This is a genomic window from Staphylococcus sp. HMSC34G04 (assembly GCF_001838765.1).
Lineage (GTDB): Bacteria > Bacillota > Bacilli > Staphylococcales > Staphylococcaceae > Staphylococcus > Staphylococcus epidermidis.
Genome location: NZ_KV838739.1, coordinates 57,672 through 115,342, shown reverse-complemented (window position 1 = coordinate 115,342; position 57,671 = coordinate 57,672). Strand labels below are relative to the sequence as shown.

The 57,671-nt window shown below is 31.3% G+C and carries 64 protein-coding genes and 2 pseudogenes (2 of these 66 cut by a window edge); 5 read left to right on the top strand and 61 right to left on the bottom strand.

The window, feature by feature from the left end; genetic code table 11:
* From HMPREF3241_RS07340 to HMPREF3241_RS07190, 31 genes and pseudogenes are all read right to left on the bottom strand, one after another.
* Positions 1-2,457, bottom strand: partial view of a phage tail protein gene (locus tag HMPREF3241_RS07340; protein WP_070853570.1) — the 5' portion only. It extends 963 nt beyond the left edge of the window; only the first 2,457 of its 3,420 coding nucleotides appear in the window; the start codon lies at positions 2,455-2,457; its stop codon lies beyond the left edge, outside the window.
* A 12-nt stretch (positions 2,458-2,469) separates the two neighbouring features.
* Positions 2,470-2,823 (bottom strand): hypothetical protein, encoded by a 354-nt coding sequence (locus HMPREF3241_RS07335; RefSeq protein ID WP_032606852.1) that lies wholly within the window; start codon positions 2,821-2,823, stop codon positions 2,470-2,472.
* Positions 2,824-2,873: 50 nt separating this feature from the next.
* Positions 2,874-3,218 carry a tail assembly chaperone gene (locus HMPREF3241_RS07330; RefSeq protein WP_002499656.1) on the bottom strand — a complete coding sequence of 115 codons (345 nt, stop codon included), beginning with the start codon at positions 3,216-3,218 and terminating at the stop codon, positions 2,874-2,876.
* 64 nt (positions 3,219-3,282) lie between these two features.
* On the bottom strand, positions 3,283-3,897 hold the full coding sequence (locus HMPREF3241_RS07325) for a phage major tail protein, TP901-1 family (protein ID WP_002499657.1): 615 nt from the start codon (positions 3,895-3,897) through the stop codon (positions 3,283-3,285).
* An 11-nt stretch (positions 3,898-3,908) separates the two neighbouring features.
* Positions 3,909-4,304, bottom strand: coding sequence for a hypothetical protein (locus HMPREF3241_RS07320; RefSeq protein ID WP_002499658.1), 396 nt, complete (start codon positions 4,302-4,304; stop codon positions 3,909-3,911).
* 9 nt (positions 4,305-4,313) lie between these two features.
* Positions 4,314-4,664: an HK97-gp10 family putative phage morphogenesis protein gene (locus HMPREF3241_RS07315; protein ID WP_002499659.1), complete on the bottom strand. Its 351-nt coding sequence runs from the start codon at positions 4,662-4,664 to the stop codon at positions 4,314-4,316.
* 2 nt (positions 4,665-4,666) lie between these two features.
* Positions 4,667-4,969 carry a hypothetical protein gene (locus tag HMPREF3241_RS07310; protein ID WP_002499660.1) on the bottom strand — a complete coding sequence of 101 codons (303 nt, stop codon included), beginning with the start codon at positions 4,967-4,969 and terminating at the stop codon, positions 4,667-4,669.
* Positions 4,969-5,295 carry a phage head-tail connector protein gene (locus HMPREF3241_RS07305; RefSeq protein ID WP_002499661.1) on the bottom strand — a complete coding sequence of 109 codons (327 nt, stop codon included), beginning with the start codon at positions 5,293-5,295 and terminating at the stop codon, positions 4,969-4,971. The genes HMPREF3241_RS07310 and HMPREF3241_RS07305 overlap by 1 nt, the downstream gene beginning before the upstream one ends.
* Positions 5,292-5,795: an Ig-like domain-containing protein gene (locus tag HMPREF3241_RS07300; protein ID WP_002499662.1), complete on the bottom strand. Its 504-nt coding sequence runs from the start codon at positions 5,793-5,795 to the stop codon at positions 5,292-5,294. The genes HMPREF3241_RS07305 and HMPREF3241_RS07300 overlap by 4 nt, the downstream gene beginning before the upstream one ends.
* A gap of 77 nt (positions 5,796-5,872) precedes the next feature.
* Positions 5,873-6,769 (bottom strand): hypothetical protein, encoded by an 897-nt coding sequence (locus HMPREF3241_RS07295; RefSeq protein WP_002499663.1) that lies wholly within the window; start codon positions 6,767-6,769, stop codon positions 5,873-5,875.
* A gap of 11 nt (positions 6,770-6,780) precedes the next feature.
* On the bottom strand, positions 6,781-7,362 hold the full coding sequence (locus HMPREF3241_RS07290) for a DUF4355 domain-containing protein (RefSeq protein ID WP_070593231.1): 582 nt from the start codon (positions 7,360-7,362) through the stop codon (positions 6,781-6,783).
* Positions 7,353-7,446: pseudogene (locus HMPREF3241_RS13180) on the bottom strand (hypothetical protein); the annotation flags it as partial. The pseudogene HMPREF3241_RS13180 and the gene HMPREF3241_RS07290, both read right to left, overlap by 10 nt.
* A 76-nt stretch (positions 7,447-7,522) precedes the next feature.
* Positions 7,523-7,717 (bottom strand): hypothetical protein, encoded by a 195-nt coding sequence (locus HMPREF3241_RS07285; protein WP_002499666.1) that lies wholly within the window; start codon positions 7,715-7,717, stop codon positions 7,523-7,525.
* Positions 7,718-7,726: 9 nt separating this feature from the next.
* The gene (locus HMPREF3241_RS07280; protein WP_002499667.1) at positions 7,727-9,079 is read right to left on the bottom strand and encodes a minor capsid protein; all 1,353 of its coding nucleotides are present in this window, start codon (positions 9,077-9,079) and stop codon (positions 7,727-7,729) included.
* Positions 9,069-10,517 carry a phage portal protein gene (locus HMPREF3241_RS07275; protein WP_002499668.1) on the bottom strand — a complete coding sequence of 483 codons (1,449 nt, stop codon included), beginning with the start codon at positions 10,515-10,517 and terminating at the stop codon, positions 9,069-9,071. Before HMPREF3241_RS07275 ends, HMPREF3241_RS07280 begins: the two co-directional genes overlap by 11 nt.
* Positions 10,518-10,531: 14 nt before the next feature.
* Positions 10,532-11,806: a PBSX family phage terminase large subunit gene (locus HMPREF3241_RS07270; RefSeq protein ID WP_002499669.1), complete on the bottom strand. Its 1,275-nt coding sequence runs from the start codon at positions 11,804-11,806 to the stop codon at positions 10,532-10,534.
* A complete protein-coding gene (locus tag HMPREF3241_RS07265; protein WP_002499670.1) occupies positions 11,793-12,221 on the bottom strand; it encodes a helix-turn-helix domain-containing protein in 429 nt (142 codons plus the stop codon). Before HMPREF3241_RS07265 ends, HMPREF3241_RS07270 begins: the two co-directional genes overlap by 14 nt.
* A 79-nt stretch (positions 12,222-12,300) precedes the next feature.
* The gene (locus tag HMPREF3241_RS07260; RefSeq protein WP_002499671.1) at positions 12,301-12,552 is read right to left on the bottom strand and encodes a hypothetical protein; all 252 of its coding nucleotides are present in this window, start codon (positions 12,550-12,552) and stop codon (positions 12,301-12,303) included.
* A 188-nt stretch (positions 12,553-12,740) separates the two neighbouring features.
* Positions 12,741-13,235, bottom strand: coding sequence for a sigma factor-like helix-turn-helix DNA-binding protein (locus tag HMPREF3241_RS07255; protein WP_002499672.1), 495 nt, complete (start codon positions 13,233-13,235; stop codon positions 12,741-12,743).
* Positions 13,236-13,565: 330 nt separating this feature from the next.
* Positions 13,566-14,102: a dUTPase gene (locus HMPREF3241_RS07245; protein ID WP_070853569.1), complete on the bottom strand. Its 537-nt coding sequence runs from the start codon at positions 14,100-14,102 to the stop codon at positions 13,566-13,568.
* Positions 14,095-14,640 carry a YopX family protein gene (locus tag HMPREF3241_RS07240; RefSeq protein ID WP_002499675.1) on the bottom strand — a complete coding sequence of 182 codons (546 nt, stop codon included), beginning with the start codon at positions 14,638-14,640 and terminating at the stop codon, positions 14,095-14,097. The genes HMPREF3241_RS07245 and HMPREF3241_RS07240 overlap by 8 nt, the downstream gene beginning before the upstream one ends.
* Positions 14,637-14,816: a hypothetical protein gene (locus HMPREF3241_RS07235; RefSeq protein ID WP_002499676.1), complete on the bottom strand. Its 180-nt coding sequence runs from the start codon at positions 14,814-14,816 to the stop codon at positions 14,637-14,639. Before HMPREF3241_RS07235 ends, HMPREF3241_RS07240 begins: the two co-directional genes overlap by 4 nt.
* Before the next feature lie 274 nt (positions 14,817-15,090).
* On the bottom strand, positions 15,091-15,375 hold the full coding sequence (locus HMPREF3241_RS07230) for an SA1788 family PVL leukocidin-associated protein (protein ID WP_002499677.1): 285 nt from the start codon (positions 15,373-15,375) through the stop codon (positions 15,091-15,093).
* Positions 15,376-15,378: 3 nt separating this feature from the next.
* Positions 15,379-16,335, bottom strand: coding sequence for a DnaD domain protein (locus HMPREF3241_RS07225; protein WP_070853568.1), 957 nt, complete (start codon positions 16,333-16,335; stop codon positions 15,379-15,381).
* Positions 16,336-16,362: 27 nt separating this feature from the next.
* Positions 16,363-16,878, bottom strand: a complete 516-nt coding sequence (locus HMPREF3241_RS07220) for a hypothetical protein (RefSeq protein WP_002499679.1) — start codon at positions 16,876-16,878, stop codon at positions 16,363-16,365.
* A 26-nt stretch (positions 16,879-16,904) separates the two neighbouring features.
* Complete coding sequence (locus HMPREF3241_RS07215) at positions 16,905-17,672, bottom strand: ATP-binding protein (RefSeq protein ID WP_002499680.1); 768 nt, start codon at positions 17,670-17,672, stop codon at positions 16,905-16,907.
* Positions 17,673-18,212, bottom strand: coding sequence for a host-nuclease inhibitor Gam family protein (locus HMPREF3241_RS07210; RefSeq protein ID WP_002499681.1), 540 nt, complete (start codon positions 18,210-18,212; stop codon positions 17,673-17,675).
* A 4-nt stretch (positions 18,213-18,216) separates the two neighbouring features.
* Positions 18,217-18,483 carry a hypothetical protein gene (locus HMPREF3241_RS07205; RefSeq protein WP_002494406.1) on the bottom strand — a complete coding sequence of 89 codons (267 nt, stop codon included), beginning with the start codon at positions 18,481-18,483 and terminating at the stop codon, positions 18,217-18,219.
* Between the two features lie 55 nt (positions 18,484-18,538).
* Positions 18,539-18,733, bottom strand: a complete 195-nt coding sequence (locus HMPREF3241_RS07200) for a DUF1270 family protein (RefSeq protein WP_002493719.1) — start codon at positions 18,731-18,733, stop codon at positions 18,539-18,541.
* Positions 18,734-18,749: 16 nt separating this feature from the next.
* On the bottom strand, positions 18,750-19,028 hold the full coding sequence (locus tag HMPREF3241_RS07195) for a hypothetical protein (protein WP_002493721.1): 279 nt from the start codon (positions 19,026-19,028) through the stop codon (positions 18,750-18,752).
* A gap of 27 nt (positions 19,029-19,055) precedes the next feature.
* Positions 19,056-19,292 (bottom strand): helix-turn-helix domain-containing protein, encoded by a 237-nt coding sequence (locus HMPREF3241_RS07190; RefSeq protein WP_070853567.1) that lies wholly within the window; start codon positions 19,290-19,292, stop codon positions 19,056-19,058.
* A 164-nt stretch (positions 19,293-19,456) separates the two neighbouring features.
* Between HMPREF3241_RS07190 and HMPREF3241_RS07185 the strand changes: the two genes are divergently transcribed.
* The 3 genes and pseudogenes from HMPREF3241_RS07185 to HMPREF3241_RS07170 all read left to right on the top strand — a co-directional run bounded on the left by HMPREF3241_RS07185 (position 19,457) and on the right by HMPREF3241_RS07170 (position 21,515).
* Positions 19,457-19,807, top strand: a complete 351-nt coding sequence (locus HMPREF3241_RS07185; RefSeq protein ID WP_002493723.1) for a helix-turn-helix domain-containing protein — start codon at positions 19,457-19,459, stop codon at positions 19,805-19,807.
* Between the two features lie 170 nt (positions 19,808-19,977).
* Positions 19,978-20,349, top strand: coding sequence for a hypothetical protein (locus tag HMPREF3241_RS07180; RefSeq protein WP_070853566.1), 372 nt, complete (start codon positions 19,978-19,980; stop codon positions 20,347-20,349).
* A gap of 42 nt (positions 20,350-20,391) precedes the next feature.
* A pseudogene (locus HMPREF3241_RS07170) lies at positions 20,392-21,515 on the top strand (tyrosine-type recombinase/integrase).
* A gap of 144 nt (positions 21,516-21,659) precedes the next feature.
* Here HMPREF3241_RS07170 and glnA read toward each other — a convergent pair.
* From glnA to hflX, 4 genes are all read right to left on the bottom strand, one after another.
* Positions 21,660-23,000, bottom strand: a complete 1,341-nt coding sequence (gene glnA, locus HMPREF3241_RS07165; RefSeq protein ID WP_002446332.1) for a type I glutamate--ammonia ligase — start codon at positions 22,998-23,000, stop codon at positions 21,660-21,662.
* A gap of 18 nt (positions 23,001-23,018) precedes the next feature.
* Positions 23,019-23,384 carry a MerR family transcriptional regulator gene (locus HMPREF3241_RS07160; RefSeq protein ID WP_001829488.1) on the bottom strand — a complete coding sequence of 122 codons (366 nt, stop codon included), beginning with the start codon at positions 23,382-23,384 and terminating at the stop codon, positions 23,019-23,021.
* A 479-nt stretch (positions 23,385-23,863) separates the two neighbouring features.
* Positions 23,864-25,102, bottom strand: a complete 1,239-nt coding sequence (locus HMPREF3241_RS07155; protein WP_002491370.1) for a methionine gamma-lyase family protein — start codon at positions 25,100-25,102, stop codon at positions 23,864-23,866.
* 15 nt (positions 25,103-25,117) lie between these two features.
* On the bottom strand, positions 25,118-26,368 hold the full coding sequence (hflX, locus tag HMPREF3241_RS07150; protein WP_080280674.1) for a GTPase HflX: 1,251 nt from the start codon (positions 26,366-26,368) through the stop codon (positions 25,118-25,120).
* Between the two features lie 100 nt (positions 26,369-26,468).
* On the opposite strand from hflX, the gene HMPREF3241_RS07145 reads away from it, so the two are divergent.
* A complete protein-coding gene (locus HMPREF3241_RS07145) occupies positions 26,469-26,948 on the top strand; it encodes a glutathione peroxidase (protein ID WP_070853564.1) in 480 nt (159 codons plus the stop codon).
* A 218-nt stretch (positions 26,949-27,166) separates the two neighbouring features.
* Here HMPREF3241_RS07145 and hfq read toward each other — a convergent pair whose 3' ends face one another.
* From hfq to HMPREF3241_RS07060, 17 genes are all read right to left on the bottom strand, one after another.
* On the bottom strand, positions 27,167-27,406 hold the full coding sequence (hfq, locus tag HMPREF3241_RS07140) for an RNA chaperone Hfq (protein ID WP_001829517.1): 240 nt from the start codon (positions 27,404-27,406) through the stop codon (positions 27,167-27,169).
* On the bottom strand, positions 27,360-28,358 hold the full coding sequence (miaA, locus tag HMPREF3241_RS07135; RefSeq protein ID WP_002491369.1) for a tRNA (adenosine(37)-N6)-dimethylallyltransferase MiaA: 999 nt from the start codon (positions 28,356-28,358) through the stop codon (positions 27,360-27,362). The genes hfq and miaA overlap by 47 nt, the downstream gene beginning before the upstream one ends.
* Before the next feature lie 11 nt (positions 28,359-28,369).
* On the bottom strand, positions 28,370-29,296 hold the full coding sequence (locus HMPREF3241_RS07130) for an alpha/beta hydrolase (protein WP_032605407.1): 927 nt from the start codon (positions 29,294-29,296) through the stop codon (positions 28,370-28,372).
* 221 nt (positions 29,297-29,517) lie between these two features.
* Positions 29,518-31,191, bottom strand: a complete 1,674-nt coding sequence (locus HMPREF3241_RS07125; RefSeq protein WP_002446326.1) for a glycerol-3-phosphate dehydrogenase/oxidase — start codon at positions 31,189-31,191, stop codon at positions 29,518-29,520.
* A gap of 176 nt (positions 31,192-31,367) precedes the next feature.
* The gene (glpK, locus tag HMPREF3241_RS07120) at positions 31,368-32,867 is read right to left on the bottom strand and encodes a glycerol kinase GlpK (protein ID WP_002446325.1); all 1,500 of its coding nucleotides are present in this window, start codon (positions 32,865-32,867) and stop codon (positions 31,368-31,370) included.
* 153 nt (positions 32,868-33,020) lie between these two features.
* The gene (locus HMPREF3241_RS07115) at positions 33,021-33,845 is read right to left on the bottom strand and encodes an MIP/aquaporin family protein (RefSeq protein ID WP_002446324.1); all 825 of its coding nucleotides are present in this window, start codon (positions 33,843-33,845) and stop codon (positions 33,021-33,023) included.
* 370 nt (positions 33,846-34,215) lie between these two features.
* A complete protein-coding gene (locus HMPREF3241_RS07110) occupies positions 34,216-34,749 on the bottom strand; it encodes a glycerol-3-phosphate responsive antiterminator (RefSeq protein WP_002446323.1) in 534 nt (177 codons plus the stop codon).
* A gap of 13 nt (positions 34,750-34,762) precedes the next feature.
* A complete protein-coding gene (gene mutL / locus HMPREF3241_RS07105) occupies positions 34,763-36,700 on the bottom strand; it encodes a DNA mismatch repair endonuclease MutL (RefSeq protein ID WP_002446322.1) in 1,938 nt (645 codons plus the stop codon).
* Positions 36,701-36,714: 14 nt separating this feature from the next.
* On the bottom strand, positions 36,715-39,336 hold the full coding sequence (gene mutS / locus HMPREF3241_RS07100; protein WP_002489935.1) for a DNA mismatch repair protein MutS: 2,622 nt from the start codon (positions 39,334-39,336) through the stop codon (positions 36,715-36,717).
* A 197-nt stretch (positions 39,337-39,533) separates the two neighbouring features.
* Entirely contained in the window at positions 39,534-40,028 is a 495-nt protein-coding gene (gene thiW / locus HMPREF3241_RS07095) for an energy coupling factor transporter S component ThiW (protein WP_001829480.1), read from the bottom strand.
* A 23-nt stretch (positions 40,029-40,051) separates the two neighbouring features.
* A complete protein-coding gene (locus HMPREF3241_RS07090; RefSeq protein ID WP_002439569.1) occupies positions 40,052-40,417 on the bottom strand; it encodes a YlbF/YmcA family competence regulator in 366 nt (121 codons plus the stop codon).
* Position 40,418: 1 nt separating this feature from the next.
* Positions 40,419-41,963 carry a tRNA (N6-isopentenyl adenosine(37)-C2)-methylthiotransferase MiaB gene (miaB, locus tag HMPREF3241_RS07085; protein ID WP_002446320.1) on the bottom strand — a complete coding sequence of 515 codons (1,545 nt, stop codon included), beginning with the start codon at positions 41,961-41,963 and terminating at the stop codon, positions 40,419-40,421.
* Positions 41,964-42,305: 342 nt separating this feature from the next.
* Positions 42,306-42,596 (bottom strand): thiamine-binding protein, encoded by a 291-nt coding sequence (locus HMPREF3241_RS07080; protein WP_001829496.1) that lies wholly within the window; start codon positions 42,594-42,596, stop codon positions 42,306-42,308.
* Between the two features lie 56 nt (positions 42,597-42,652).
* Entirely contained in the window at positions 42,653-43,270 is a 618-nt protein-coding gene (locus tag HMPREF3241_RS07075; protein ID WP_002446319.1) for a poly-gamma-glutamate hydrolase family protein, read from the bottom strand.
* Between the two features lie 593 nt (positions 43,271-43,863).
* Positions 43,864-44,730, bottom strand: a complete 867-nt coding sequence (locus HMPREF3241_RS07070) for a 2-oxoacid:ferredoxin oxidoreductase subunit beta (RefSeq protein WP_002446318.1) — start codon at positions 44,728-44,730, stop codon at positions 43,864-43,866.
* Complete coding sequence (locus HMPREF3241_RS07065; protein ID WP_002495756.1) at positions 44,731-46,491, bottom strand: 2-oxoacid:acceptor oxidoreductase subunit alpha; 1,761 nt, start codon at positions 46,489-46,491, stop codon at positions 44,731-44,733.
* A gap of 112 nt (positions 46,492-46,603) precedes the next feature.
* A complete protein-coding gene (locus tag HMPREF3241_RS07060) occupies positions 46,604-47,398 on the bottom strand; it encodes a TIGR00282 family metallophosphoesterase (RefSeq protein ID WP_002446316.1) in 795 nt (264 codons plus the stop codon).
* 162 nt (positions 47,399-47,560) lie between these two features.
* Between HMPREF3241_RS07060 and HMPREF3241_RS07055 the strand changes: the two genes are divergently transcribed.
* Complete coding sequence (locus HMPREF3241_RS07055; RefSeq protein WP_002446315.1) at positions 47,561-47,776, top strand: hypothetical protein; 216 nt, start codon at positions 47,561-47,563, stop codon at positions 47,774-47,776.
* 88 nt (positions 47,777-47,864) lie between these two features.
* Here the strand turns inward: HMPREF3241_RS07055 and rny are convergent, their stop codons facing one another.
* The 9 genes from rny to yfmF all read right to left on the bottom strand — a co-directional run.
* Positions 47,865-49,424: a ribonuclease Y gene (gene rny, locus HMPREF3241_RS07050; protein WP_001829512.1), complete on the bottom strand. Its 1,560-nt coding sequence runs from the start codon at positions 49,422-49,424 to the stop codon at positions 47,865-47,867.
* A 225-nt stretch (positions 49,425-49,649) separates the two neighbouring features.
* Complete coding sequence (recA, locus tag HMPREF3241_RS07045; protein WP_002439552.1) at positions 49,650-50,699, bottom strand: recombinase RecA; 1,050 nt, start codon at positions 50,697-50,699, stop codon at positions 49,650-49,652.
* 170 nt (positions 50,700-50,869) lie between these two features.
* A complete protein-coding gene (locus tag HMPREF3241_RS07040; RefSeq protein WP_002496223.1) occupies positions 50,870-52,015 on the bottom strand; it encodes a CinA family nicotinamide mononucleotide deamidase-related protein in 1,146 nt (381 codons plus the stop codon).
* 449 nt (positions 52,016-52,464) lie between these two features.
* Entirely contained in the window at positions 52,465-53,046 is a 582-nt protein-coding gene (gene pgsA, locus HMPREF3241_RS07035; RefSeq protein WP_002446313.1) for a CDP-diacylglycerol--glycerol-3-phosphate 3-phosphatidyltransferase, read from the bottom strand.
* A gap of 28 nt (positions 53,047-53,074) precedes the next feature.
* On the bottom strand, positions 53,075-53,467 hold the full coding sequence (locus HMPREF3241_RS07030; RefSeq protein ID WP_002446312.1) for a helix-turn-helix domain-containing protein: 393 nt from the start codon (positions 53,465-53,467) through the stop codon (positions 53,075-53,077).
* Positions 53,468-53,485: 18 nt separating this feature from the next.
* The gene (locus HMPREF3241_RS07025) at positions 53,486-54,313 is read right to left on the bottom strand and encodes a YmfK family protein (RefSeq protein WP_002457352.1); all 828 of its coding nucleotides are present in this window, start codon (positions 54,311-54,313) and stop codon (positions 53,486-53,488) included.
* A gap of 153 nt (positions 54,314-54,466) precedes the next feature.
* A complete protein-coding gene (gene ymfI / locus HMPREF3241_RS07020) occupies positions 54,467-55,171 on the bottom strand; it encodes an elongation factor P 5-aminopentanone reductase (RefSeq protein ID WP_002446310.1) in 705 nt (234 codons plus the stop codon).
* A complete protein-coding gene (yfmH, locus tag HMPREF3241_RS07015) occupies positions 55,168-56,457 on the bottom strand; it encodes an EF-P 5-aminopentanol modification-associated protein YfmH (RefSeq protein WP_002446309.1) in 1,290 nt (429 codons plus the stop codon). The genes ymfI and yfmH overlap by 4 nt, the downstream gene beginning before the upstream one ends.
* Positions 56,457-57,671: the 3' portion of an EF-P 5-aminopentanol modification-associated protein YfmF gene (gene yfmF / locus HMPREF3241_RS07010; protein ID WP_002446308.1), read on the bottom strand. The gene runs 57 nt beyond the window's last position; 1,215 of the gene's 1,272 nt are visible here — the last part of the coding sequence; its start codon lies beyond the right edge, outside the window; its stop codon occupies positions 56,457-56,459. The genes yfmH and yfmF overlap by 1 nt, the downstream gene beginning before the upstream one ends.

The window sequence follows — 57,671 nt, the reverse complement described above, 5'->3', positions numbered from 1 at the left end:
AGTAACGATAATATTAATGATTGTCATTATGTAAGTCGAAATACCGTTCCATATTGTCATAATTGTATCCATAATAAGTTGGTTATTTTGTTGCCACCACGTCACCATACTTCCCCATATTCCTTTTACAAAAGAAACTACCGCATCTATGGCTGATAATATTGCATTATAAATTATATTCCAAACCTCAATAACTTTATTTCTAAAAGTTTCATTAGTTTTCCATAAATAAATTATAATTCCTACAAAAGCTACCACTGCTGCAATAATTAGTCCAATTGGAGAAACTAAAAATGTAAGTGCTGAACCTAAAATAGGTAATAATCTTGATATCATTCCTATAGGCCCCATTAATAAACTAAATGCTGCCTTTAAAATATTTATTGGACCCTGTAAAAGGGTAAAACCTCTACTTAATAAGAGTAATGCTGTTTTCAAAAAACCAAATCTTGATATTAGAGGAGCTATAAAAGTTATAAAACTAACTAATGCAGGAACAATAGACATTAAACTGCCACCAAACATAACTAAAACACCTATTATTTGGGCTACTACTGGATGCGCCTCAAATAATTTAGCTACAAAACTAGCAACTGAACTTAATACACTTAAAACTACAGAGCCTATTGGAGCCATTGCAGTAATAAAGTTAATAAATGCTAATGCTACATTTCCTACTAAAGAAGCTAACTTAGGACCATTTTCGTTTATATAATCCATAAATTTTTTAAAGCCTTCAGATTGCGCTAAATTATTAGACCAAGTATTAAATTGACTAGCTAAGGTTGAAATTGTATCTAAAAGTGAAGTTGAATTAGATCCAAAAGCTTTAAATATATTTATTATCCCTGTAAAAACATCTAAAAAGATTTGCCCGATAATCGGTAAATTTGTTTTAACAAAGTTAATAAAGTTTTTAATACCCTCAGAAGTAGATACCTGAGTTGACCATATTTGAAATTTTTCGGCCAATGTGTCCAAACTTTTTGCAACATATGTAAACAGTGGACTAAATTGAGTAAGAATATTAACTAACCCATCTCCAAACTTACCAGCCGCACTCAGAATGCTATCAAAAACTGCAACTCCATCAGTATTCAAAGCTTTAAATGCATTTTTGGCAGTATACGAAACACTAATCCATGATTGAAATTTTTGCATGGCACTTTCTACTGACTGACTTACTCCACTAATAAATGGTTTAAGTTGACTTATCGCACTTGTAGCTCCTTTTATTCCGTTCGACATAGCATTAAATATTGCATTGGCATTTATCTTTATGATACCTTCCCATGTATTCTTTAATTCGTCTAAACTATTCATATAGGAATTAGTTGAAGCAGATGTCTCAATCAATCCTTTATCAAGCATATTCAAAGCAGTTTTCGCCATTAATCCAAAAGCTATAGCTCCTGTACCAGCTACTCCAAATGCTCCAACTAAACCTAGAGCGCCGCCTCCAATAATAGCTATAGAATTACCAACTAATGCAATTAAAGGTATTATACTTGCTACAATAGGAATTAAAGCTGAAAACGAAGTGATTAATATACCCTTAACTACACTCCCGCCTATAGTCCCAAAAGTCCTAATAGAACTAGCAATTCTATCCATACGTTTATTAAATAATTCTACTCTTGAATTTACTATATCTAAAGATTTACTGAAAATGTTGGTGTCACTTTTTGTCTCAGTCTTAATTTTGATTTTATTAGGAATACTTTTAAGCACTTTTTTAAATATTGAAACTTTGGCAATACTTGCAGCAGTTTCAACTTCGACTCTAGTTTTAGCCTCTCTCCCATTTAAATTTTTAAGTGCTTGATTAGCATTTAAAACTTTTGTTAAAAAGAGTTTATCAGATAAGTCAATAATTGTATTAATTCGTTCATTACCCAATGCATTTGTTAAAGTTTTATACTGCTCTAGTTTATTAATTGCCTCTTTAGTTTTAGCTATAACTTCTGTATCAACTTTACGATCATCAATTTGATTTAAATTAAAGTTAAATTTATTAATTTTTGAATTCGCTTCAATATTTTCAAGAGCTATTGTAGGTTTTACTATTTTATTCTCAAGATTATTAAAAGACTGTGTAAAATTCGTTAATTTGGACTTTGCTAAATTATCTTTTAAATCTAGAATCGAAACAATTTTTTTACTATCTATCACATTATAAATATTTTCTAATTGACTTACTTTAGTTAGTGCATTTTGTATATTACTATCAATTCTTACAACATGTTTACCTTTTTCAAATCTTTTTACAGCTTGCTCTGCTTTACTTAATTTAAACTTTAAAAGCTTATCATTTACTTTTAAGTGAATATCATCTATTTTTGACACTATTTTATCGAATTTTTCTATTTTTTTAATCGCTGCTTCTATCTCAGACTTAAATTTCAAGGTGTTAGCTTTAAGTGTAGTACTTACAGTGTAGCCTGTGCTTTCACTCATATTCCCCACCTCCTAACTATTAGCATTTTTGTTAATCTCAGCTATAACTTCAAATAGAGCAGTTTGCTCTGGTGTGACTTCTTCTTTCTCGTTATTAAATATAATACGTTTACCTTCTAATAATCTTTTATAATTATATTCATAATCCAATATGTCATTCACTGTTTTAAATACATAAGCTTCTTTAGGTTTCTTTTCTGTTCCTACATTTTTAGTTGCTGATGCATCTCTAATTGCAAACGCCAGTTTATATAGATCATGTTCTTTTCTTAAAATATCGAAACTTAACGCATACATACGATAATTAAATTCTGTTAATGTCATAGCATTTATTTCACTTAAAGTCATAATTCCTAAATCACTCATACAAGTTATAACTATACGATCATACGTCATCTTTTCATTAGATTTACTAACTATTTCGCTTTGACTAGGTCTTGGGTTAATGGTTTGTTTCCCAATTCTTCAATTAGCACTTTACCAAATGTTTTGAATGATCCATATTCTTCAATAATTTCATTCAATACTGACTCAAGCTCATCTTCATTTTTCGGTCTTCCTTTTTGTCCTTTAGTACAAGCTTTAATAATCTTAGCAATCGCTAAAACATTACCAGTTTGTAGTTTAGGTAATAAAGTTTCAAGTCCTTCACCTAGGTTAATGTCTCGAACTTCATATCCTAATTCTTTATCAATTGCATTTAATTCGCCTAATCCAAATTTCAATTCTAATTCATTTTTGCCACTTTTAATTTTTACCATAATAAAACACCTTCCTATATTAAAAAGAGCAGGCACATTGCCTGCTCAATATTTTATATTAGTATTAAAGAGAATCTGATGTTCTAGATACTTGGGAACCCGTTGAGACTGCGCCAGTAGTTGTTTCAGAACTTGAAACAGGTTGCGGAATGGCTTTAGTTGCTAAGCCATCATCTGCAAAGTCATCTTTAGTTGTATTATGGAATCTATAACCAACTTTAGCTAATTTCTCTTTGACTTCAGTAGGAATAGTAGCATATCCACGTTGATATTTATCGTGTACTGCAAATTCGACTTCGTATTCTTCCACAGATCCTGTCTCACCTTTGCGTTTGAATTTTTTGAAGCGTCCTTGATGATACTTAGCTTTAAATTTGCCTTTATCAGCTTTTTCTCCCTCAATTTGACTTTCAACTTCCCATACTTCATATGCAATCTTGTCTCTAACTGCATCTTCAAACTCATCACATAATGGATCATCATAATTAGCTTTAGCTGTAGCAGATAATGTGTTCTCTAATGAACCATCGCTTGTATAACTTCCGTCCATTGTTTCTTCAATGTCAAAGTCATTTTCTAATTCATTCTCAAATTCAGTCATAAACATCATTTTAGTAGCGTCTGTTTTTTCGCCACATTTTCTGAATAAATAAAGTCTATCTTGACTCTGTTTATACATAACATAACCTCCTATAATATTTCATATTCAACATTAATTATTGAATGTAACAAAGCTTTATCAGTTGAATAATCATCTATTGTATTAATCGTCATTTCATTATATCTAACTTGATAATCTTCTATTTCAATTGATTTTGATAATGTATTCTCTACATACTTAATGCATTGATCGTGTCTACCTAAATTATTGCCTTCACTCCATATATCAATTGTTCCTCTTACAACACCATGAAAACTATTAAATGTATAAGCAGATTTAGTAATTTTAAATTTTTTTATAACAAAAAAAGGATAAGGTATATCATTAGCTATATCTTTAACATCTATAACTTCAATACCTAATCCTTGTAATAAAGAGAAAATCTTATCAAAAAGTAATTGTGTTGGTGTATATTCAGCTGTCATAATTTACTCCTATCCATTTATTAATCTTTCTAAATCTTCGTTTACTTGTTTTTTTAATGATAAATAAGTCGGAAAGATAAAAGGCTCTTTATTCATATATCGTGTGCCATATTCCAAATATCCACTATAGTGTGCATTCGAAATTACTTCATAGTGCATAGGCGCAATTTTTTTTGCTTTAATCATTCTAGCTAAATTACCAGTCCAATAACCTTTAATAAATGCTTGTTGAGCATTTTTAATAGCTAATTCTACACCTTCATTAGTATTATTCTTTAATATAAAGTCAACGTCTTCATCGATATCATCATGCATCACTTTTAACTTAGTCAATAAATTATTAACGCCTTCTACTTTCATTGTTATACTACCTCTTTTACATATAACGAAGTAGAGTGTTGATAAGTTTTAGTTTTAATAACTTTATATTCTTTGCCGTACATTGATGCATGGGTTGGCTCATAGTCTAAAACTTTAGGTAATCTAATCACATTGATATCTTTAGTAACTTCACCGAATTCAATTCTTACTTTTTCTGCTGTTAAAGTATTACGGTTGCATGGTAAAGTTTCTAACTCATTTTTTTCTGTTTCCTTACGTTTAGTAATTGGATTATAACGGGACTCAAAATAATAGTATAAAGTAACTCTTTCTTTGTAACTCATTAGTAAAAGTTCACGTAACCTTTCTTTTCATCCTTATAATATAAATTATCTAGTATTTTATTATATTCTTCAAAATCCCCTTTTTCATAACTACTTGAACGCCCATCTTGAGTTTCTGAGGTCATACCTTCTGCACCTATACGGTTGTAACGTTTAGTAGCAACCTCAACAATAATAAATTCTATTTCTTCAGGAACATTATCCTCAATAGTCGGAAGCATAGCTAATAGTTCTTTTTTTACATTATCAATAATGACTTTTAATTGATCATCTTGTTTATCATCAGTTATAAGGATACGTTTTTTAACATTCTCTAAAAAGTTCAATTTCTATAACCCCAATCTTTAGGAACAACTTCTACAGTTCGTTTATGTACCTCTTCAGGTTTCTCATTAGCAAAAATGGTAATTTCTGCAGTTCCTTCTTTCAAAGCGTGAATTGTACCATTTTCATCTATAGATGCTATTTCAGGGTTTGAAGAAATATAAGTGACTTTTTGATTTGTAGCAAAAGAAGGGGCTACTTTTGCTCTAATTTTACCCTCCTCATCTATACGTACATATATTATACTTTTACTATTATGAACACTTAAATATTTAACAGGTACATATTGAGTCATAATTTCAGGTATATTAATCCTTTCAGACTCAACACCATCTATTTCCCATACAATCTGAAATGTTCCTTCTGGATAATTAGTATCTGGTTCTAGGTTTTCAAGTAGAATAAGAGTATCGTCATAGGTATTATCAGAATATTTAATATTTCCTTCCTTTTTAGCTACAACTTTATCCCCTTTATAAATTTTAATAAATCTTGGTTCCAACAAAAACACCCCTTTATAGTTACTTATATACTAAAAATGCTCCATCGTAATATGGGAACATTCTAACTAATTGGGGTTTATCTGGGTAATTGATCGTCAGCTTTAATTTTCACCTTAACTACTGCATCAATATTCTCTGGGAATATTTTCAATCCAGTCATTAGCACTGTCTCAGAAGTTAATCGATTAGATCGAATGTCATGTAATACACCTACAAAACCAGTTTCGTCTGTAGCAAAGTTAAATGCACGTCCTAGTTCTCCATTAGGATTTGCAAAAGCAACATTTAAGTTTTCAGAGGCTGTCATCCAAACATCACCTTGTGGTACTTCAGCTAGTTCGATAACTTTCACACCTACATAGTTAGTTAATAATCCCATTCCAAATAGTGATCCATTTGAAACAATTAATCCATTGGCAATATGTTCAGCTGTATCATCAGGGTTAACGAAAGCAATAGGTGTAATATCGCTTTCAATAACCGTTGATAGTTTTGCACGACCTTTAGCTAAAGCACCTTGTAAATTTTTAGATTTTAAAGCTCGTTTTCCACTATCTAATTCTGTACCTGCTGAAGCTTTTAATACTTCTGAAAAATCAGTTCTAATTTTCTTTTGTGCGTGTCTTAATAATTCATAATCTGTTTTATTAACTGCTAAATCAAAGCCATGAGCTTGAATAGATTCAGCAGGAGTAGCTTTACGATATTTATCAAATACCAATTCAATAGTTTGCACTAATTCTCTTTTAACTTTAGTTAAAGGAATTTCATCGCCTTCAGCTACATGATAATCAGATTCTTCAACACTATATTTATAGATTTTAATATTAGATCCTACATTCATAGGTAGTTTATTAGTTACTCCTAATATTTCTAATAATTTATTGATATTATTGCCAAACTTACTTGCAAAATCGATAGACTTTGCTTGGCTCAAGCTTTCAGTATTTGTTAAATTATACTCCACTGTCATAATGTAACCTCCTATTTGTTAAATAAATTAAGATTTTGCGCAATTGCATTTTGTCTTTGTGTATCATCTTTAATTGCTAAAATGTCATCTTTTGTCATCCTATTTGATTGAGTGCTTACTGGTGAGTCTTGTCTTAATGCTTTTTCAACATTTGATTTAACCATTTGATTTACAAGACTAGTAAATGATTCAACATTTTTTTTAGTTTTTTCAGCATCAGAATTGACTAATATATTAACAATTTGATCATCAAAATTTTGCACACCAAATTCATTAAGCATTGTACGCGTTTCATTCTTCATTTGAGATAAAGCTTTTTCTGCTTTTAGTTCTTCATTTTCTTTTAACAGCTTTTCCAACTCATATTGATTCTTTTGGTCTTTATTCATCTTGGCTAGTTTTTCAGCTTCCTGAATTGCATCTTTCATACGTTCATCAGATTTCCTTTTTTCTCTAGCTAAACGATCCTTAATCATTTGAGATACTTCTTCTTGGGAGAATGTTTTCTCCTTTTGTTGGGCTTGTTCATTAGGTGTTTCTAAATTCTCATTGCTTTTTGTTTCTTCAGTAATATTACTTTGGTTGTTTTCCATGAGATATACCTCCGTTTATAGTCTGTCGACTGCGTATTCCATACTTGCTTTTATAACGTCATCAGCACGTTTTGGACATAAAAAATAACCTTCCGTAGAAGGTTAAAAAAGTGTATAAAAATAGCACCACTTTCTCTTTATCTATGCAGAAAGGATGCTACTAAGATATTAATTTTATACTTTTTATTTCCGATTCATCAATTGAATATATTCCTAAATCTGTCTCTAAATCCATATTATAATTTCCCGTATCAGTTTCTAACGGATTTTCATAGTCGGTAACTTTACCTATTAAAACTTTTTGATTTGTTAAAACAACCATTATCTTATGCCCATAAACATCTCTTATATGCAATATTATCACCTACTTTTTAATATAAGGTATAACATGTGTACCAGTTTTTGAATAATGTACTTTTCCTTTACTTGTCTCAATATATTTGTTATTGATAAAAGATTTTCCAATTGGTAACTTAAAATCAATAATTTCCTTACGATTAAACTTCCCATTCAGTAATAGTAATTCCCCAGTAGTGGCTTTGACTTTAACTAATTTATTTAGTTCCTCATTAGAAATAATTGTAAAACTTGGTAATTTATCTCCATTTATTTTAGCCATTTCAACACTTTGCTTAAATAACTCATGTTCTTTATTATGTCTATTTTGTTTTTCAGGATTTATATCTAATTTTATTTTACCACTACGTATCATATCAAGCATTTCTTTTTTTGCTTTTTCTTGTATTTTTTCTTTTTCTGATTCTTTATTCTCTGTTTGATACTTTCCTTTACGCTCATTAAAGAATTTATCTCGCCAGTTGCCCACATGTGGCACTGTAGTACTTCTGCACCAAGGGTGCATAGGGGGCGCATTTATGCCAGGTATCATGTCTTTAACTTTAAATATTTTACCGTTTAAAGAGTGACATATTTTAGATGTTTTTTTATCAATTTTAGCCACGTATTTATATTCGCCATCTTCACCTAATTCTTTAAGATAAGTTAACTTCTGTGATTCAGCCTGCACACGTGCTGATTCAGTAACTAACAATCTACTTGCATTATAAGTAGTAGTGTTAATTTGTTTCTTAAAATCCTTTATATACTCATTAGGATGTCTCCCTCTAAGTAATACATTACTCGTTGTTTTTTCTACTTCCTTTTGAACTACAGCCATATCTTGCCATAATCTTGTAGACCAGTTCACACCTTTGAAGTTACTGTTAACAACCGCTTTTACTTTAGTTTCATCAATTTTCACATGTTCACCAAGTATATGTGCTTGTCTTTTAACTTCTCTATCAACTGCATCAACTAACTTTTTTTCTATTTCATCTTGAATATCTAAAGTGGAGTCTTTGACTATCAAATCTAATTGCTGCTTTAATAGCTTTTCTCTAGATACCTTCATAGACAAGTTATAAAGCTTAAGTGCGTTGTTTGCCTCATCGCTAAAATCTTTACGTTTCACATATTTCTTAGCTTTATTTCGAAACGCATATACATCGAAGTCATCAGCTTTTTTCATGACCTCTTGAATTGTTAAACCAGTATCTGTTGCATATTTCGCATAAAAAGCTAGTAATTCTTTAGCTATTTCAGCATACATTTGTAAAATAATTCGTTCTACTTCTATTACTGCTTGTGCATCCGCTAATGATTCAGCGTTTATGACATTCTGGGCGCGTTCTAGCCAATAATCATAACTATTGGGCATAATTATCAATCATTTCTTTATCGTCGCTAAAATGGCCGTTAAAATGCGAATTATCAGCTTGTTCTCTAGTTTTTCTCTGCTCATCTTCCATTTTTTTAATTTCTTCATTAGGATTATCAATAATAGGCAGTATTTTTAATCTAGTTTGTTCAGAAACGCCACCATTTAACGCATTAAAGGCTTCAATAGATTCTAATAATGACTTAGGTAAGTTGGGAGTAAATGTGATATCAATCTTTGAATAATCATGTGAATAAACACCTGTTAAATTAATATTTTTCAGAAGTAACTTGTACCGCTTCATTAATCCTTTTTTAAATAAGCGTTCTTTAATTGCTCTAACTTGTTCTAAACCAAAAAGTTTATACTTCATTGATTCTCCAGATTGAACGCCACTAAAGTTATCATCATTCAAATCAGGCGTATTAGTAAATTTATGAATATCTTTTTGAAGTCTAGTTTTATATGCTTCTGCACCATTAACATCATATTGCTTATAAATATATTTAACTTCAGCACTTCCATCATTACCATTAGCATTAATACCTGGCTTCACATGAACCATATTTGCTTGTCTGAATTTCTTAGCTTCCTCACCATCAATTTCTATATTTCCGACAATTGCTAACATAGCATCATTTAAATCAGTCATGTAATTAGCAGTATCTGATTGAGCGCTATCATATAAATCTATAAGTGATAATACATTTTCAAAGTCTCCTTGTTTAAATTGATCATTAGTATATTCAATTATTGGAACATCTTTAAAATAGTGAGGCAGTTCATCTATTGAACTAATTGTTCCACCTTTAATAGTTACATAATATATTTTTTCGTTCGTATAAATCTCAATATTTTGAAGTGTTTCACCGTCAACAGCCTTAGTATCATAGTATCTAATACCAGCTATAATATTTTTATCAATGCTCTTATCATAAATAATAAAAGTACTCTTAGGGTCTAAAACCTTGAATGTATCTTTACCTTCTTGATTACGGTACACAATCTCATATGCTCGGCCATAAATAGAAAGATTAAGTGCTAAATCACTATTAATAGCATCAGCATCGTTATTATTATTTAGCTGTATAATAATTTCATTTGTCTTTTTATCTTTATGTGTAATAGTTATAGGATTACCAGTTAAATAACCCACTATAAACCTTGTTACATATTTCGCATAATTATGGACTGCCCTATGATCGGCTTTATCTGTTAAATCTTCAATTCTTCTGTTACTCGATAATATATCTGTATTTCTATTTAGATAATAAGCTTCTAACATATTTAAACGTGGCACTTGTTCTTGCTTATGTTTATTAATAAGGCTCAGTAAAACTTCATCTTTTAATAGGTTTGAAACATCATTAATTATAAAATCATCATTAGCCACTGAAGAAAACTTAGTAATGTTATTCTCTTGGGTGTATATTGTCATTGTTGTTCACTTCCTTAGAACATTAATCTCGTTCTCTTTAACTTATATACATTGGTATTATCTTCATTATTTTTAAATATTAATTTACTAACTGCATATCTAATTGCATCTATACAATGATTATAGGTATCTACAGGTTTATTCATATACTCACCTGTTTTCTTATCTTTTGTCCAAGTATAGTTATCAAACTCTTCAATTGTTTTAAAACATCTCTCATCAATTATAATTTCAAACTGACTCATAAATTGAATTCCAATTAAAATACTGTCTTTGCCTTTAGAAGTTGGTATGATTCGTTCAACTCCTTTAACTCTTATTTCTGCTATACTTTTTCGTTCAGCACAGTCAGCGACTATAACTTCTTTTGAAAAACCCAGATTGATAATTACTTCTGCTATCTCATTGTTAAGCATTTCTTTTTTAACAAATTCAGAAATAATATAAAGCTTCTTATTTTCTAAATCTACTTTTACATGTACAAATGCACTTGGGTCATTTATGTATCCAAAGTCTAAGCCGAAATAAGAAGGCAAATGACTAATTTCGTTTATGTTAATCACTCTTTTTTCGTATTTAGGAAAAATTAATTTATCTAGTGTAGCAAACTCACCGAGAGCATAAATCTTATAATAGGCGGGGTTTCTATTGGCCAACTGTTCTAAGTTGCTTTTTGTCATTTCATCTAAAAACTTATTATCTTTATAACTAGACTGTCTTATTAGTACATCTTGAAGCGGTTGACTGGATTCGAAAAATGCTTTATAAACCCAATTTAATTTTGAAACTGGGTTAAACATTAGAAATATTTGTCTTTGTACATGTTTCTTTTCTCTTAGTCGTAATGTAAGTTGTGTATAATCATCCAGGGTAAATTCTGACGCTTCTTCCATAACCACATCAGATATTGCTTTAATTGATTTTATTTTTTCAGGATTATCTAACCCTTTAAATAAAAAAATAGCGCCATTAGGTAGCACTACTTTATTATCAGTCTTATTCCATTTACACAAATCCCAAATCTTAAAATCAATCAAGCAACTTCTTACATCTTCAAACAGGCTATCTGTAATAGTTGCTTGAACTTTACGTAACCATAATACCTTTCTAGGATGTTTCCATTTTTTCAAAGATTTTATAATAACCTTTTGTACGACACCATGTGATTTACCACTTGAACCACCACCATAATGTACCTCAGTAAAATTAGAATAATCTTCTAAAATTTCAAAGATATTCTTATTAAATACTTTATTGGGATATTTAAAATTAAGTCTAATCGTCGTCATTATATTCACCGATATTGATTTCAATATTTTTCTGGGTGATTTCTTGTTCCACTTTATCTCTGTATTTATGAGGTAATCTATTTTTCAGTGCAAATATGAGTGATGTAGGATTAGGATGTTCATATTTTTTAATTTTTACTATATTACCTTTATTTGTCACAGTTTCTTCTTCGTAATAATAGCCAACTGCTCTTTTATGTAAGGCATTCTCTAACTCATAGTCAGAAACTTCTTTGCCCTTTTTTATGGCGTCTAAAAAGTCTGGTATATTCTTTTTCCATTTAATTAATGTGTGTTTTGATACACCTAAATTCTTAGCAATTTGTTCATCAGTTAGTCCATCACGTTTCCATCCTTCAACTAATCCTAACTTACTTTCGATATCTAATTTTTCATACAAACCTTTTCTAGCCATTCCATTTACCACCAACTCTCACGCTAATAGCTTTTTAATTTTTTCGCATTAAAAAAACGCCAATTAAGGCGCATATAAATTAATTTATTTTTAATTCTACTACTTTATCTAATGTAAAATTTTTTAATTCTACTTTACTAATCTGTTCAGCATTAAGTTTATCACCATCAGTTAATAGTAATACCTTTTTTTCTCTCTTATAATTCTCTAATTTTCGTTGTATTTCATCTTTGATTTCTTCGTCAAAAAATTTTTTTATATTTAAGTAATCTTTGATTCCATTTATTTTACCTAAATAATTTCCGTATGCATCGTAAAACTTAGCTACCAAAATAATCCCTCCTTTTTTAAAATTATTTTTATTATACAATATTTACATACATTAACAACTATAATTTAAAACCTACCTGAGTTTTCTCTCAGATAGGTTTTGGGAGGAGAACATATAATGTCAAAAATCTTAGGACACCTGGGAGAATTTTACTTCTCCTATATATGTATCAAGATTAAGACAAAAATTCATAATAAAAATAAATTCTCTTTCAATTCATTATCAATTTTCTTTTGCGCTCTTTTTAAAAAGTTCTGAACTGTACCAATCTTTATATTTAATAAATCAGCACATTCTCTATAAGATAAATGTTCACACCTAATCATGATAAAACATTCCAACTCTTTAGTCGTAAGTTTCATTAGAGCATAACTTATTTGATTATCCATATCATCAATAACATCATGATATTCCATATTAGATATTTTTTTATACATAGATTCATCACAAGCTTTTTCTAAAACTTGTTGATCTACTAAATAACATTGAGATTTATCAATAGCATTGTAGTTTCCAGGTTCATGTCCAGTATTCAACCATTCAATAGTGTAATCAATATCTTTTAACATATCTTTATAAACAGATAAATCATCTATTTCATCTGTATTAATTTGTTCAAGTTCTTCGATTTTGTTAAGTACGTTTAACCTGGTCTTTCTATACTCTATTAATAAATCTCTCATGTTGTAGTTCTCTCCTGAAGTTTTATTTCTTAAATTGATTTATTGTCTTCAAACTGTTTCCTAACTTTAATTTTCAAATCAATAATTTCAATTAGTATAACGAATATTAAAATTGGTAATACTAGATTCAATTGCTCAAAGAAAATTGAAAATGTAAATATAAAAGTTATTCCGAAACTTAAAATAATACCTAATATTAGTCTTAAATAATAAATAGTAACTATAGACATTAAGTAAAATATATTAATACATATAGCTAAACTAATTAATGTGATTATTGTTGTCATTTATAAGCACCTTCTTCACTTGTTTATAAATACCCTTGATACCTTAAACGTAACCTTTGTTTATATCTGCAATTCCATCTTGCCTAGCATGGTTAAGTTTCATTTTCTTTTTGTATGCATCGATGAGTTGGTCAATAGAGTAAATGTTGTATGCTATATCGAACGCCACAACAATAGTGAAATAGTCAGGATAAAATTCGTTATATACCAAATCAGGTAAACCTAAAATTGCATCTTTAGCAAATTCTTTATTATTAAAATCAAACATTTCTTTAAAAAGTTCATCTTTAAAGCTTTCTTTTATTAATTCAACTATTTCTTTAGCATTTGAACTTGTTTGATTGGCAATACTTAATCCAAATGCCAACATATCCGCTAATTCGTCTAGTTGAATATCTATCGGTTTGCCTGGTTTCTTCTTCCAGTTTTTGAACGTCTCCAACGTGTTAAACCATTCGAAAAATTCAACCACATATGCAATCTTGCTATCCTGTAAATTTAGTGTCGGTATTCTACTGTCAAAGTTCTTTTGTATTTGTAATAATTCTTGTAATTGATTTTCTGTCACTTGATTAGTCATTTTTAACCTCCTGCAAGATACTTTTTAATATCTGACAATCTTTATAATCCAATGTCTCATACTTTCCTAAATCTAATACGTGGCTGAGATTGCTTTGTATTTCATCAAATGCTTTTGCTTTTCTTTCAACATTTACTAAATCCTCGTCCAATAACTCAATATCTTCATAAATATTACCGATGACATCTAAATTCAAATCAAATTCACATAATTTATAACGAATAGTAGAATAATTATCTTTAGTTCCATCTATTGCACAAAAGCCACCATCTTTAAAAATGATTTGAGCGTTATAATCAATACCATCGTTAGAAAAAATACGTACAATATCTCCTTCGTATATCTCAATATCATTCACATCTTTAAGTCCCGTAGACATCATCACAACTCTATTTATAGAACCATCATCATTAATAATGTCTAAATCTTCCATGTGGCTGAATGTAATTTTGAATGAATCATCAAAATCTTCTCTCACACCATAACTCATAAAGATTTCTTCTCTTACTGCTTCCCATTCTCTAAATTTCAGTATCATTCCACCATCGCCCCATTTTTATATACACAAACAAACTCTTTCTTCACTTTGTCGTAATAATGAATTGTAGTATTTTGAATTAGTTCATCAGTAGTCACACTCAATATTTCTTTAATTGAATTTTCTTCAAAGACTCCTTCAGTAGAATGCCATTTTCCGTAAATGTCTTTTCCCATAGCCACAACTCCAAAAAGTTGAGTTTCTAGTGTGATAGGTTCTTCAATTTCTACTTCAAAGAATGAATCTTTTACTATAAAATCTCCACGTGTATCAAAATCTCCAAATTCATCGAAATAAACTAATTCATCTCTACTTTACGTTTGATTTTTGCCATTTTATTCCTCCAATTTTTGCTTTGATTTTTTATGTTTTAGTTTCTAAATGCTTTAGTCGCATAATTAAGTAATTCGTAATAATATTTACTAGGTTTTACTTTTTGTGGATATTTCTTTAAGTGCAATTTCTCCTGTTGTCTTTTTCTCTAAGCTCTTTTTTATAACTTGGGCGACGTTGATTTGACAATTGATTTTGTTTTCTAATTGCTAGCATTTTGTCAAAATCTTTTCTAGACATACGTTTCGGCTGATTCATTATATAAAATCTTGGCCATCCATTTTTAAATCTATTAACGATTAATGATCTTGTAATACCAAGCTGCTTCATCTTTTTCACTTCGTCGTTATTAAATTTAAGTTCATGGTCTCCGATTTTCAATTTGTATGGTTCTTTGCCCAAATACTAATCACCCCACTGTTCGTTTAATTCTTTTAAAAATTTCGCCCTATCTTCTTCAAAGTTTTCGTCTATTTCGTCTTGATATTTATCTCGATTTTTAATCCAGTCTGGCGTTTTCTCTCTACATTGTTGGAATTGTTTAGGTTTGTTGTATTGATCTCTTAATGCTTTTTGTTGAATCTCATAGGCTCTAATTTGGTCAATTGAATTTAGGTTTGACTGTAACCATGAATTTAAAATACTTTTAGCATAACCCCAATTAACTTTGTTTCTATCCTTTGCAATTTTTAGTGCTGCTATAACAATTTCGTCTGAATCGTGAGAAAAGTTATCAAGATAATAACTTATTTCCTCAACAAGATATTGAGTGATGAAACCAAATCCATTTTCTTGGAAGAAGTCGAAGGCTTTATACTTCTTCTCCTTCTTCTCATTCTTTACATTCTTATCATTCTTTATATTCTTTATATTCTTAGTCTTGTTCAGTGATTTGTTCAGTGTTCTGTTCAGTCTATTGTCTCTCTTTTGTTCAGTCTGTTGTTCAATGATTTGTTCACTTTGTTGTTCAGTTGGTTGTATAGTTTGTTGTTCAATTAACTGTTCAGACTGTTGTTCAATCATATGTTTTTTATTTTCTTCTTTTCCTTGATAAACCTCGTAGTTATGCACTTTTATAGTTGTTCCATTTTTTGTCTTTTTAGTGTTTATCATGTTGTCTTTTTCTAGCGCATTTAAATAGTTCCTAACAGTGTTTCTAGAAACGTTCCAACGTTCAGATAATTTCAATTCTGATGTATGAAATGAACCACGCTTTAATAAGACTAAATTTCCACCAATCATCATTTTTTTATCAGAATGATTTGTTAATAATAAGATGTCTAACCACCATTTAAATCGTTTGGAATCTGCCCAAATCCAGTGGTCAATTATTTTTCGATGTATTTTAATCCAACCTGTCATCTAATCACCTCTTTTAAATTCGACCGATTAAAAAGGCAGATCATCGTCTGTTATGTCGAACGAATCACTCATATAAGGATTATCTGGACTATCTAAACTTGCTTTTTTCGGTTCTTTTGTATAATTTTTTTCTTCGTCTTTAATGTCATATTTTTCATATACTGCAGTACCATCAAACTTCCAAAATCTCTTTAAATTCGTAACCCATTTATCTGTATAGTCATTAAATTTACGCTCTAATTCAATGTTTATTGGCTTACCAATTAAATCTCTTTCAGTAAATATAAATTGCATATTATTACCTTTAAGACCTAATACACTTAAGAATGTATATAGCCAATCACGTGCATAATTATGTTCCATATCAGCATTTGCATAATGTACAAATTCGCCTTCTTCTTTATGTATGAATGTAATTGCAAATTGAGGATGTCCGTTTTTAGATTGTTTAGCCTCAAAATTTTTAATTTTTACGCTGTAAAGACCAGGTTTCATGTAGTTTCCTAATTCTTGAGCACCATTAAGATTTATATTAAAATTCACAGTTCTTACCACCCTTTTGATAATTATTAATTTCCACTTCTAATAGCTTCTACAAGGTCGTTTACACTAGGATTAATAAACTTCTTATCTCTAATTTTCACATTGCTAGCGTGCCTTATTTTAGTTTCAAATAAAGAAGATGGTTCAGCATTTAAAATATATTCAAATCTCTTTCCTTCACTATCACTATGTTCCTCTATAGTCATTCTGGCCAAAACATCAGATTGACTCAAAATAGCCTTTCTAATTTGTTCTTGTGCCTCAATAGTGATAGTAGGATTAATTGTGCTACCTTCTTCATCTTTATCTTTATTAATACCTTCATGACCACTTATAGCTATATGAAATTGATATTTTTGTTGTATTGTTGAAATATATCTATACATTTTCACTATTCGGGAAGCACACTCTCCCCAATCGTTGAATGTAGGATTTCGTCTTTTACCATTCATAATTTCATCAATAGTTATATCTCTTAGCTTTTGAATAGTTTCTATCACAACAACATCTATAGTTTTTCCATTCTCACGTAATTGTTGAATAATTTCTGGCAATTTCTTTATAACTAAACCAAAATGTTTATAGTTCTTAATTTGTACAACGGCACCATCTTCTGTAACAGTAGTACCATCCTCATTTATATCTAGAACTAAAGCATTATTATCTTTAGTTAAAAAAGTAGTTTTACCTGTCCCGAATTTGCCGTATATTGCGAATTTATAGAACTTATTAGCATTTTGTTTACTTATGTCTTTGACACCTAGTTTTTCTAAAATACTGGGCTCGTGTGTCATTTAATCACCCACTTTGACTGAATACGAAGTTGGCTTTTGAACAAGGTATATACCTTCTAACATTTCACCATTTGAATCTATTAATCTTCCGGATTCAGTTACATTAAAATCTTTCTTTATATCAGTTTGATTTATTTTTTTAGTTACTTTGATATATTTATCAAAACCACGTTGTTCTAATTGATCTATAACATTTTGCTCATTACTAATTTGTATCACTTTAGACCCTTTTCTAGCTGTAACTTTGCCGTAAGGTGTATTTAACTTAAATTTTGCATCTTTTTCACGTTCTTCTTTAAAATATTCTGTTAGAATATGTTCAAAGTAATCTTTATTATGTTGAAGTTGCTCTGTTTGTTTATTTTGCCATTCCTTAATGCGTTCAATTTCTTGAATAGCAAGTTGATTTATTTCATTTTCTTTAGCTTGAATTGCATCTAATTTTTTAAATGCCCAGTTTGCTTGATCTAAATTAGTTATTTTAAATGTTTCATTTTGGCTTTCAATAGTTTCGATTTCCAGTTGTTGTAATTCATTCATTAGATCAAGCCCCTTTTTTTACTAAAATTTGTCCACGCATAACTGCAATAATATAATTTTGCATACGTTCATGTGATTCTGGTTTTACTTCAAAAATCTGTAATAACTTATTATTTGTTTTATATCTATTATGATAATGTAAAAAGTTTATGATTAATTCATTTCTAGGAGTCTTTTCAATTTCCAATAAACAGCATTGGTTTGTATTCTGAAATTCATTAAATAAGTTTTGGTAGATATCGTACATTTTTTGTCTAGGTGTCATTGTCATTGTTGTTGTCCTCCAAAGTTGTTATAATTTAGTTGGTTATTTTTCTAACTGACTGTTAAGCATTGCCGTGCTTAATGGTCTTTTTTATTTCTTGAAAGAAATAATTATCATATAAAAGAAAAGTCATGATAGCTAATAGTGCAGCAGTACCAATAGCAGTTGTGAAATATAATCCAATCATCGCTAATAAAATTGACATGGTTACAAAAATCAAATTAGCAATGACGAATGAAATAAATGATTTGCACATGATGTCCTCACCTCCTTTAATTGCTGATTCTATTAATTACTTTTTGATAAGCATCTAAGATTTGTGGATATAGATAAATCACTCTTGTTCCAATTCGACGTGTAATTTCTACAATTTCAGGTTCACATACAATTTTATTTTGTAGAGTTGACTTACTTAGCCCTGTAATTGTTACTAGATCTTTAATATCAATTGAAGCGTATTGACGTTTGTAATTTTCTAAAATACTTTCCACCTTTGACTGCACTAACTCATTAATAAAATCATCTTTAATTTCAATTGCAATATTGCTCATAAGTTGTTCCTCCATAATTAAAATTTTCTATTGTTCAGTTTTCTGAACGTTTTGATTAAAAAAATATAATCCCACTTTATTAGGTGAAATTTCAAGTAGTTCGCAAATTCTTTTGATTTCCCATTGAGTGAATGAATTTTTCCCTTTCAATTTATGATTTATTGAAGTCCGTGATATCGGAATAGCGTTAGCTAATGAGCTTTGACTATGTCTATATTCTGCCATTCTTTCACAAAGCAAACTATAATCAAATGTATAACTCATCTAAATCACCTCCTTACTTGTTCGGCTTTCCGTACATTTTTATTAAAGCATTGTAGTTTAAAATAGTCAACATATATTTTTCATTTTTCTGTACAAAATTTGTTGAATATAATTGTAAGTTCTCTAATTTAGTAGTATTATATTTAAAGGAGGTGTTCAGAAATATGAACTGTTTTAAAAACAGATTACGCGAAGCTATTGATTCTAAAAAATATTCGCAATCTGAATTATCAAGGTTGACAGGTATTGGACGTAATTCAATTAGTGATTATTTAAATGGAAAATACGAAGCTAAACAAGATAAAATTTATATTTTAGCAAAAGTGCTTGATGTAAGTGAAGCTTGGCTTTTAGGCTATGATGTTAACCCTGAACGCCTCAGTGATGACGATAAAAGATTAAGTCATAATGGAGAAATTATTGCAGCACATATAAGTGATGATGTAACAGATGAAGAAATGAAGCAAATAATAAATTTCATAAACTTTATAAAAGATAATAAAAGCGATAAATAAAAAGAGACGCTAATTTATTACTAATACCTATTTTATTAGTATAATTGTGTCTCTTTTTTATTATATATATTTTTAGCATATAGTTTACTTCTCTATAGATTAGTGATGATAAACATAAAAATTTAAAATTTCAATTTTATAAAAATAAACTGAAAAGGAAGTGATCTACTATGCATAATTGCAAGGAGATGATAAATAAAATTGAAGTAAAGTATATAGACTGCCCCGAAAAATTAAATAGCTTTATATGTGGTAATAATTTATATATAAGTAAATCTATTATTCCTGATTTAACAGTAAATGAAAAAGTAGTTTCGTATAGTACTCGACAGATAAATAAACTTAACTCTCTAGCCATCAGTTCTGTAAGTGAATTTATTCCTCTAGATCAACTCATCGAAGCTATTAAAAATCCTCAATTAAATTCATACTCAAAATTAGCAATCTACTTTAATACTACTTCAATTTTTATTAAACAAACTATAACTTTTTACAAAATCAAATATCCTAATTTAAATCTAATTAATGCCATTGATAATTAGCTTATTTTCAACTTAAGGAATATACATCTAGGGAGTGATAAAATGGCATCATTTGAAAAAAGAGGAAATAAATGGCGTTTTAAAGTACATTTTAAAGACCATAATGGAGATAAAAAATATATATCTAAATCCGGTTATAGAACGAAGACTGAAGCCAAAAAAGCAGCTATTGAAATTGAAAGTAAATTAAATAAGGGCTATAAAGAAGAAAAAAGCTACACTTTAACTGCATGGCTTGAATACTATCTAAATACTTGGCGTAAAAATAAAATTAGTGATAGTAGTTTTGAAATTGAACAATTTTCAAAAAAAGAATATTAGATTTCTATAATGATATTAATATTAAAGACATTACACCATCTATGCACCAAAGTTTTATCAATCATTTAATAGAAAAAGGTTATAGTAAATCTACTTTATCTAAAACTCACAATTTGCTAAAGCGTAGCCTTGAAAGAGCTAAGTATGATAGATTAATATACTTCAATCCTTGCGAAGGAATTACACTGAATCATAAAGATTTAAAAATTAAGGATAAAGCAAAGTACTTACCTAAAGATAAAGTTAAGCCTTTTTTAGCAATGGTTAAAAAAAGAGATGTATATCAATATTTTTTATTTAGAACTTTAATAGAAACAGGTATGCGTATTGGTGAAGCTAGTGCATTATGTTGGAAAGATTATGATAGAAAATTAAAAACAATTTCAATCACAAAATCTTATGATCAAAAAAGAAATAAATTCGGCCCTACTAAAAATAAGGAAAACAGAATTATATTTATATCAAATGAATTAGCTAATGAATTATTTAAGCTTAAAACATTACAAAATGGTAATAAGATAGCTAATTCAGACTTCTATAATAATTCCTATGATTACATATTTTGCAATGAATTTGGTGAGCCGCTTCCACGTTCAACCACACATAATACTATGATGTATGTCACTAAAAGATTACTTGGTAAAGGAAATGAATTAAGTATTCACAAACTAAGACACACACACGCTACCTTACTTCTAGAAAGCAATGTACCTATGAAAGTAATTCAAGAACGTTTAGGTCATAAATCTGAAGCTATTACTAGTGAAGTTTATAGTCACGTTACTAAAAAAATGAATGATAATGCTAAAGAAAACTTTGAGAAGTATATTAAGAATGTATTTTAAAATTAGTTGCCCAATAGTTGCCCATTCAAGTAAAATTTAGAATCATTATATATATAAGTTGCCCACTTTTATATAAAAAAGAAGCTAAGGCAAAATGCCTTAACTCCTTACCCCTATTAGGTTTTCCCTGAAATTGTTTAGCGCTTAGTATTGCTTAATATACTGTTCTCTTTCCCATTCGGATACTTGAGTTCTATAGTAATCCCATTCAATAGATTTTGAGTTAATAAATTGATTGTAAATATGATTACCTAAAGCGTTTTTAATTGATTTATTTTCACGCATTGCTTTTAACGCAGTGTATAAAGTTGAAGGTAAGTCTTGGATACCAACTGCTTCTCGTTCTTCACGATTCATTTCGTAGATATTTTGGTTTACTGCTTCTGGAACCTCAAGTTTATTCTCAATGCCATCTAATCCTGCTTCTAAAATTGCTGCTAATGCCATGTACGGGTTAGCTGCAGGATCAACTGAACGTACTTCAATACGAGTTGATAGACCTCTAGATGTTGGAACACGTACTAAAGGTGAACGGTTTTTACCACTCCATGCAATATAACATGGTGCCTCGTAACCTGGTACAAGACGTTTATATGAGTTGACGATTGGATTACATACTGCAGTGAATCCTCTAGCGTTTTTAAGGACACCAGCTGTAAATTGATAAGCAGTATCAGTCAATTGTAAATCACCTTCAGGATCAAAGAACGCATTCTCTTTTCCTTTAAATAGTGATACGTTGAAGTGCATACCACTTCCGTTTACACCAAATAATGGTTTTGGCATAAATGTGGCATGTAAATTATGCTTACGTGCAATTGTTTTAACAACTAATTTAAATGTTTGGATATTATCACATGCTGTAACAGCGTCTGCATATTTAAAGTCAATTTCATGTTGACCTGGCGCTACTTCATGGTGGCTTGCTTCAATATCAAAGCCCATATCTTCTAATTCTAATACGATGTCACGACGACAATTTTCACCTAAATCTGTAGGAGCTAAATCGAAATAACCACCATCATCGTTTAATTCTAATGTAGGTTCGCCTTTTTCGTCTAATTTAAATAAGAAAAATTCTGGTTCAGGTCCTAGATTAAAATCAGTAAAGCCCATGTCTTCCATTCTTCTTAATACACGCTTCAAGTTAGCTCGTGGATCACCTTCAAATGGTGTACCATCTGTTTTAAATACATCACAGATTAGTCGTGCTACTTTTCCTTGTCCAGCAGTCCAAGGGAAAATAACCCAAGTATCTAAATCAGGATGTAAATACATATCTGATTCTTCGATACGAACGAAACCTTCAATAGATGAACCATCAAACATCATTTCATTGTCTAATACTTTTTCTAATTGACTTACTGGAACTTCAACATTTTTAATAGTCCCTAAAATATCAGTGAATTGTAATCTTAAATATCTTACGTTTTCTTCTTCAGCAAATTTACGAATATCATCTTTTGTAAAACTACGTTTTGGCATGGTATAAATCCTCCAATTTTATTTAATAAATCGTGATAAATCGCCACGATTTATTGGTAATGTTTCACTACGTGGTTTCTGCGTTGCGTCAACAATCATTCTCTTTCTTGTCTCTTGTTCATCAGTAGTTAAATGCCCTTGCTCATCGAATATAATTTGTTTAATACCTCTAATATTAAATCCCTTTTCGATAAGAGACTTTATTTCTAACAACCTCTCTAAATCGTTCATAGAAAATAATCTCTTATTTCCATCTGTTCTTTCGGGCATCACAAGTTCATGTGTTTCATAGTAACGAATTTGTCTTGGTGATAAATCAGTCAATTTACTAACCACACTCATAGAGAAAACGGCCATGTTTCGTCTGATTGAATCATTAGACATTCCTTGAACCTCTCCTCTACTTTTGAACTTGTTATTAATTTAGCATAGTTTTACTTTAATTACAAAAGTATGTAAGGTTTTCTGACATAAACCTTCTAAACCTTATTATATCAATGTTTATTTATTAGTAATTAATTAAAATTAGAAATGAGAATGGCTTATAACACAAAAATTTTATAATTTTCCGACAATTTATATTGTTCGAAATAAAAAGAGATTGCTTTTCAAAGTATAACTAAGCTTAATAACTTTTATCTTAGGCGTAACAACTCTAAGAATAAGGCTAGAACATCGTCCATTCTCTTTATATCTATTACTTTTGGGGAGTCGAAAATCTTATCGAAAACAAACTCCTTATAACATCGTTATCATTTATATGATCTTTCTTTGATGATTTAATGAATCATACGAGAATGCTTTTATGCTATATCCTTATATTGAGCCTAATCTTTTATACTTTGATCTCAATCTCTTAAAAATTATAGTAAATTGTTATCTTGCATATCTTGCACCGCACGCGTAACAGCTAATTTGACATGTTCATAAGTTAAACCACCTTGAACATATGCTTCATAAGGCGGGCGTATAGGTCCGTCTGCAGATAATTCAATAGATGAGCCCTGAATAAATGTACCTGCAGCCATGATGACATCATCTTCGTATCCAGGCATATAGCTAGGTTCTGGACTAAAATGTGCGTTAATTGGTGAAGCGTGTTGTATACTTTGACAAAATGAAATCATTTGCTCTTTCGTCTCAAATTGAACCGTTTGAATTAAGTCTGTACGATAAACATTATATTTAGGGGAGGTCTTCATGTTTAGTTTTTCTAATAACAAACTAGTAAACAGTGCACCTTTTAAACTTTGGCTAACCACATGTGGTGCTAGAAAGAATCCTTGATACATTTCTTGTAGAGAATTAAGTGAGGCACCTGCTTCCTTACCAATGCCTGGTGCTGTTAAACGATAACCACAGCGTTCAATTAAATCTTGTCTACCAGCAATATATCCTCCAATTTTAGCTAAACCTCCACCTGGATTTTTAATTAATGATCCGGCGATTAAATCAGCACCTACTTCAATTGGTTCTTTTTCTTCTACAAATTCCCCATAACAATTATCAACAAAAATAATGATATTGGGATAAACCTCTTTAATTGATTTTATTGCTTGTTCAATTTCATTTATTGTAATTGATGGACGTTGATCATATCCTTTTGATCGCTGAATTGCTACAACTTTTGTATTGTCATTAATTTCAGTGATGACTTTAGGAATATCAATTCGACCGTCACGTAATTCGACTTCATTATAGCGAACACCATATTCTTTAAGACTTTCAACACCATTGCCATTTATGCCAATGACTTCAAGAAGTGTATCATATGGACTACCTGTAATATAAAGTAGTTCATCATTGTTTTTTAACGTACTTTGTAAGGCTAAAGTAATAGCGTGGGTACCTGATATAATTTGAGGTCTAACAAGTGCGTCATCTGCTTTAAATGTGTGCGCATAAATTTCTTCTAAATGGTCTCTCCCAAAATCATCATATCCATAACCCGTAGACCCGTGTAAATCACTTTCGCTAGCTTTAACATGGTGAAAAGCATTTAAGACCTTTTCTTGATTAAATAATGCACGCTTTTCAATTTTCTTAAAGTAAGGAATAAGTGTGTTTTCAACTTCTTCAACTAAATTGCTAAAATCTTGCATAATCTGTCTTCCTTTTTATAATTTTTTAAATCCTTTGATACGATAAGATGCTTGCGTTTCGTCAAATATTAATTCAGTAACAAGCGTATGTTGTTTAAGAAAATATAATCTATCTGCATCAGCACTGTCTACAATTTCTTCGTATGGGCTGAGACTATTTTTTATTTCTTGAATTACTAATTTTTTTACCTTTTCTTTATCATTTTCATCACGACTAGATACAAAAACATGCGCAGATTTAGATACAGGTACATCCATCTGTTCGTTACATAAGTCTTTTTTATTAAAAATAACTACTTGTGGAATATGATCCATTTCTAAATCATTAATGATTTGATTTACAGTGTCAATTTGAGTACGGTATTCCGAATGACTTGCATCGACGACATGCATAAGTATGTCTGCACCTTTAGCTTCTTCTAGTGTAGATTTAAACGCAGCCACCAAAGTCGTTGGTAATTTTTGAATAAATCCTACCGTATCAGAAATAATTAAATTAAATCCTTCATTCACTTGTATTTGTCGTGTTTTGGGATCTAATGTTGCAAACAAAATATTTTTTTCATAGGTCTCCTCATTAGCTAAAACATTAAACCATGACGATTTACCCGCATTTGTATAACCAACTAAAGCGATTTGAAAAACTTGATTTTGTTCACGTTTATTTCTATATCTTTCCCGATGATCCACGACCGTTTTTAATTGATGTTTAATCTCATTCATACGTGTTCTAATATGGCGACGATCCATTTCTAACTTTGTTTCACCTGGACCTCTTGTTCCTATGCCACCACCAAGACGAGATAGACTTTTACCATGACCTTGTAGTCTTGGTAACAAATAGTCGAGTTGTGCAAGTTCAACTTGTAGCTTTCCCTCTCTACTTCTCGCTCGCAACGCGAATATCTCTAAAATTAATTGGGTTCTATCGATGATTTTAATGCCCAAATTATCATTTAACGTTTTAGACTGTGCCGTCGTTAATTCATCATTGGTTACGACAACATCTATATCATGGAATTCTATGAAAGATTTTATTTCATCGATTTTTCCTTTTCCAACATAATATTTATGGTCAAATTGCTCTCTATTTTGAGTGATTTGTCCTTTAACATTAAGTTGGCAAGTTTGTGATAAAGCATCAAGCTCTTCCATAGTAGATTCAAAATTAAATTGACGATCCGTTTGAGCATGTACACCGATTAATACAGCAGTTTCTCGAATATTTTTTGTTTCATAGGTCGCATGCTGTGTCACGTTATACATCTCCTTTTAAAAGTTACTCAAGACATTTTATCATAGAGTGTGAACAAAGACTAACTACACAAATTGTGTTAAATTAGATGTATAGCGAAAGGGTGATAATATGGAAAGTATTTATGATTTCGTTGTAGAAAAAAACAATGGTGAAAGTTATAAATTAGAGCAGTATAAGGGTGACGTTATGCTTATTGTCAACACTGCTAGCGAATGTGGTTTTACACCTCAATTCGAGGGTTTACAGAAGTTATATGATGAGTATAAGGATCAAGGATTTATTATTTTAGGATTTCCATGTAACCAATTTGGTTGTCAAGAACCAGGCTCGGGGGAAGAAGCTGCTCAAAATTGCAAAATTAACTATGGTGTGACTTTCCCTATTCATGAAAAAGTTGATGTTAAAGGTGATAATCAACATCCATTATTCCGCTTTTTAACAGACGCTGCTAAAGGTATGATAAACGAAAAAATCAAATGGAACTTCACTAAATTCTTAATCGACCGTGAAGGTAATGTGATTAAACGTTTTTCCCCTCAAAAGAAACCGGAACAAATAAAGTCTGAAATTGAAAAATTACTATCATAAATTTTAAAAAGAAAATGCTTCATCTAATGTTTTTGAACTGAATTAATAAATTCAATATTTACATTAGATGAAGCATTTTTTATTACAAACATTCCTTGGTTTGTGTTAAAGTGCTACGTTTAAAACATGTGCTTCAATATTTAATAACATTCTTAAATAAGTCAAAATATGACTTCTATTGAGTTGATGCATTATGAATGCACTTTGATTACAACTTTTTATTCTTCACTATTCACTTCAGTTGCTTCAGACGATTCATTGTCTACAGTGAAAGTGCTGATCGCATGTTTGTAAATCAGATGTTGCTTACCTTGAGAATTTAAACTTACAACATATTTGTCATAATTTTCAACGACACCTTTCATTTGAAAGCCGTTTAAAAAGAAAATTGTGACTTCAGTTTTTTCCGATTTAAAGTTCTCTAGTGCTTGGTCTTGGATGTTTTCGTTTGCAATCATGGTTAGAACTCCTTTTATTTATTTGGGTTGTAATCTCATCTAACATCATTTGAAGTGACATCCTTTCTTTATTTAACCAATGAACATTCATTTTATTTTTAAACCAAGTCAACTGTCTTTTAGCATATTGTCGTGAATGCTGTTTTAATTTCTCTACAGCACTTTCCATGCTTATATTTCCCTTTATAACGGGTACAAGCTCTTTATACCCAATGGCTTGCATACTTTGACTCGCTTCAAAACCTTGTTCAACGAGATGTTTCACTTCATTAAATAATCCGTGGCCCAACATAATATCAACACGTTTATTTATTCTTAAATATAATGTTTCACGCGACATTTCAATCCCTATTAATAATGTATCATAATTTTCAGTAAATTGTTGCACTTTCTTGCGAGAACTTAAAAGTTTTTTTGTTTTCAAATAATATTCTATTGCTCGCAACACTCTTTTTCTGTTATTAGGATGTATATCCTTGGCTGATTCTTTGTCGAATGAAGCTAAATATTCGTGAAGCTTATTATTATTAAGCTGCTCAAGTTCTGTTAATTTTAATTTAACTTGCTTCATTTTATCATCAGATATGGATTCATCTTCAAAAGCATAGTTATATAAGAGAGATTGTATATATAGTCCTGTTCCTCCTGCTATAATAGGCACCTTGCCTCTTCCAGTAATATCTTTAATATATTTTTCTGCCCTTGTTTTAAATTCATATGCAGAAAAAGAAGCATCCGGAGGCAAGATATCTATCATATAATGTGGTATACCTTCCATTTCTTCAGTTGTAACTTTTGCTGTACCAATATCCATGCCTTGATAGACCTGCATTGAATCTCCGCTAATAATTTCTCCGTTAAATTTTTTAGCAACTTCAATACTTAACTCAGTTTTACCTGAAGCCGTTGGACCTACAATAACGATTAAAAAAGGCTTTGTCATTTCAGTCATTTAAGATTCACTCACTTTTGTTTTTTCAAAATTTGCTTTTCCATCCATTCAAACATGTGTTGCCAAGTTTTCAAATAATCTTCTTCAAATAATATTTCATGACGCTTATGTTTATATAGTTGTACTGTTATATGTTTAATACCTGCCCTTTTATATAATCTAGCTAAATGCTTTATACCTTTACCATATTCACCAAACGGATCATCTTTCCCAGAAATAAATAGTATAGGTAGATTTTTGTCTGTTCTTTTTAATTGTTGTCGTTCTGCTGTTTTCATCATGGTCTTTAAAGTTTGATAAATGAGCTGATTTGATACTTTGAATCCACAAAATTCATCTTCCACAAATTTATCAACTTCATCTTGACGTGTAGAAATCCAATCACTTTCTGTTCGAGGTTGAGTGATTTTTTTATTGAAAGTTTTATTCAATAATTGATTCACCCATTTGAGTCGACGTCGTTTTCCAAAAATAAATGTAACTATCTTCATCGCTATACGTATGGGAACGCCTTTCCACTTGGAGAACATACCTGTTCCTGTAAGAATTAAACCTTGAGCAATGTCAGGATACTTTTCAACAAATAATCTAGCAATAATGGAGCCCATTGAATGACCTATGATAATATAGGGTACATTGAGCTCTTCAAGATATAATGTCTCAATGATTTCATAAGCATCATCTACAATTTGATTCATGCTATTAAAATGACCACGTTCATTCTCATCTATTTCTTTACCATGTCCACGGTGATTATGTCTGACAACATCATAACCTTGTGTATTTAAAGCTTCAACTAACTCTTGATAACGGTCCATATGTTCAGCCATGCCATGGAAAAGATGAACAATACCAATAGTACTCTTTTTTGCTTTATCAATTTTCACCTCTATCATTGTTCCATCTTCAACTGTTATTTTAAAATGACTTTGACTCACAACATATGCCCCCATTCCTTTTTATTTGTTATGTCATTTATAGTACATCAACCTATATCATATTTAATATACCGTGTGTGAGATATCATATCAAATCGTACGCACATTGAGGTTTTAGAAGTTTATAGTATTAAAATAAAAAACTACTTGCAGATAAAAAGGTCTCCTCCATCTACAAGTAGTTTATTATAATCTATTAGATATACAATCAATAGGAATGATTAAGCTTTAGTTGCGGGTTGATCATTACCTGTACGTGCCTCATCAATCGCAACTTCTACTTCTTTAGTATAAGCCTCTTTTTGAGTTTCACTATAATTAAGCATATCTGCCATAACATCTATCACAGCATTTTTATAATCTAACACATCTTGAATATTAAAGTATAATTTGCCAGAACGACGTACTAAGAAGTCAGTTGGTTTGTAAACCATTTCTTGTTGAATGCTATAAACTAATTCAACATAAATTTCTAATGGCAACTTACTATCATGGTATGGTGCCGTTTGAGCAATATTAAATAGTTGATCCACATTTGAACCATATTTACTTGCTAAGCGACGTGCCACATCTTCATCAATTCCAAATCCTTTAGCTGCATCAACTTTTTGTTCAACAAAGTGTTCAAAGTTTTTGCTTCCGCCAACGTCACCACCGGAAATTTTTAGATATTTTGTGGCGCATGATTCAAATTTCAACCCGTATTCTTGTTTTAAACGTTTAGCTAATAGATCAACAATTTCTAGTGCCATATGACGATAACCAGTTAATTTACCGCCTGCTATAGTTAATAATCCAGATTCACCTTCCCAAACTTCATCTTTACGTGAGATTTCAGAAGGATCTTTACCTTTTTCAAGAATTAACGGACGAATACCTGCCCATGTTGATTCAATATCTTCATCTTTAACATTAACTGTTGGGAACATGTAGTTAATTGCATTAATTAAATAGTCTCTATCTTCTTGTGTTGTTAAAGGAGTTGCTTTTTCATTATCATAAAATGTGTCAGTTGTTCCTACATAAGCTTTTCCTTCACGTGGAATTGCGAAAATCATACGTCCGTCTTTTTCAGTATCAAAGTATACTGCTTGACCTAATGGGAATTTAGATTGATCTATAACAACGTGCACACCTTTAGTTAATCTTAATTGCTTATTGTTACGAGCATAATCGCCACTTCTCACTTCATCAACCCATGGACCTGAAGCATTAATAACTTTTTTAGCTTTAATCGCATACGTTTCGCCATCAATCATATCCAATACTTCAATACCATTTACTTTCTTATTAGAATCATAAGTGAAGTGTTCTGATTTTGTATAATTAAGGATTTCTGCTCCATTTTCAGCAGCTTTTTTCATAACTTCAATAGTTAAACGCGCATCATCAGTACGGTATTCTACATAGTAGCCACCGCCTTTTAATCCATCACGTTTAACTAAAGGTTCTTTATTTAACGTTTCTTGCTTAGATAACATTTTTTTACGTTCAGATTTTTTGACACCAGCTAGACGATCGTACATAGCTAGTCCAATAGAAGTTGAGAACTTACCAAATGTACCACCTTTATGCATAGGTAAAAGCATCCATTCTGGTGTTGTCACATGCGGACCATTTTCATAAACAATAGCACGTTCTTTACCTGTTTCTGCAACTACCCCTACTTGCAGTTGTTTTAAATATCTTAAACCACCATGTACAAGTTTAGTTGAGCGTGAACTTGTACCTTGTGCAAAGTCTTGCATCTCTACTAAAGCTACTTTCATCCCACGATTGCTTGCATCTAAAGCAATACCTGCACCTGTAATACCGCCACCTACGATAACAACATCGTATTCAGTGTCTCTTAAATTCTTTTTTATATGATCCCTTTTCAATGTAGATAATGACATTATCTAAACGCCTCCTAGTTATAAATAAAAAACGAGAAATTTATCCCCACAATAACATTAAATTGTTTTGTACGAACAAATCTCTCGTTTCTCGATTTTCTTATTAACTTATCTAAATTATAACACAGTTAAGAAAATCAAGTCCATTTAAAGATTTAAAAAGTCTAAAACATAGCTTAATCTTCTAATTTAAATACTTGAGTCGCCTTAACAGCTTTTTTCCAACCACTATAAAGTTTATGACGTTGATCTTCATCCATTTCTGGTTTGAACTCAGTTTGAAGTTTCCAACGTTCACGGATATCCTCTTTATCATCCCAGAATCCAACAGCTAATCCAGCTAAATATGCAGCACCAAGTGCTGTTGTTTCTTGGATTTCAGGTCTTTCAACAGATGAATTTACGATATCTGCTTGGAACTGCATAATGAAGTTATTTTTTACAGCACCACCATCAACGCGTAAATTTTGAACTTCAATACCTGAGTCCTTAGACATAGCTTCCATAACATCTCTTGTTTGATAACATAAAGATTCTAATGTAGCACGAATGAAATGTTCTTTTTCCGTACCACGAGATAATCCGAAAATAGCACCTCTTGCTTCTGAATCCCAATAAGGTGTACCTAAACCAACAAATGCTGGAACCATATAAACACCCTCAGTTGACTCTACTCTTGAAGCATAGTTTTCGGTTTGTGGCGCAGAATTAATCATTCTCAAACCATCTCGTAGCCATTGGATAGCAGAACCAGATACGAAAATTGAACCTTCAAGTGCATAATTAACTTTTCCATCTAAACCGTATGCAATGGTTGTTAACAAGCCACTTTCAGACTTAACTGCTTCTTCACCAGTATTCATTAGCATAAATCCACCTGTGCCGTATGTATTTTTTACATCACCACGGTCGAAACATGCTTGACCAAATAATGCTGCTTGTTGGTCACCGGCAATACCAGCAATAGGTACTTCTTGACCAAAGAAGTGATAGTCGATAGTTTTCCCGTAAATTTCACTTGATTCTTTAACTTCAGGTAACATTTGTTTAGGAATATCTAAGAGTTCTAACAACTCATCATCCCATTTTAGGTCATAAATATTAAACATTAATGTACGACTTGCATTTGTGTAATCTGTAATATGAGCAGTACGCCCTGACAATTTCCATACTAACCATGAATCGATTGTTCCGAAGAGTAAATCACCATTTTCAGCTTTTTCTCTAGCACCTTCAACATGATCAAGAATCCATTTTACTTTAGTTCCCGCAAAGTACGGGTCTAAAAGTAAACCTGTTTTTTCTCTAAATGTTTCTTCATAGCCTTGTTCCTTTAAATTTGTACAAATATCCTGTGTCTGACGTGATTGCCAAACAATAGCGTGATAGATTGGACGACCTGTATTTTTATCCCATACAACTGTCGTTTCACGTTGGTTTGTAATACCAATACCTTCAATTTGATTTGCATTAATATTGTTTTCATTAAGTAACTCAGCCATAACTGATAGAACAGATGTCCATATTTCATTAGCATCATGTTCTACCCAGCCTGGATGTGGAAAGTGTTGTTTAAATTCTCTTTGAGAAACACCTTTAATTTCTCCTTCTTTATTAAAAAGTATCGCACGTGAACTCGTAGTTCCTTGATCAATTGATAAAATATATTTTTCCATAGGTATATGACTCCTTCAAAAGTGAATAATGAATTCATTATCTAAACAATTAAACATTCTAAAATGATAATTAAATAGACTTTTAAATGTGATTGTTCAACACACATGAACATATCACGTTAATCATACGGTTATATATACGAATGCCATATGTTAATAAATTGATTCAATATCGTTGTTTTTATTTTGAGATATCTTATTTAGTATCACACCAAGTATAAGTGTGAATATAAGTACAATTAAACCAATGAAACAACTAAAATTGAATGTTTGTTTATAAAATACTTCGTAAACAATCGCACCTAACATACCGCCTGCCATTGGTCCCAGAACGGGTACAATTGCGTAAGACCAGTTAGATTTACCTTTACCATGAATTGGCAAAATAGCATGCGCAATACGTGGTGCTAGGTCACGGGCTGGATTAATAGCGTAACCAGTAGTACCTCCTAAGCTTAAACCAATTGCTATGATAAGACTACCAACAATAATTGGATTTAAACCATCAGCAATTTTATTAACCCCGATAAATAAAATTCCTAATGTTAAAGCCATAGTCCCGATAATCTCACTTAAAAAGTTAGCAAAATAATTTTTAATAGCTGGTGCTGTTGAAAATACACCTAATTTGACTGCTGGATCTTCTGTAACTTTCCAGTGTGGTAAATACATTAACCATACTAAAGCTCCACCAACAATACCGCCAAGCATTTGACAAACAATATAGCCCGGTACTTGTGCCCAGCTAAATCCACCATCCATGGCTAAAGCAACTGTTACAGCTGGATTTAAATGTGCACCAGAAAACGTTCCAACAGCATAAACGCCCATTGTTACTGCCAAACCCCAACCAAATGCAATAACAATCCAATCTGCACCGTTACCAGCACTTCTCTTTAAGTTAACGTTTGCACAAACGCCACCACCAAAAAGAATAAGGATTGCAGTACCTAAAAATTCTGCTAAATAAGCATTCATATACATTCCTCCCAAAAAACAGGGAGACCCCTACGTCAAATATATTACTTGTAGAAATCTCCGCGTCTCTCTTCTAATATTAACTTTTAAACTTGTTATAAGTTTACTATTATGTTGTAAGCGTTGTCAACAATTTTGTAAAAAAATTGTCATATTTGATTAAAGTTTTTATTGATATAGTGAGCATTTGTTTTTAATGTACTAAATAAAAGGTTTAACAATTTTTTTAAAAGTACATTTTTCTTTTTTCATAAAAAAAGAATGCACTTTAAGTTATTAATCATCCGGTATTCAAATCCACTCATTCCATGAAAAAGTGATAATACGCTGATTAACAAACTTAAATGCATTCTCATTAACAGTATATGAATTACCAAAGTTTTTCGTAACTTGTAGTAACGTACTTAGCACCATTGGAAATTGCTTCACTAATTTCCGATGGTTCATCAATAAGACCACCAGCTATTACTGATGCTGATGTTTCTTGTTGAATTTTACTCACTGCTTTACTTGCAACACCAGGTAAAACTTCAACATAGTCAGGCTCTACTTTTTTAATCAGTTCAATACTTCTTGTTAACGCTTGACTATCTATAATAAACACTCTAAATATCGTCAATGTATTTAACATTTTTGCTTTTTTGATGACCTTTGCTTTTGTAGAAACAATACCTTTAGGTTTATATTGTTGAATAATGTACTCACAAGCAAATTCATCATGACTGAGTCCTTTGATTAAATCGATATGTACATAACATTCAATCGAATGACTTTTAAGTAACTCCATAATGCTTTTCAAATGACCTATATGCATATCTAACACAACACATGCCTTGTAGTCTGTTTTAATTAACTTTTCTAAATCTCTCATATTTCTAATAGCTGGCAAAATATTCTCTTTCATAATTAAAACTCCTCTACATTACTCTTTTAAATAACTTTTCTAATTCGTAATTTGAAAAATTGATAATAATCGGTCTGCCATGAGGACAAGTAAAAGGATCTTCTGCTTCTCTTAGTTGATCAATTAAATCTGCCATTTCATTATTTTTTAAATAGTGATTAGCCTTAATTGATTTCTTACAAGACATCATGATTGCTGCATCTTCTCTTATTTTCTTCACATCAACACTTTTGTGTTTTAATACAAGTTCAATCATATCTTTAATAATTTCTTCCGCTTCTACTTTTGGAAACCATACTGGGTAGCTATTTACAATATAATCATGCCCACCAAAATGTTCAAGATGTACTCCTACTTTATCTAATTCATCTTTGTACTGATCAATAATCATCTGTTCATCTTTAGAGAAATGGAAAGTGAGTGGTATTAATAAGTTTTGCACTTCATTTGTCACTTCGCCAATTTTTTCTCTAAAATATTCATATTTAATTCTTTCCTGAGCAGCATGTTGGTCAATCATAAACATTCCATTTTCATTTTGTGCAATGATATACGTACCGTGTACTTGACCTACAATTTCCATATAAGGCACCCTACGATGAGGTGTCTGACTCACTGTTCCTTTAATATCTTTTGATTGCTGATTTAATATCTCATATTCGTTAGATGTGTCTTGTTCCATATCAAACAATACTTCTTTTTGACTTTGTAAGTAAGTATCATCAATGTGATTGTTTAATTCATTAGAAACTTCCGTACTTTCATTATTTGTCGATGAAGTTGAATCTAAATTATTCCTATGCGACTCAACATCATGATTCTTATCTTTTTGATCATGTACATATGGTGCAGATGTTTCTCCAATTTGTGATTGTTTCTTCTCGAAATTAATCTTTTGTTGTTCAAATGTTTCTAAAACCTTATTCTTTTTGGGCGTACGATTTAAGTCGTTTTGTGGGATGAGAATTTTGTCTTTAAAAGCCTCTCTGATTTTAGTTACGATAAGATCGTAAAGTTGATCTTCTTTAGAAAGTCTCACTTCTAATTTTGTTGGGTGAACATTTACATCAACCAAAATAGGATCCATTTGGATGTTAATATAACATATAGGAAATCTTCCTATTGTAAGCAATGTGTGATACCCCTCTAAAATTGCTTTATTGAGTACAAAGTTTTTGATGTATCTACCATTGATGAAAATAGAAATGTAATGTTTATTACTTCTTGAATGCTCAGGCTTAGCTACAAATCCTTCAAGATGATAATCACTAGTATCACCCGAAATATGCACTAAATCCTTTGCTACTTTCATTCCATAAATTTCAGCCATTACTTCATTTGTTCTTCCTGAGCCATTCGTACTTAAAATTTTTTTACCATCTGAAACTAAAGAAATTCTAATTTCGGGATGACTCATAGCCATTCTATTTACAATGTCCGTAATTTTACCTAGTTCGGTATACAAACTTTTTATATATTTTAAACGTGCAGGTGTATTGTAGAATAATGACTCCACTTGTATATCTGTACCCTTTTTAGCTTTTGCAGGTTTTTCATGAATAATTTTACCATCTTCAGCATATATTTCATGTCCATTTTCATTATCAGTACAGGTCTTTAATGTCACCTTTGCTACTGATGAAATACTAGCTAAAGCTTCTCCCCTAAACCCTAAAGTACGAATATGGAACAAATCATCATCTGCGACTATTTTACTCGTTGCGTGTCTATGAAATACTAACCCTAAATCTTCCTGAGCAATACCTGTGCCATTATCTACAACCCTTATTGCTGAAATTCCAGACTGTTCAACCTCAATATTAATCTCTGTCGCTTGTGCATCAATTGCATTCTCTAAGAGCTCTTTAACTACGGAACTTGGTCTTTCAACTACTTCACCCGCAGCTATTTTATTAGCTAGAGACGTCTCAAGTTCTTTTATTTTCCCCATCGTTTACACCTCTTCTACTTTAATTGACTTTGTAATTCATTCAGCTTGATTAAGGCTTCCAATGGTGTCATATTGGATAGATTTAATTCTCGAATTTGACATTCAACTTCACTTTGTTGATTGTAACCATCAAATAAATCAAAAGTCGCTTGCTCATAATTGTGATTTGATGTATGCGTTTCTATAACTGATTGTTCTTCTTCTATTTGACCAAAATCGTTATACGACGGAACCGTACGTTGATTGTCAGTATCCTGATGAGAAAGTTGATACGAAGGTTTTTGCTCAAATGCATTTAAAATAACTTGCGCTCTATCAATGACTTCATTAGGTAAATCCGCTAATTTTGCCACTTGAATACCATAGCTATCATCTACAGCGCCATCTTTGACTTTATGCAAAAATATCAGTTCACCTTGATACTCGTTTGCTGCAACATGTACATTTTTTAAGCAGTTAAGCATTTGATCAAGTGAAGTCAATTCATGATAATGTGTTGAGAAAAGTGTCTTGGCATGGCTAGTTTGAGCGACATATTCAATCATCGCTTGCGCTAACGCAAGACCATCATAAGTGGATGTACCTCTTCCTATTTCGTCAAAGATAATTAAACTATTTTCAGTAGCATAAGTTAAAGCTTTTTGAGCTTCTAACATTTCTACCATAAATGTACTTTTACCTGATACAAGGTCATCTGCTGCACCAATCCTAGTAAAAATTTGATCAAATATAGGTAATGTTGCTGAATCACATGGTACATATGCTCCCATTTGAGCCATGATACTTATTATAGCAACTTGTCTCATATATGTTGACTTACCTGACATATTAGGTCCCGTAATGAGATAAATAAACGTTTCATCATCAAGATGGCAATCATTAGGTACATAATCATTATGATCCATCACTCTCTCAACAACAGGATGTCTTGAGTTTTCTAAATGTAAAACTTTATCATCACTAAATGTAGGTTTGACATAATTATATTTTTGAGCAATTTCAGCAAAACTTTGTAAACAATCAAGTTCTGAAATGATTTTCGCTTGCTTTTGTAAACGTTCCGTGTACGTTTTAATGTGTTCTCGTAATTTAACAAATAATTCATATTCTAACTCTACTGCTTTATCTTCAGCACCAAGTATTATATCTTCTTTTTCTTTTAATTCATCCGTAATAAATCGTTCAGCATTAGATAATGTTTGTTTTCGATTATAGCCAAACGCTTCAGGTTGAAAATTATTTAAGTTTGCACGTGTAATTTCTATAAAATAACCAAACACTTTATTAAAACTAATCTTCAATGACTTAATACCTGTACGTTCACGTTCTTTTGCTTGTAATTCTGCAAGCCAAGTTTTACCATTTTTTGAAGCTTCTAAATATTCATCTAGTTGCGTGTTGAATCCTTTTTTAAATAAACCACCATCTTTGATGGAAATAGGCGGCTCTTCAACTAAACTTTCTTCTAAAATTTGTAACAAGTCATCTAAAGGTTCCAATTCTTTAAATTGCGTGGTAGTTTGTGCATCCAATTCATTGAGTAATGCTTTTATATGAGGTATTTCGGATATAGAATGCTTTAGTTGTATTAAATCTCTTGCATTTACGTTTCCGTAACTCACTCTTCCTACAAGTCGTTCTATGTCATACACTTGATTTAAATGATTACGTAATGTATCTCTTTCAATAAAACGGTCCATAAACTCTTCAACAATATTTAATCTGTCGTTGATTTGTTGTTTATTAATTAATGGGCGATCAATCCACTGCTTTAAACGTCTAGCACCCATTGGTGTTTTTGTCTCATCCATTAACCATAACAAGGTCCCTTTTTTTGATTTTAATCGTATGCTTTCTGTCAGCTCTAAATTTCTCTTTGCATAATAATCCATCTTCATATAATCAACTGCAGCATATTCAATCACTTCCTCAATGTGAGATAAGTCTCGCTTTTGTGTGTGATGAATATAATCTAGCAATAATTGAGTTGTGTCATGCATTAACTGATGTGTCAACTGATTCATATCATAATCTTCATCAGATATATCTTCACGAACAGTAATCGTCTCAGTTATCATGTTGATTTGTCTTTTTAATTCTTCAGATAGAGCTTGCTTTATGACAATTTCATTGGGATTAATTGTTGTAATCTCATTAAGCAAGGTTGCTGTATCTTTGAAATGAGTTACTTTGAGTTCTCCTGTAGAAACATCACAATAGCATAATCCAAATTCTTCATTTTCGATAAAACTTAAAATATAATTATTTTTCTTTTCATCCATACCACTTTGATCCATAACAGTTCCTGGTGTGACGATTCTTACAACTTCTCTTCTAACCATTCCTTTTGTTTGCTTTGGATCTTCCATTTGTTCACATATAGCGACCTTATACCCATTATTAATCAATGTTTCAATGTAATTATCAGCAGAATGATATGGTACGCCACACATCGGAATAGGATTTTCTTTTTTAGCATCTCTTTTCGTCAATGTTATTTCAAGTACTCTTGATGCTTCTTTAGCATCATCAAAGAACATTTCATAGAAATCTCCAAGTCTAAAAAATAGCAAACAATCATCATATTCAGATTTTATCTTTAAATATTGTTGCATCATTGGTGTAATGTTAGCCATTTCTATTTTCACAACCCTTATTCTTATATCTTTATTTATATTATATGTATCAATTTATGGTTTTTAACTCATTCATTTTAACATATATGTTTTTGAAACGCTTTTGTGTAATAGATACAAAAAGTACGCTTTCATATGAACAGATATCAACATTTTACTTATAATCCCCTATTCATCAAGCGTACTTCAAATAAATATTAATTTTTGTTAAATCTATCTAGTAAACCTCTTCTTTTCAAAATAATAAGCAATATATAACTAATTAAAGCCCCAATAAAGCTTGATACTATGAACATAAGCATTAATGGTTTAATAAAGAAATCTTGAAGTCCTAAAAACCATGCTAAAGGTATACACATTAAACTACCAATAACACCAGTCCCTAACACTTCACCAACTGAAGCCATAAAAATATGCTTCCTATACATATAAAACAGACTTGAAAGTAAGACACCTATCATACTTCCTGGAAAAGCAAATGCACTTCCAGTTCCAAATGAAATTCGTAGTACAGAAGAAATAAAAGCTTGCGCTAAACCATACCATGGTCCAACGAATACAGCACATAATACATTTACAAAATGTTGAACGGGTGCGGCTTTAATTGGACCTAAAGGAATGACAATTAAACTACTTAACACGACATTAATAGCTATTAAGAATGCTGTGATGGTCAACTTTCTAATATTCATTGTGCTTAACTCCTCTAAAATAATTATTCATTATGTTCTTTTTTATTATATTCATTGAGTCTATCTTCCATTGTTTTGACCATCATTTGTAGTAAATCATTCGCCTCGTATTGTGCTGAACGAAATTCTTCAACAATAGGTAATTCATTAATTTCATCTTTTAGATACTGAATTTTAGCTTCAGATTGCTCGAGTGCATTTTGTTTTCCATAATTTTGAAAATTAACCGATTGTTTTTGTTGCGCTTTCAAACGATTCATCTTTTGTTTTATTGCTTGATTATTATGAATTTGTTTTTCTACATTATGATAATCTTGAACAACTTCTAGTTTTCCAATTTTCTCTGCTAAACTTTCGACTTTTCGTATGATTTCTTTTTCACTATACATATTATTGTGTCACCATTGAACGTTGATGTTCTTGTATAAATGTTCCATTTAAAGAATATTGTTTTGCCTCGTCAATTTTGACATCAACGAGTTTACCAATGCTCTCTCTTGGTCCTTTAAAATTCACAAGTTTATTTTTATCAGTATAGCCTGCTAGAACACTCTCATCTTTTTTACTAGAACCTTCACATAATACCGTAACAATCTTACCTTCATACTGACTCATTGCTTGTTGAGAATACATTCCAACCTTCTTATTAAGTCTTTGCAAACGTTCTTTTTTCACTTCTAAAGGTACATTATCCTTCATTTTAGCTGCTGGTGTTCCATCTCTTTGTGAATATAAATATGTGTACGCATGCTCAAATTGAACGTCATCATATAATGTTAATGTTTCTTCAAATTGTTCTTCAGTTTCATTTGGATAACCTACTATAATATCAGTAGTTAAAGCTACGTTAGGGATAGCTTCCTTTATTCTTGAAACTAAATCAAGATAACTCTCTCTTGTATATTTACGACCCATTATCTTTAGTACTTGGTTATTACCTGATTGTACCGGTAAATGGATATGCGGTACTATGTTCCCACCTTTAGCTATAACTTCAATCATTCGATCTGTAAAGTCCCAAGGATGACTTGTTGTAAAACGAACTCGAGGTATATCAATTTTAGAAATATCTTCCAATAAGTCACCTAATTCATAATCCAGACCTTCGATATCTTTACCATATGAATTTACATTTTGACCTAATAAGGTAATTTCTTGATAACCTTCTCTTGCTAATTCTCTAACTTCATCAATGATGTCCTCTGGACGACGACTACGTTCTTTTCCTCTAGTAAAAGGAACAATACAATAAGTACAAAACTTGTCGCAACCATACATAATATTAACCCAAGCTTTAATGTGACCGTCACGCACTTTAGGTAAATTTTCGATGATGTCTCCCTCTTTAGACCATACTTCAACTACCATCGCTTTTGATAAGTATGCCTCTTCTAAAATTTCAGGTAAATGATGAATGTTGTGTGTCCCAAAAACCATATCTACATTTTGATAAGATTTTAATATTTTATTTACGACTGATTCTTCTTGAGACATGCAACCGCACACCCCAATTAAACAATCTGGTCGTTCTTTTTTTAAATGTTTTAAATTTCCTATTTCACTAAAGACTTTATTTTCAGCATTTTCTCTAATGGCGCATGTATTAATCAAAATCACATCCGCTTCATTAATATCAGATGTAGCACTATATCCTAATGCATTTAAGATTCCTGCCATAACTTCAGTGTCATGTGCATTCATTTGACATCCATATGTTTTAATTAAAAAAGTACGACCTTTACCCATACCTTTGTATTTTTCATCTATATGAAAATCTCTGTTATATTGAACTTCTTGTTTTCCTCTTTTTTTAGCTTCTTTTAAGCTAGGTGGCTGATACACTTGTTCAAAGTATTTACTATAATCTTTCTCAGCTTTACGATCACGTTCTGCTAGAATATTTATCGTTCCAGCCTTTCTTTGCTCTTCATTCACTTTGAAAATCCTTTCTATATGCCCATAATCATTACTTCATTATATTAAATTTATAGTCAAAGTGCAAAAAGACATGTATATGATGTTACAGCTATCTTTTATAATTAACTTATTAGCTTTTTATTACAGTAATCGATGTAAATCATATCTAAATGTTTATTTGGACATCATTTATTTATAATATATCAGTTGATAAAAGTCTTTTATATCATATTTTCTGTGTGACAATGCATAGCGTCTGAAGCATACCGATATTTTCTTACAAAATTTTAAGAGCCTTCAACACTATAGCATGTTAGGCTCTTAAATAGACAAGATAAGAAATATTATTCTAATTTACACTTAGTCGTATTTTCCTGTAAGCGTTTCAATTTCTATTCCTTCAGGTACGTGATAAAACTTAACTTGACTAATAATACTTGGACATTCTAATTCAACCATTCTATCATTTAATTTTTGAATTAAAATAAGACATTCACTCATTTCACCTTGAACTGTTGTTTCTAACGGGCCTACTCTGAAATGCAAACCTGAATCATCAATAATTTTAATTGCCTCATCAACATATGGAATAACATCGTTGTTGTTCGGTGTTTTTGGAATAATTTGAATACTCATTAATGTATCTTGCATGTTTCATCTCTCCAATTAAGTTTTATAATATTATTTTAACACGCGTTAGAATTTAATTATGCACGTTCTATAGCTTTTTTCATTGCATCTGCAAAGTCGTACATTAAATCACCCCAATTATCTTTATTTTCACGGTTTTTGCGTGAACTTTTTCTATTTTTAAACAGCTCTTTTCTTAACTGAGCTGTCAGTTCTAATTGCACTCCTCCTTGGGTTTGAGTCATATTAACAATATTATTTTCTTGAGTTCCAGAAATATGGTGTGGTGCTTCTTGCACACTAATTCCTATATCTTCAAGGGATTCAGTGATTAACTCAATGAGTCGGTCATCACTACCTCCTATATAAGCCACGCTTTCATTCCCTTCACAACCATGTATGGCTACAGTTCTTTGACTACCTCTCACTAAATCTAATGCAATTTGGTCATCATAGTGTGTAGAAGTCACATGTAACTCATTATTTCCCTCACTTCTCATACCTTTAAAGGAAAAATAGTTATAGTTGCCACGATGTGCAATCGTATATGCTAATTCAGTTGTGGCAGGTTCAATTCCACCGCCGTGTATTGCTAATATAGTGACCATGCTAGAACGATTTTCAAACTCTATTTCCCAATCTTTTCCTTCTTTAGTTAATTCTTTTAATTCCGTCATAGATTTGAATTTGTCCATATTAACCTCCGAAAAATCATCTTATATTTTTATTATTCCCAAAATTCATATTCTTAAAATCTTTTTACAAAATCTTTTACATATTTATTAAAAAAATAAAATTATTGCATTGATTAGGACTGTTCATTTAACTGTTCGCCTTATTTATATATTTAATAATAACTCTGAGAAAAATTTCATCTTTTAATTACTTTACCTATATTTTTAAAATAATTTGGAATAAATTATGTCATTCTTATATTATTTACCTTTAGATGAGATGGGTGATTAATCGTATAAAAAACGTTAAATAAGAATTACATTATTGAATCGTTATGCTTTTGATAAGCAATATAAATATAAAATAAGAGTGAGCAGAATTAAAATGTTATTCTGACCCACTCTTTAAATATGTTATTTCCCTATATGCATGTTCTATAATACTTTTTAAATTGAACTATACTTCTTGATTTTCTATCGTAATCATTAAAGTTATTAGATAAGAAATTTCAGTAAAATTGGATAGTCATGATGTATCATATTAAAAGTACACCTTCGTTTTTATTTTACCTACTTATTTTGACGCAATTCTAGTTACTATGAATGAGTATCCTTTATAAAAATTGTGCAGTTAAGTCGTTAAAAGTTTCTTCTGTAATATGAATGTCTCTTTTAGCTAATGCCTCATGTTCTAGTTCTGAAATTTGCGATTCATAAGAAGGTGTTGTTGTATCTTGATAAACGATACCTTTAACCAATGACTCATGATCCAACACAGTTTTCATAGCAAGTTGTTTATCTGTGTTGTCATAGCCCTCAATATCATCGATACTTGTTAAATGTTCTTTAAACCAGTCATAAGTATTCACTTTATTGTAAGTAACACAAGGTGAGAAAACATTAACAAAAGAAAAACCATCATGATGAATCGCAGCTTCAATCATTTTAGTTAATGCCTTTATATCACTTGAGAATCCTTGTGCTACAAAAGTTGCACCAGAGGATAGTGCCAATTCCAATGGAGCTACATTCTTTTCTATATTTCCTTTAGGTGTTGATTTAGTTACAAATCCTTTAGCTGAGGAAGGTGATGTTTGTCCTTTAGTTAATCCATATATTTGATTGTCCATGACAATATACGTCATATTCATATTACGTCTAAGAGCATGAATAGTATGTCCCATTCCTATTGCATAGCCGTCTCCATCGCCACCAGAAGCGATAACTGTTAAATCTTTGTTTGCCATTTTAACGCCTTGCGCTAGAGGCAATGCACGACCATGAATAGAATGCACGCCATAAGAATTAATATAACCTGATAGTCTACCAGAACAACCAATCCCTGTAATGATTGCTACATCTTCTGGTTCTAAACCAATATTCGCTGTCGCTTTTTGTATAGCAGCTTGAACTGAAAAGTCACCGCAACCAGGGCACCAGTTTGGCTTCACATTATTTCTAAAATCTTTAAATGTAGCCAATTACACCAACTCCTTTAACTCTTTAGCAATTTCTAAACCTTTTTCTTCAATTTCATAAGGTAAGAAAGGTTTCCCATCGTATTTTGTTTGATTAACTAATTTATCATTAACTTGTGTGTTCATTTTTAAAATACTTGATAATTGTCCTTGATAATTATGTTCTGCAACTATTACTTTCGAAGCTTTATTAATAGCTTGTTGAACAATATCTTTAGGGAAAGGATGTAATTGTCGAATATGCATCGTATTCACTTTTACACCTTGTCGTTCTAGTCTTTCTGCCCCTTCTCCAATAGCACCTTTAGTAGATATAAATCCTATATACAGTATATCTGCTTTGTCATCATGTTCATTGAGTAACACAGGATTATTGATAACCAAGCTTTCAGTTTTGCGCATTCGTTTTTCCATCTGATTCTGACGATTCATAGGCGCCTCACTTGGCTTCCCTTCTTCATTATGTTCAACACCTGTTACATGATGTATACCACCTTTAACACCTGGTATTGGTCGTGGTGATACGCCACTAGCTGTTAATGCATATCTTTTAAAGTATGCTTTATCATCTTCAGCTCTCTCGATATCTGACTGTATTATTTCTCCACGACGAATATCGATTTTATTATAATCGAGCGTTTTAACAGTTTGTTTTCCTAATGATAATTGTAAATCACTTAACAGAATGACTGGACATTGGTATTCTTCAGCTAAATTAAATGCTTCCATAGTAAGATAAAACGCATCTTCAGCATCTGTAGGAGCAACGACAATTTTCGGAATATCACCATGGGTACCATAAATCATTTGTAATAAATCTGATTGCTCTTGCTTTGTTGGTAAGCCAGTAGAAGGACCACCTCTTTGAGTATTAATAATGACTAACGGCGTTTCAGTCATACCAGACAAACCAATAGATTCCATCATTAAGGAAAGACCTGGACCTGCACTTGCTGTAAATCCTCGTACGCCTGCATAGTTAGCACCAATCGCCATCGTTGCTGCTGCTATTTCATCTTCAGTTTGAACGACAGTACCATCAACTTTAGGTAGATTGGCAATCATGTATTCCATAATTTCAGAAGCTGGCGTAATTGGATAAGCAGACATAAATCTTGATCCAGCTGCTATTGCTCCTAATCCAATTGCGTCATTACCTATCATATATAAATGAGGATGACCGCTACCATTCTCTAACGTAAAGTCTCCATTAACGTTGGTAACTTGTTGTTTCATTAAATCATAACCCATATTAAGAGCTTGTATATTCATATCAACAACTTTATTACCTTTTTTTGAAAACATGTTATCGATTAAAGTTTCAAAAGTTGATGTGTTTAAATCCATCAGTGCAGACGTCGCACCAATTGCCACCATATTCTTCATTAATGCTGTTCCAAGTTCCTTTGCCGTGCTAGTGAATGGTAACTCAATTAATTGAGCCACACAGTTCTCTGGCTTTTGGGGTTTTGCTTTAGCATCTGCAATTATAATACTATCTTCTCTCATTTCATGATGATTTAATTCAATCGTTTCCTGGTCAAAAGCAATGAGTATATCTAAATCATCACTAATCGCATGCACAGGCGATGTTGAAACTCTTATCTTATTATTAGTATGGCCACCTTTTATACGACTAGAAAAGTGTCTATATCCATACAAAAAATAACCTTTTCTATTCATTGCAGTAGCAAAGATTTCACCGGTAGATTCAATACCTTCGCCTTGCTGACCGCCCACTTTCCATGATATTTGTGATTTCATATCACATGCCTCCTGTGGTATTAATTCACTTTCTATGATAACAAAATAAACCACTGTTTTACTATTTCAACAGTGGTACAAGTTTAAATTCATACTAATGGACTATATCCTTTTAAATTTGGAAAGGATGGTCCTCATTTATTAACAGTCTCTTTATTTGAATCGTTTTACCTTCTTTATCTAAATCTATGATAACTCCTGATAATACGCCTCGCCCATCATCTGGAACAACATGCCTTTGTGGCAAACTGGTAATAAAACGTTGAATAACTTCATCTCTATTGATACCTAAAATACCATCGTAATAACCTGTCATTCCGACATCTGTGATATATCCTGTGCCATGAGGTAATATACGATCGTCAGAAGTTTGAATATGTGTATGAGTACCAACAACAGCGCTCACTCTGCCATCTAAATACCAACCCATAGCATTTTTTTCAGATGTAGTTTCAGCGTGAAAATCTACAAATATGTATGGTGTAGATTTTTGAGCTTCCTCGATTAACTGGTCAGCCTTTTTAAATGGATCATCAATATCTTGCATAAATGAACGCCCTTGTAAATTAATAATAGCCAATTTAATATCGTTAATTTTTATTATTCTCATACCTGTTCCTGGAGCTTCATCAGGAAAATTTGCAGGTCTAACCATTCGATGAGCATCATCAATAAAATCGTAAATTTCTCTTTGACCATATGTATGATTACCCATAGTCATGAAATCCACGCCTTCTCTTAGAAGTTGTTTGTAAATTTTTTCTGTTAATCCTTTACCGTGTGCGGCATTTTCAGCGTTTACTATAGAAACTGTTGGGTGATAAGCTTGTTTAATTTTAGGTAAATAAGTAGTCATCATTTTCCTGCCCACTTTACCAACGATGTCACCTATAAACAATATTCTCATTTCTGTTCATCCTCTCATAAATTAAGTTTAATGGATACTGTACTATAATAAAAGTCTCATCAACAAATTAATTATTCTGAAAATTAAAAGACTTTACTTTTTTGTATTTATGTATTGTGTTAATATAAAACTAATAAAAATATAGGAGTTGTTTATTCATTCATGTCTATTAATATTGATCCTGAAAAATTTGCTGAATTAGTTGTAACTTCAAATCCAGCCAAATCTGATGAAGCTGAAGATATCGCTAAAGAAAGTTTAATTTTATACATTAATGCTTATCGTTTAGCAGAAAAATATGCAAACATCGCTACAAATTGCTATGATACAGCTGAAATTTTAAAAGAAATTAATGAAGTTGATTTACAATTAAAATAAATCATTATATCCGAGCGTTTATACGCTCGGTTTTTTATATTATATTTAATAAGCCACTGGCCGTAGATACGGTCAGTGGCTTATGGAATTATTTAGCATATTCTATTGCTCTAGTCTCTCGAACAACTGTCACTTTGATATGTCCAGGATATTGTAACTCTTCTTCAATTTGGTTCTTAATATCTCTTGCCAATCTATATGATTTTAAATCATCAATTTCTTCAGGTGAGACGACTACACGAATCTCTCTACCAGCTTGTATAGCAAATGCTTTTTCTACCCCATCATAACTTTCAGATAACGTTTCGAGTCTCTCAAGTCTTCTAATATAATTTTCAAGTGTCTCTTTACGTGCACCTGGTCGCGCAGCTGATAATGCATCTGCTGCTGCAACTAAAATAGAAATGATAGAGGTTGGTTCAACATCACCATGATGTGAGTGAATAGCATTAATAATTATGTTATTTTCATTATATTTCTTGGCTAATTCAACACCTATTTCTACGTGACTACCTTCAACTTCATGATCAATAGCTTTACCAACATCATGTAATAATCCTGCACGTTTAGCTAGAGTAACATCCTCTCCTAGTTCTGCTGCAAGCATACCTGAGAGGTGGGCAACTTCAATTGAATGTTTAAGTACATTCTGACCATAACTAGTTCGATAATTTAATCGACCCAAAATTTTCACTAAATCAGGATGCATATTGTGTACATTTATTTCAAAAGTAGCTTGTTCTCCAGCATCTCTTATGATATCGTCTACTTCCTTTCTAGCTTTTTCGACCATATCTTCAATACGTCCAGGATGAATACGTCCATCAGAAACTAAATTAACTAGTGCAGTTCTAGCAATTTCACGTCTAATTGGATCAAAGCCTGATAAAATAACTGCTTCTGGTGTGTCATCAATGATTAAATCAATGCCAGTAAGTGTTTCTAACGTACGTATATTTCTACCTTCTCTACCTATGATACGACCTTTCATTTCATCATTAGGCAGATTTACGACTGAAACAGTTGATTCAGTTGTATGTTCTGCTGCTAATCTTTGTACAGTTGTAGCAAGTAATTCTTTAGCTGTCTTATCAACTTTTTCTTTCGCTTCTTTTTCTTTTTCTTTAACAAGTATTGCAATATCTTGTGACAGTTCTTCTTCAACTCTTTGAAGCTGTTCTTTCACAGCTTCTTCTTGAGTGAGACCGGAGATGCGTTCTAATTCTTGTTCATGCTTCATTATTAATGTTTGAACACTACTCTCTTTTGCATCTACTTGTTGTTGTCTTTCTTCAAGTTTTGATTCTTTTTGTTCCAAAATCTCATCTTTTTTATCTAAAAGATCAGATTTCCGATCCAAATTTTCTTCTTTTTGAAGAAGTCGGGTTTCTTGTCTTTGAAGTTCACCACGTCTTTCACGCAGTTCATTCTCAGCTTGTTCTTTTAAAATTTGGTTCTCTTCTTTTGCCTCAAGTAATTTTTCTTTTTTAATATTGTCTGCTTCTTTATTAGCATAGCTAACAATATCATCGGCAGTTTGTCTTGCTTGAACTTGTTTTTGGTGTAATAAATTTCGGGCAACAATATACCCTACAACAACGCCTAGAATAATCCCCAGCAAAATGAGTAGGAGGCTTAATAAATTCACATAAACACCTCCTTTATCTAGGGTTTGCTTTGTATATCAAAATCAATATGATTATATGAAATTATATAAGAATCATACATACTAATTGTACGTTTATCGACAGATATGTGTCAAGATATGAAATTGCACTACACTCACTTTAAATTGCTTTTCTTAAAGAACAAATCAAAAACTACAAAAAAAGATGGCTAATTGAGCCATCCTTTTACTTAATCAACTAAAAAACTATTCATCAAATAAAGTTTTTGGTGAATCGTCTTCATTTTCATTTTCATCCACATCACCATCGAAAATACCTAACTTTTCACGTAACTTACGGTCAATTTCTTCTTTGATTTGTGGATTTTCCTTAAGATAATTTTTGACGTTTTCTTTACCTTGCCCCATTCTATCTCCATTATAAGAATACCAGGCACCTGATTTATCAACGATATCATTCTCTACACCTAAATCAATGAGCTCTCCTTCCTTAGAGATACCTTGACCATACATAATATCTACTTCTGCAACTCTAAATGGAGGTGCAACTTTATTTTTCACAACTTTTATTTTGGTTCTGTTACCTACAATGTCTTGACCTTGTTTTAACTGCTCTGCTCTTCTTACCTCTAAACGTACAGAACTATAGAATTTTAGGGCTCTACCACCGGGCGTTGTTTCAGGATTCCCGAACATCACGCCAACCTTTTCACGAATTTGGTTAATAAATATAGCTGTAGTATTAGATTTAGAAATAGCCCCTGATAACTTTCTTAATGCTTGAGACATTAATCTTGCTTGTAAACCAACATGAGTATCTCCCATTTCACCTTCAATTTCAGCTTTAGGTGTTAAGGCTGCTACTGAATCGACAACAACAATGTCCACAGCACCACTACGAACAAAAGCTTCGGCGATTTCAAGACCTTGCTCACCATGATCTGGTTGAGATAAGTATAAATTGTCAATATCTACACCTAATGCTTGTGCATATACTGGATCGAGAGCGTGTTCAGCATCGATAAATGCTGCTACACCGCCGTTTTTTTGTACTTCAGCGATAGCATGTAAAGCTACTGTCGTCTTACCCGAACTTTCAGGTCCATATATTTCGATAATTCTTCCTTTAGGATAACCTCCAACCCCTAATGCATTATCAACTGTGACAGAACCACTTGAAGTACTTGATACTCTGCGACCTTTATTATCGCCTAACTTCATAACGGCACCTTTACCAAAAGATTTTTCCATATTTTTAATGACTGTATCTAAAGCTTTTTGACGTTCATTATCCAAAACGAGACCTCCTACTACAGAAAGTTATCTGTATAATATCTTATACTTACTATACAAGTATTTTAAGCAAAACACAAGTCTTTTGCGAATATTTGTTCGCATTTATTGTGTTTTAGCTGATACAAAAACGAACAAACGTACTTATATTTTTAGCGAAAATTTAAAATTTACTATTTATTAAGCCAATTTAATAATCTAATCATCGCATAATTTTGACTTCTGCTTCTCAATAAATTACGACTTTGAGACATCTTAAATGTTTCGATATCGAAATTATTTCCATCATAAATTCCTAAATATACAATATTATCTTTATTTAAAAGTACAATACCCAAATCTGTTTGGTACAAATCCCTGACATATTGAGCAGCATTGAATAAAACGGTATTAAACTCACAAGTTATATCAATAAATTGGTTAGAATGTGGTAGCATACCTTTAACTAGATTTTTACTGTCAGCATTTTTTAATCGAGTAAACAAAGCTCCATTAGTTACACCGTCATAAATAGCAAAATTCTGTTTTGCACTATTTATAACTGATTCTTCAATGCTAACTTCGTCTGAACCAAAATAATAAGTACCAATCCTATTTAAAATTTCATCTCGAATAGGCTTAATAAGCAGTTGACATCGTTCCTTACTTTCGGCATTGGCTGTTAATCTAACATATACTTCATGCGTACCTGCAAGAGGTGCGATTGTCGGATTAGTTTGTTCATCTATAAGATCAATTAATAGTGTTTCTAATTTTGACTCTCCTATACCAGCAAATCTAAGTAATTCAGAAAAGATAACTTCATCTTTATCCATAAGATAAGATAATAATTCATTCTTCGCCATAGGTTGCATTTCTTTCGGTGGACCTGGTAGTAGAATTATTTTTTGTTTATCTAATTCTACAAGCATACCAGGAGCCATACCATGTTTATTTGGTAAAACTATGGCATCTTCAATCACTAATGCTTGTTGCTTATTATTAGAGGTCATATCTTGACCTTGTTCTTTAAAATAGTTTTTGATAAAGTTTAACGATGTTTCATCCGTCACTAGATTTTTTCCTAATACTTTAGCTACAGTATGTTTAGTTAAATCATCTTTTGTTGGCCCTAAGCCACCTGTTAAAACAATGGTATCAAATCTAGATAGACATTGCTTTATTACATATTCTAACCTTTGAGGGTTATCACCAATAACTGTGTGTTCTACTACACTTTTACCAATACTATTAAAAAGTTTTGAAAGATATTGCCCGTTTGTATTAGCTATTTGACCTAGTAATAGTTCAGAGCCAACAGCTACTATTGAAATATTCATCAATGATATACTCCCTAATATTTATATTGTCTTTTCAATAAGTCCATTATATATTTTTTTGTAATATAAATCGAAAATAAGAATCTTTATAGAAACAGTTTATATATATGTATCACAGAACTGTCATCTAATATAACTTAAACATAACATCACATTTTTTATAAGATGCTGAAATTACATTTATATAAAAGATTTACCAGATGTATATCAATATTACATCTGAAAAGTGAAATATTAAATCAATTCTAGTAAATGTTTTATCTTCTTTGTCACAATAGATCAATTAAAAAAATAAAAGGTTTGCAACCCATCTAGAGTAGGAAACAAACCTTTGACAAAGATAACTAAATCAAAATGTATATATTTTTAGAGAGTATGATTATATAACAAATTGATATGGTACTTTATAGATGAAATAAATTTACAAGCTCAATTTTTAAATTACACATTTATTTAGAATGTTTAAATACATCTCTTCCTTTATAAAAATATTCAATACCTGAAAGAATAGTAAAGAATACTCCAATGTATAATAACCACACTCCAATTGGGAAATGTACATAGTGCATGAAAGGATCGCCGAATAAAATCCATATAATTGCAACCATTGTCACTGCAGTTTTTATTTTTCCAAGTTGCCCTGCAGCACTTACAAACCCTTGTTCAATTTGTAGTAATCGTAATCCTGTAACAGCAAATTCTCGAGCAATAATAATAATAGCAACGACAGAATTAGTAAAACCAAGTTGCACCATAACAATTAATGCACTCGCGACCAATAATTTGTCTGCAAGTGGATCTAAGAATTTCCCCATATTAGTAACTAATTGCCATTTGCGGGCAAGATAACCATCAGCAAAATCACTTAATGATGCAACCACAAATATGATAGCACTAATTAATATTTCAATTCTGATATGATTTCCACCTAAAATTGAAATTTGCCCAAAACCAAAATCAACTAAAGCAAATAAAATAAAAAATGGTATTAAAATAACTCTAAATACCGTTATTTGATTCGGTATATTCATATTAAATCCTCATTTCTAAAACATATATTTATATAATTAATATTGCGAGTATCCAAACGATTAAAGATATTAAAATAATGAAACCCATCCACATCAACAATTGAAACACTTCTTTAGATTGACGTTGGTAAGGGGGTTCATACCCATTAGAAAATGTTTGTATCACATCATCAATTTGATATTGTGTTTCAGGAATCTCATCTTGATGTGCTTCAATAAGTTGATTTGGTTCGATATTTACAACTTTAGCGTATTTTCTAATAAAACCTTCAGTATAATCACTCTTGGCTAGTTCATTAAAATCATTGTTTTCTATATGTATTAACGTTTGACGCTTTAACTGAGTTCTTTGTTCTAATTCACTTAGTGTCATACCCAATCTTTCACGTCTACTTTTCAACACTTCACCAATCGTTTTCACTCAAAGTCCTCCTAGACATTATTCAAAGAAACCAAACCCTCCACCAAATGGATCTCCAAAATCTAAATTATTCTTACTTTGAACCGTATGTTTCTTCATTTCTTCATATCGAATCTCTTGATTTTCATTTTCTCTCAATTCAATAATATAGTCAAAATCTTCCATATTATAATTGCACGACTCTACAAATAAATCTGGATGTTCAACAACTTTTATTGAGGGTAACGTCATAACCTCTCTCACCAATTCTTGGTGTTCAGGGTTCAATTCACGTGCTGTTACCGCACCATCAATGATATATACGTGATTAGAATCATATTCACCTTTAAATAGTGAACGCCTTACTGTTTGTTTAATTAAAGTTGAGCTAATGAATAACCATCTTTTATGTGCACAAACACTTCCAGCTACAATAGATTCAGTTTTACCAACTCTAGGCATTCCACGTATTCCGATTAATTTATGTCCCTCTTCTTTAAATAACTCAGCTAAAAAATCAACAAGTAATCCTAAATCTTCTCGTTCAAATTTAAAAGTCTTTTTATCATCAGCATCCTGTTCAATATATCTACCGTGTCGTACAGCGAGTCTATCTCGTAATTCAGGAACTCTTAACTTTGTAATTTCTATTTCATTAATTTCTTTTACAATTTGTTCGAACCTTTCGACCTTTTCTAGTTGATCTGTTTTGATTAACAATCCCCTTTTTCCCTGATCAACACCATTAATTGTAACAATACTAATACCGAGCATTCCAAGCAAACTTGAAATATCACCGAGTAAGCCAGCACGATTTACAGTTATCTCATATTCTAAGTACCACTCTTTCCTTTTTGCAAAAGTCATCTCTTGACCACCCCTTGTTAACAACGAAGCACATGAAAACTTTGTTTATCATATTATAACACCAATAATAAAAAGATACTTCTTTTATTATTACTTATATGTTGCTCCTATAACAATTGAAATAAGAAAACTTATCTTTTACTGACAAAGCATTTAAATATACCATCCGCCATTTACTTTGTGGACCGTTCCCGTTATACTTTTTGACATAGTACTACACAAGTATGCACAAGCATGTGCCACTTCAGAGGGATCAATCATTCTTTGCTGAGGTAACTCTGCTACTATATTCGATAACTCATCTTTAGACCATACATCGCTCATTTTTCCTTTTACCATGCCTGGTGTAATAGCATTTACAGTTACTGAAGTTAAAGCTAATTCTTGACTTAATGCTTTAACAAAACCAATTTGAGCACTTTTCATTGCTGAATAGATTGTCTCTAAACTAGCTCCAGTTTCTCCCCAAATTGATGAAATAACAATGATACGTCCATTGTTACTCTGCCTTAAAATATCAATAAAGTAGCGAGTCAAACGTATAAATTGTCTTACATTTAATGCATAACTATTATCGATGTCACAATCACTCATATCTTGTAACATGCCATATAATGCTGTCCCACTGGTATAAATCAGACAATCTAGCTCGTCAATGTGTCCAAAGTAATCTTCGAGTTTTATATCTTTGGTTAAATCACATTGAATAAATGTAATTTTGCTATTTTTAAATTGATTACTTAAATCAGAATATTGAGCTGAATGATAATGTAAGAAGACTTCATAACCTTCAAATAGCAGTCGTTTTACAATGGCACGCCCTATTGTTCCAGAACCACCTATGACTAGCGCTTTCATCTATTTTCCATCTCCAGACGACTATCAACAAGTTGGTCAAAGTTCAAGAATAATTCGGAAGTTTCATTTACACTCTCTAACGTAATATTTTCTACGATATCTAGCATATCAAATACACTCACTCCCTCGAAATAGAGTTTTGCATATTGATTAGCTATATATTCTGGAGAATTTAAACTTGATATGAATTCTCCAATAAATTGCTTTTTCAACAAATCAAATGCTTCTTGATCTTTAAGGTTTCCTTTATATTTTCTTAATTCATCCATTATTAGTTGTTTAAATAGATCAGGCTGTTGTGTTGCACTAGTAATAATTGAAAAACTGTAACTTGGTTCCAATACAAATTGATAACCGAATGTTTCATCTATTAAATCTTTATTTAAAAGTTGTTGATAAAACTCAGTTTCCTCACCAAAAACTAATTCGTAGAAAAAAGTCATTTCCAAATCTCTTTGAACAAATTTCGTTGCACTTTCATCTAATGGTTCATTTTTAAAACCTAACATCAATCGTGGTGACTGTAATTTCATTTTCTCGGAAACAAACCGTTGATTTACCTCTCTAGGCTCATCAATTTGCGCACGTTCAATACGTGGTTGATAAGTTTTATCTCTTTGATTTTCATGCTTTTCCACAAGTTTAATTATCGATTGAGGACTAACATCGCCTACCACAAACAACACCATATTAGAGGGATGATAAAATGTTTCATAACATAAGTATAAATCATCTTTAGTTATTTCATAAATGCTTTCAACACTACCAGCAATATCCACCCGTATCGGGTGTTTGGAATACATAGCCCTTAAAGTATTAAACATTAATTTATATCCTGGTTGTTCCTGGTACATTTTAATTTCCTCAGCTATAATCCCTTTTTCTTTATTAACTGTTTCTTCAGTAAAATAAGGTGTTTCTACCATATTGAGGAGACGTTTAATGTTACTTTCAATATTACTTGTTGCGCTAAATAAATAACTCGTACGATCAAAGCTTGTAAAAGCATTAGCTTGCGCATTCTCTTCGGCAAATGCAGTAAATAAATCTTCATCTTCTTTTTCAAACAATTTATGTTCTAAAAAGTGTGCCACACCGTCAGGAACTTCTACAAATTGCTGACTACCTATGGGCTTAAAATGATTGTCCAATGAACCAAACTGTGTTGTGTAGGTCACATACGTTTTTTGAAAACCAGGCTTTGGTATGACAAATAATTTCAACCCATTATCAAACTCATGTTCGAAAACTTTCTCATCTATAAGTTCATATTGATGTGTTTTCATCAGTGTTGGTCTCCTTTCGTTAGTACATAAATTGTATCTAGAACAGCTTCATTTGCCAATTTAATAACATCTGTCTTCGTCACTCGATTCACTGCATTTATAAAATCTTGATCTGTTTGCTGGTGGTTTAATAATAATTGATTATGCAGTATTTCAATTATACTTTTGGGTCTATCTGATGCTTCGTGTCTATGAGAAATAATGATTTTTTTAGCTAATTCAATTTTATTAGAATCGAAATCTCCATTTTTTATCTTATCAAACTCTTTGATAACAGTTTCTTTTGCTTGCTCATATTTCTCAGCAGAAACTCCACTTAAAACAAATAAAAATCCGTTTTTACCATCAATTTGTGAATGTATAGAGTATGCCAAACTTTGCTTTTCTCTGACTTCGTTAAATAGTACTGAGGAAGGATCTCCTCCAAACATCATATTTAATATTATAAATGCATAGTAATTACTTTTCCCATAATAAGATGGAAAGCGATATCCCAAATTCAATTTAGCTTGGTCAACATCGTCTTTTTCAATTATATATTGCGGTTGATCAAAAGAAGGTGCGATTTCAGTAGTTTCTCTATTTTCTAAATAGAAAGGCTTAATTGCAAACTTATCTAGAATTAGTTGTGTTACTTCCTCTTTGTTAATATTTCCTACAACATAAATGGCACAATCATCATTTTGTATCATGGATAGATATGTATCGTATAGACTTTCAGAAGTCACTTGTGGAATTTGTTCTAATTGACCTGTCGCTATATATCGATAAGGCTCCTGTTTAAACATATAATTCATTAACTGAAGAAATGAATACTGTGCTTTATTATCTTCCATTGCTTCAAGTTTTTTGCTAAGTAAAGACTTTTCTTGAGCTACATATGTATGATCAAAGCATCTATCTTTGATTAATGGATTCCAAATTATTTCTTTTAACGTATCTAATCCCTTTTCAAATAAAGGGGTTTTATCTTTTAAGAATTTTTCATTAACTACTTCTAATGAGATTGTAATAACATGCCTATCTTTAAACTTTGAAACAAAACTATTAACATAGGCGCCATACAATTCTGATAACTGTTTATTTAAAGTTTTATCGGTGGGCCATTGTTGTGTTGCACGAACTAATACTTTACTTAAAATTGAACGTGAAGTAATTGTTTTATAGTTTAATGGTGCCATAAATTTAAAGGTAATTGTCGTTGTTTTAAATTT

Bases quoted from the DNA above. Each gene is read 5' to 3' on its own strand.
- HMPREF3241_RS07335 (WP_032606852.1), bottom strand. From the start codon at position 2,823: ATGAGTGATTTAGGAATTATGACTTTAAGTGAAATAAATGCTATGACA.
- HMPREF3241_RS07330 (WP_002499656.1), bottom strand. From the start codon at position 3,218: ATGGTAAAAATTAAAAGTGGCAAAAATGAATTAGAATTGAAATTTGGA.
- HMPREF3241_RS07325 (WP_002499657.1), bottom strand. From the start codon at position 3,897: ATGTATAAACAGAGTCAAGATAGACTTTATTTATTCAGAAAATGTGGC.
- HMPREF3241_RS07320 (WP_002499658.1), bottom strand. From the start codon at position 4,304: ATGACAGCTGAATATACACCAACACAATTACTTTTTGATAAGATTTTC.
- HMPREF3241_RS07315 (WP_002499659.1), bottom strand. From the start codon at position 4,664: ATGAAAGTAGAAGGCGTTAATAATTTATTGACTAAGTTAAAAGTGATG.
- HMPREF3241_RS07310 (WP_002499660.1), bottom strand. From the start codon at position 4,969: ATGAGTTACAAAGAAAGAGTTACTTTATACTATTATTTTGAGTCCCGT.
- HMPREF3241_RS07295 (WP_002499663.1), bottom strand. From the start codon at position 6,769: ATGACAGTGGAGTATAATTTAACAAATACTGAAAGCTTGAGCCAAGCA.
- HMPREF3241_RS07290 (WP_070593231.1), bottom strand. From the start codon at position 7,362: ATGGAAAACAACCAAAGTAATATTACTGAAGAAACAAAAAGCAATGAG.
- HMPREF3241_RS07280 (WP_002499667.1), bottom strand. From the start codon at position 9,079: ATGCCCAATAGTTATGATTATTGGCTAGAACGCGCCCAGAATGTCATA.
- HMPREF3241_RS07275 (WP_002499668.1), bottom strand. From the start codon at position 10,517: ATGACAATATACACCCAAGAGAATAACATTACTAAGTTTTCTTCAGTG.
- HMPREF3241_RS07270 (WP_002499669.1), bottom strand. From the start codon at position 11,806: ATGACGACGATTAGACTTAATTTTAAATATCCCAATAAAGTATTTAAT.
- HMPREF3241_RS07265 (WP_002499670.1), bottom strand. From the start codon at position 12,221: ATGGCTAGAAAAGGTTTGTATGAAAAATTAGATATCGAAAGTAAGTTA.
- HMPREF3241_RS07255 (WP_002499672.1), bottom strand. From the start codon at position 13,235: ATGAGAGATTTATTAATAGAGTATAGAAAGACCAGGTTAAACGTACTT.
- HMPREF3241_RS07245 (WP_070853569.1), bottom strand. From the start codon at position 14,102: ATGACTAATCAAGTGACAGAAAATCAATTACAAGAATTATTACAAATA.
- HMPREF3241_RS07240 (WP_002499675.1), bottom strand. From the start codon at position 14,640: ATGATACTGAAATTTAGAGAATGGGAAGCAGTAAGAGAAGAAATCTTT.
- HMPREF3241_RS07235 (WP_002499676.1), bottom strand. From the start codon at position 14,816: ATGGGAAAAGACATTTACGGAAAATGGCATTCTACTGAAGGAGTCTTT.
- HMPREF3241_RS07225 (WP_070853568.1), bottom strand. From the start codon at position 16,335: ATGACAGGTTGGATTAAAATACATCGAAAAATAATTGACCACTGGATT.
- HMPREF3241_RS07215 (WP_002499680.1), bottom strand. From the start codon at position 17,672: ATGACACACGAGCCCAGTATTTTAGAAAAACTAGGTGTCAAAGACATA.
- HMPREF3241_RS07210 (WP_002499681.1), bottom strand. From the start codon at position 18,212: ATGAATGAATTACAACAACTGGAAATCGAAACTATTGAAAGCCAAAAT.
- HMPREF3241_RS07205 (WP_002494406.1), bottom strand. From the start codon at position 18,483: ATGACAATGACACCTAGACAAAAAATGTACGATATCTACCAAAACTTA.
- HMPREF3241_RS07200 (WP_002493719.1), bottom strand. From the start codon at position 18,733: ATGTGCAAATCATTTATTTCATTCGTCATTGCTAATTTGATTTTTGTA.
- HMPREF3241_RS07195 (WP_002493721.1), bottom strand. From the start codon at position 19,028: ATGAGCAATATTGCAATTGAAATTAAAGATGATTTTATTAATGAGTTA.
- HMPREF3241_RS07190 (WP_070853567.1), bottom strand. From the start codon at position 19,292: ATGAGTTATACATTTGATTATAGTTTGCTTTGTGAAAGAATGGCAGAA.
- HMPREF3241_RS07185 (WP_002493723.1), top strand. From the start codon at position 19,457: ATGAACTGTTTTAAAAACAGATTACGCGAAGCTATTGATTCTAAAAAA.
- HMPREF3241_RS07180 (WP_070853566.1), top strand. From the start codon at position 19,978: ATGCATAATTGCAAGGAGATGATAAATAAAATTGAAGTAAAGTATATA.
- glnA (WP_002446332.1), bottom strand. From the start codon at position 23,000: ATGCCAAAACGTAGTTTTACAAAAGATGATATTCGTAAATTTGCTGAA.
- HMPREF3241_RS07160 (WP_001829488.1), bottom strand. From the start codon at position 23,384: ATGTCTAATGATTCAATCAGACGAAACATGGCCGTTTTCTCTATGAGT.
- HMPREF3241_RS07155 (WP_002491370.1), bottom strand. From the start codon at position 25,102: ATGCAAGATTTTAGCAATTTAGTTGAAGAAGTTGAAAACACACTTATT.
- hflX (WP_080280674.1), bottom strand. From the start codon at position 26,368: ATGTATAACGTGACACAGCATGCGACCTATGAAACAAAAAATATTCGA.
- HMPREF3241_RS07145 (WP_070853564.1), top strand. From the start codon at position 26,469: ATGGAAAGTATTTATGATTTCGTTGTAGAAAAAAACAATGGTGAAAGT.
- hfq (WP_001829517.1), bottom strand. From the start codon at position 27,406: ATGATTGCAAACGAAAACATCCAAGACCAAGCACTAGAGAACTTTAAA.
- miaA (WP_002491369.1), bottom strand. From the start codon at position 28,358: ATGACTGAAATGACAAAGCCTTTTTTAATCGTTATTGTAGGTCCAACG.
- HMPREF3241_RS07125 (WP_002446326.1), bottom strand. From the start codon at position 31,191: ATGTCATTATCTACATTGAAAAGGGATCATATAAAAAAGAATTTAAGA.
- glpK (WP_002446325.1), bottom strand. From the start codon at position 32,867: ATGGAAAAATATATTTTATCAATTGATCAAGGAACTACGAGTTCACGT.
- HMPREF3241_RS07115 (WP_002446324.1), bottom strand. From the start codon at position 33,845: ATGAATGCTTATTTAGCAGAATTTTTAGGTACTGCAATCCTTATTCTT.
- HMPREF3241_RS07110 (WP_002446323.1), bottom strand. From the start codon at position 34,749: ATGAAAGAGAATATTTTGCCAGCTATTAGAAATATGAGAGATTTAGAA.
- mutL (WP_002446322.1), bottom strand. From the start codon at position 36,700: ATGGGGAAAATAAAAGAACTTGAGACGTCTCTAGCTAATAAAATAGCT.
- mutS (WP_002489935.1), bottom strand. From the start codon at position 39,336: ATGGCTAACATTACACCAATGATGCAACAATATTTAAAGATAAAATCT.
- thiW (WP_001829480.1), bottom strand. From the start codon at position 40,028: ATGAATATTAGAAAGTTGACCATCACAGCATTCTTAATAGCTATTAAT.
- HMPREF3241_RS07090 (WP_002439569.1), bottom strand. From the start codon at position 40,417: ATGTATAGTGAAAAAGAAATCATACGAAAAGTCGAAAGTTTAGCAGAG.
- HMPREF3241_RS07080 (WP_001829496.1), bottom strand. From the start codon at position 42,596: ATGCAAGATACATTAATGAGTATTCAAATTATTCCAAAAACACCGAAC.
- HMPREF3241_RS07075 (WP_002446319.1), bottom strand. From the start codon at position 43,270: ATGGACAAATTCAAATCTATGACGGAATTAAAAGAATTAACTAAAGAA.
- HMPREF3241_RS07065 (WP_002495756.1), bottom strand. From the start codon at position 46,491: ATGAAATCACAAATATCATGGAAAGTGGGCGGTCAGCAAGGCGAAGGT.
- HMPREF3241_RS07060 (WP_002446316.1), bottom strand. From the start codon at position 47,398: ATGAGAATATTGTTTATAGGTGACATCGTTGGTAAAGTGGGCAGGAAA.
- HMPREF3241_RS07055 (WP_002446315.1), top strand. From the start codon at position 47,561: ATGTCTATTAATATTGATCCTGAAAAATTTGCTGAATTAGTTGTAACT.
- HMPREF3241_RS07040 (WP_002496223.1), bottom strand. From the start codon at position 52,015: ATGAATATTTCAATAGTAGCTGTTGGCTCTGAACTATTACTAGGTCAA.
- pgsA (WP_002446313.1), bottom strand. From the start codon at position 53,046: ATGAATATACCGAATCAAATAACGGTATTTAGAGTTATTTTAATACCA.
- HMPREF3241_RS07025 (WP_002457352.1), bottom strand. From the start codon at position 54,313: ATGACTTTTGCAAAAAGGAAAGAGTGGTACTTAGAATATGAGATAACT.
- ymfI (WP_002446310.1), bottom strand. From the start codon at position 55,171: ATGAAAGCGCTAGTCATAGGTGGTTCTGGAACAATAGGGCGTGCCATT.
- yfmH (WP_002446309.1), bottom strand. From the start codon at position 56,457: ATGAAAACACATCAATATGAACTTATAGATGAGAAAGTTTTCGAACAT.